The organism is Thermococcus henrietii (genome assembly GCF_900198835.1).
Lineage (GTDB): Archaea > Methanobacteriota_B > Thermococci > Thermococcales > Thermococcaceae > Thermococcus > Thermococcus henrietii.
On record NZ_LT900021.1, the window covers coordinates 551661 to 605154 of the forward strand.

63 protein-coding genes, 4 tRNA genes and 1 rRNA gene (2 of these 68 only partly in view) are annotated in these 53494 nt (G+C 56.4%); 32 read left to right on the plus strand and 36 right to left on the minus strand.

Annotated features, from left to right (window positions below; genetic code table 11):
• The 3 genes from queC to CS910_RS03040 all read left to right on the plus strand — a co-directional run.
• Window positions 1–188 carry the 3' end of a 7-cyano-7-deazaguanine synthase QueC gene (queC, locus tag CS910_RS03030; protein WP_099209676.1) on the plus strand. The gene continues 532 nt to the left of window position 1, outside the view, so only the last 188 of its 720 coding nucleotides appear in the window; its start codon lies off the left edge, out of view; the stop codon is at window positions 186–188.
• A 67-nt stretch (window positions 189–255) separates the two neighbouring features.
• A tRNA-Phe gene (locus tag CS910_RS03035) sits at window positions 256–332 on the plus strand.
• An 8-nt stretch (window positions 333–340) separates the two neighbouring features.
• Window positions 341–418 (plus strand) — tRNA-Gly (locus tag CS910_RS03040).
• A 475-nt stretch (window positions 419–893) separates the two neighbouring features.
• On the opposite strand, the gene CS910_RS03045 is transcribed toward CS910_RS03040, so the two are convergent.
• Window positions 894–971, minus strand: a tRNA-Pro gene (locus tag CS910_RS03045).
• Between the two features lie 66 nt (window positions 972–1037).
• Here CS910_RS03045 and CS910_RS03050 point away from each other — a divergent pair.
• From CS910_RS03050 to CS910_RS03065, 4 genes are all read left to right on the plus strand, one after another.
• Window positions 1038–2093, plus strand: coding sequence for a glycosyltransferase (locus tag CS910_RS03050; protein WP_099212397.1), 1056 nt, complete (start codon window positions 1038–1040; stop codon window positions 2091–2093).
• Between the two features lie 63 nt (window positions 2094–2156).
• Entirely contained in the window at window positions 2157–2870 is a 714-nt protein-coding gene (locus tag CS910_RS03055; protein WP_099209677.1) for an RAD55 family ATPase, read from the plus strand.
• Window positions 2867–3316, plus strand: coding sequence for a hypothetical protein (locus CS910_RS03060; protein WP_099209678.1), 450 nt, complete (start codon window positions 2867–2869; stop codon window positions 3314–3316). The genes CS910_RS03055 and CS910_RS03060 overlap by 4 nt, the downstream gene beginning before the upstream one ends.
• A gap of 40 nt (window positions 3317–3356) precedes the next feature.
• Window positions 3357–5024: a DUF4910 domain-containing protein gene (locus CS910_RS03065; RefSeq protein WP_099209679.1), complete on the plus strand. Its 1668-nt coding sequence runs from the start codon at window positions 3357–3359 to the stop codon at window positions 5022–5024.
• Here the strand turns inward: CS910_RS03065 and CS910_RS03070 are convergent.
• The 4 genes from CS910_RS03070 to CS910_RS03085 all read right to left on the minus strand — a co-directional run bounded on the left by CS910_RS03070 (window position 5011) and on the right by CS910_RS03085 (window position 8738).
• Entirely contained in the window at window positions 5011–5337 is a 327-nt protein-coding gene (locus CS910_RS03070; protein ID WP_099209680.1) for a transcriptional regulator, read from the minus strand. The two genes, CS910_RS03065 and CS910_RS03070, sit on opposite strands and share 14 nt — an antisense overlap.
• Window positions 5338–5407: 70 nt before the next feature.
• The gene (locus CS910_RS03075) at window positions 5408–6883 is read right to left on the minus strand and encodes a TrkH family potassium uptake protein (protein WP_099209681.1); all 1476 of its coding nucleotides are present in this window, start codon (window positions 6881–6883) and stop codon (window positions 5408–5410) included.
• A complete protein-coding gene (locus CS910_RS03080) occupies window positions 6880–8058 on the minus strand; it encodes an NAD-binding protein (RefSeq protein ID WP_099209682.1) in 1179 nt (392 codons plus the stop codon). Before CS910_RS03080 ends, CS910_RS03075 begins: the two co-directional genes overlap by 4 nt.
• A gap of 32 nt (window positions 8059–8090) precedes the next feature.
• The gene (locus CS910_RS03085; RefSeq protein ID WP_099209683.1) at window positions 8091–8738 is read right to left on the minus strand and encodes a metallophosphoesterase; all 648 of its coding nucleotides are present in this window, start codon (window positions 8736–8738) and stop codon (window positions 8091–8093) included.
• Window positions 8739–9208: 470 nt separating this feature from the next.
• Here CS910_RS03085 and CS910_RS03090 point away from each other — a divergent pair, with 470 nt between their 5' ends.
• Complete coding sequence (locus CS910_RS03090; protein WP_099209684.1) at window positions 9209–10003, plus strand: nitrilase; 795 nt, start codon at window positions 9209–9211, stop codon at window positions 10001–10003.
• Here CS910_RS03090 and CS910_RS03095 read toward each other — a convergent pair.
• The 7 genes from CS910_RS03095 to CS910_RS03125 all read right to left on the minus strand — a co-directional run bounded on the left by CS910_RS03095 (window position 9991) and on the right by CS910_RS03125 (window position 14362).
• Complete coding sequence (locus tag CS910_RS03095; protein ID WP_099209685.1) at window positions 9991–10758, minus strand: class I SAM-dependent methyltransferase; 768 nt, start codon at window positions 10756–10758, stop codon at window positions 9991–9993. The genes CS910_RS03090 and CS910_RS03095 overlap by 13 nt on opposite strands.
• 33 nt (window positions 10759–10791) lie before the next feature.
• Complete coding sequence (locus tag CS910_RS03100) at window positions 10792–11535, minus strand: hypothetical protein (RefSeq protein WP_173866217.1); 744 nt, start codon at window positions 11533–11535, stop codon at window positions 10792–10794.
• Window positions 11522–12331 (minus strand): SdpI family protein, encoded by an 810-nt coding sequence (locus CS910_RS03105; RefSeq protein ID WP_099209686.1) that lies wholly within the window; start codon window positions 12329–12331, stop codon window positions 11522–11524. The genes CS910_RS03100 and CS910_RS03105 overlap by 14 nt, the downstream gene beginning before the upstream one ends.
• The gene (locus CS910_RS03110) at window positions 12328–12687 is read right to left on the minus strand and encodes a PadR family transcriptional regulator (protein ID WP_099209687.1); all 360 of its coding nucleotides are present in this window, start codon (window positions 12685–12687) and stop codon (window positions 12328–12330) included. The genes CS910_RS03105 and CS910_RS03110 overlap by 4 nt, the downstream gene beginning before the upstream one ends.
• Window positions 12688–12732: 45 nt before the next feature.
• Complete coding sequence (locus CS910_RS03115; protein ID WP_145955343.1) at window positions 12733–13740, minus strand: DUF3887 domain-containing protein; 1008 nt, start codon at window positions 13738–13740, stop codon at window positions 12733–12735.
• A 104-nt stretch (window positions 13741–13844) separates the two neighbouring features.
• Window positions 13845–14042 carry a hypothetical protein gene (locus CS910_RS03120; protein ID WP_099209689.1) on the minus strand — a complete coding sequence of 66 codons (198 nt, stop codon included), beginning with the start codon at window positions 14040–14042 and terminating at the stop codon, window positions 13845–13847.
• Window positions 14042–14362: a YbjQ family protein gene (locus CS910_RS03125; RefSeq protein ID WP_099209690.1), complete on the minus strand. Its 321-nt coding sequence runs from the start codon at window positions 14360–14362 to the stop codon at window positions 14042–14044. The genes CS910_RS03120 and CS910_RS03125 overlap by 1 nt, the downstream gene beginning before the upstream one ends.
• Window positions 14363–14449: 87 nt before the next feature.
• On the opposite strand from CS910_RS03125, the gene dph2 reads away from it, so the two are divergent.
• From dph2 to CS910_RS03155, 6 genes are all read left to right on the plus strand, one after another.
• Entirely contained in the window at window positions 14450–15490 is a 1041-nt protein-coding gene (gene dph2, locus CS910_RS03130) for a diphthamide biosynthesis enzyme Dph2 (RefSeq protein ID WP_099209691.1), read from the plus strand.
• Entirely contained in the window at window positions 15468–15848 is a 381-nt protein-coding gene (locus CS910_RS03135) for a hypothetical protein (protein ID WP_099209692.1), read from the plus strand. The genes dph2 and CS910_RS03135 overlap by 23 nt, the downstream gene beginning before the upstream one ends.
• Window positions 15845–16450 carry an METTL5 family protein gene (locus CS910_RS03140; RefSeq protein WP_099209693.1) on the plus strand — a complete coding sequence of 202 codons (606 nt, stop codon included), beginning with the start codon at window positions 15845–15847 and terminating at the stop codon, window positions 16448–16450. Before CS910_RS03135 ends, CS910_RS03140 begins: the two co-directional genes overlap by 4 nt.
• Before the next feature lie 94 nt (window positions 16451–16544).
• Window positions 16545–17465, plus strand: coding sequence for a hypothetical protein (locus CS910_RS03145; protein ID WP_099209694.1), 921 nt, complete (start codon window positions 16545–16547; stop codon window positions 17463–17465).
• The gene (locus CS910_RS03150; RefSeq protein ID WP_099209695.1) at window positions 17465–18787 is read left to right on the plus strand and encodes an RsmB/NOP family class I SAM-dependent RNA methyltransferase; all 1323 of its coding nucleotides are present in this window, start codon (window positions 17465–17467) and stop codon (window positions 18785–18787) included. The genes CS910_RS03145 and CS910_RS03150 overlap by 1 nt, the downstream gene beginning before the upstream one ends.
• A 26-nt stretch (window positions 18788–18813) precedes the next feature.
• The gene (locus CS910_RS03155; RefSeq protein WP_099209696.1) at window positions 18814–20418 is read left to right on the plus strand and encodes a hypothetical protein; all 1605 of its coding nucleotides are present in this window, start codon (window positions 18814–18816) and stop codon (window positions 20416–20418) included.
• On the opposite strand, the gene CS910_RS03160 is transcribed toward CS910_RS03155, so the two are convergent.
• The 5 genes from CS910_RS03160 to CS910_RS03185 form a co-directional block, all read right to left on the minus strand.
• Window positions 20404–21456: a mechanosensitive ion channel family protein gene (locus CS910_RS03160; RefSeq protein WP_394346600.1), complete on the minus strand. Its 1053-nt coding sequence runs from the start codon at window positions 21454–21456 to the stop codon at window positions 20404–20406. The genes CS910_RS03155 and CS910_RS03160 overlap by 15 nt on opposite strands.
• Window positions 21444–22091, minus strand: coding sequence for a DUF432 domain-containing protein (locus CS910_RS03165; RefSeq protein WP_099209697.1), 648 nt, complete (start codon window positions 22089–22091; stop codon window positions 21444–21446). The genes CS910_RS03160 and CS910_RS03165 overlap by 13 nt, the downstream gene beginning before the upstream one ends.
• Before the next feature lie 35 nt (window positions 22092–22126).
• On the minus strand, window positions 22127–23260 hold the full coding sequence (locus tag CS910_RS03170) for a hypothetical protein (protein WP_145955344.1): 1134 nt from the start codon (window positions 23258–23260) through the stop codon (window positions 22127–22129).
• A gap of 66 nt (window positions 23261–23326) precedes the next feature.
• Window positions 23327–24001, minus strand: a complete 675-nt coding sequence (locus CS910_RS03180; protein ID WP_099209700.1) for a DUF434 domain-containing protein — start codon at window positions 23999–24001, stop codon at window positions 23327–23329.
• 20 nt (window positions 24002–24021) lie between these two features.
• Window positions 24022–24798, minus strand: coding sequence for an HD domain-containing protein (locus CS910_RS03185; protein WP_099209701.1), 777 nt, complete (start codon window positions 24796–24798; stop codon window positions 24022–24024).
• Window positions 24799–24960: 162 nt separating this feature from the next.
• Here CS910_RS03185 and CS910_RS03190 point away from each other — a divergent pair, with 162 nt between their 5' ends.
• A complete protein-coding gene (locus CS910_RS03190; protein ID WP_042692534.1) occupies window positions 24961–25188 on the plus strand; it encodes a type II toxin-antitoxin system HicB family antitoxin in 228 nt (75 codons plus the stop codon).
• A 49-nt stretch (window positions 25189–25237) separates the two neighbouring features.
• On the plus strand, window positions 25238–25411 hold the full coding sequence (locus tag CS910_RS03195; RefSeq protein WP_099212404.1) for a type II toxin-antitoxin system HicA family toxin: 174 nt from the start codon (window positions 25238–25240) through the stop codon (window positions 25409–25411).
• Here CS910_RS03195 and CS910_RS03200 read toward each other — a convergent pair whose 3' ends face one another.
• The 9 genes from CS910_RS03200 to CS910_RS03240 form a co-directional block, all read right to left on the minus strand.
• The gene (locus CS910_RS03200; protein ID WP_099209702.1) at window positions 25412–25828 is read right to left on the minus strand and encodes a PIN domain-containing protein; all 417 of its coding nucleotides are present in this window, start codon (window positions 25826–25828) and stop codon (window positions 25412–25414) included.
• Between the two features lie 29 nt (window positions 25829–25857).
• On the minus strand, window positions 25858–27084 hold the full coding sequence (gene eif2g / locus CS910_RS03205; protein WP_099209703.1) for a translation initiation factor IF-2 subunit gamma: 1227 nt from the start codon (window positions 27082–27084) through the stop codon (window positions 25858–25860).
• 95 nt (window positions 27085–27179) lie between these two features.
• A complete protein-coding gene (locus tag CS910_RS12040; RefSeq protein ID WP_223211920.1) occupies window positions 27180–27362 on the minus strand; it encodes a hypothetical protein in 183 nt (60 codons plus the stop codon).
• A 139-nt stretch (window positions 27363–27501) separates the two neighbouring features.
• Window positions 27502–27981, minus strand: a complete 480-nt coding sequence (locus CS910_RS03215) for a hypothetical protein (RefSeq protein ID WP_099209705.1) — start codon at window positions 27979–27981, stop codon at window positions 27502–27504.
• On the minus strand, window positions 27965–28303 hold the full coding sequence (locus tag CS910_RS03220; RefSeq protein WP_099209706.1) for a hypothetical protein: 339 nt from the start codon (window positions 28301–28303) through the stop codon (window positions 27965–27967). Before CS910_RS03220 ends, CS910_RS03215 begins: the two co-directional genes overlap by 17 nt.
• 37 nt (window positions 28304–28340) lie before the next feature.
• Complete coding sequence (locus tag CS910_RS03225) at window positions 28341–29006, minus strand: hypothetical protein (protein WP_099209707.1); 666 nt, start codon at window positions 29004–29006, stop codon at window positions 28341–28343.
• 189 nt (window positions 29007–29195) lie between these two features.
• Window positions 29196–29483 (minus strand): hypothetical protein, encoded by a 288-nt coding sequence (locus CS910_RS03230; protein ID WP_099209708.1) that lies wholly within the window; start codon window positions 29481–29483, stop codon window positions 29196–29198.
• Window positions 29484–29531: 48 nt separating this feature from the next.
• Window positions 29532–30461, minus strand: a complete 930-nt coding sequence (locus CS910_RS03235; RefSeq protein ID WP_145955345.1) for a hypothetical protein — start codon at window positions 30459–30461, stop codon at window positions 29532–29534.
• 314 nt (window positions 30462–30775) lie between these two features.
• Window positions 30776–31156, minus strand: coding sequence for a 30S ribosomal protein S6e (locus tag CS910_RS03240; RefSeq protein ID WP_099209710.1), 381 nt, complete (start codon window positions 31154–31156; stop codon window positions 30776–30778).
• A 130-nt stretch (window positions 31157–31286) separates the two neighbouring features.
• Between CS910_RS03240 and CS910_RS03245 the strand changes: the two genes are divergently transcribed.
• Window positions 31287–31457 (plus strand): preprotein translocase subunit Sec61beta, encoded by a 171-nt coding sequence (locus CS910_RS03245; RefSeq protein ID WP_099209711.1) that lies wholly within the window; start codon window positions 31287–31289, stop codon window positions 31455–31457.
• Here the strand turns inward: CS910_RS03245 and CS910_RS03250 are convergent.
• Window positions 31454–32104, minus strand: coding sequence for a hypothetical protein (locus tag CS910_RS03250; RefSeq protein ID WP_099209712.1), 651 nt, complete (start codon window positions 32102–32104; stop codon window positions 31454–31456). The two genes, CS910_RS03245 and CS910_RS03250, sit on opposite strands and share 4 nt — an antisense overlap.
• A 92-nt stretch (window positions 32105–32196) precedes the next feature.
• Here CS910_RS03250 and engB point away from each other — a divergent pair, with 92 nt between their 5' ends.
• Complete coding sequence (gene engB / locus CS910_RS03255) at window positions 32197–32745, plus strand: GTP-binding protein EngB (protein ID WP_099209713.1); 549 nt, start codon at window positions 32197–32199, stop codon at window positions 32743–32745.
• Here engB and CS910_RS03260 read toward each other — a convergent pair.
• A complete protein-coding gene (locus tag CS910_RS03260; RefSeq protein ID WP_099209714.1) occupies window positions 32740–33204 on the minus strand; it encodes an Lrp/AsnC family transcriptional regulator in 465 nt (154 codons plus the stop codon). The two genes, engB and CS910_RS03260, sit on opposite strands and share 6 nt — an antisense overlap.
• 145 nt (window positions 33205–33349) lie before the next feature.
• On the opposite strand from CS910_RS03260, the gene CS910_RS03265 reads away from it, so the two are divergent.
• Genes CS910_RS03265 through CS910_RS03275 form a run of 3 tightly spaced genes read left to right on the plus strand, consistent with a single transcriptional unit; the run spans window position 33350 to window position 35678 of the window.
• Entirely contained in the window at window positions 33350–34411 is a 1062-nt protein-coding gene (locus CS910_RS03265; RefSeq protein WP_099209715.1) for a Clp1/GlmU family protein, read from the plus strand.
• 47 nt (window positions 34412–34458) lie between these two features.
• The gene (locus tag CS910_RS03270; RefSeq protein WP_099209716.1) at window positions 34459–35292 is read left to right on the plus strand and encodes a geranylgeranylglycerol-phosphate geranylgeranyltransferase; all 834 of its coding nucleotides are present in this window, start codon (window positions 34459–34461) and stop codon (window positions 35290–35292) included.
• A gap of 5 nt (window positions 35293–35297) precedes the next feature.
• Window positions 35298–35678 carry a ribonucleoside-triphosphate reductase gene (locus CS910_RS03275; protein WP_099209717.1) on the plus strand — a complete coding sequence of 127 codons (381 nt, stop codon included), beginning with the start codon at window positions 35298–35300 and terminating at the stop codon, window positions 35676–35678.
• A gap of 47 nt (window positions 35679–35725) precedes the next feature.
• On the opposite strand, the gene CS910_RS03280 is transcribed toward CS910_RS03275, so the two are convergent.
• The 5 genes from CS910_RS03280 to CS910_RS03300 all read right to left on the minus strand — a co-directional run bounded on the left by CS910_RS03280 (window position 35726) and on the right by CS910_RS03300 (window position 39786).
• Entirely contained in the window at window positions 35726–36532 is an 807-nt protein-coding gene (locus tag CS910_RS03280) for an OB-fold nucleic acid binding domain-containing protein (RefSeq protein WP_099209718.1), read from the minus strand.
• Window positions 36529–36906 carry a replication protein RepA gene (locus CS910_RS03285; RefSeq protein ID WP_042692575.1) on the minus strand — a complete coding sequence of 126 codons (378 nt, stop codon included), beginning with the start codon at window positions 36904–36906 and terminating at the stop codon, window positions 36529–36531. The genes CS910_RS03280 and CS910_RS03285 overlap by 4 nt, the downstream gene beginning before the upstream one ends.
• Before the next feature lies 1 nt (window position 36907).
• Window positions 36908–37978 carry an OB-fold nucleic acid binding domain-containing protein gene (locus CS910_RS03290; protein ID WP_099209719.1) on the minus strand — a complete coding sequence of 357 codons (1071 nt, stop codon included), beginning with the start codon at window positions 37976–37978 and terminating at the stop codon, window positions 36908–36910.
• Between the two features lie 116 nt (window positions 37979–38094).
• Window positions 38095–38703, minus strand: coding sequence for an SMC-Scp complex subunit ScpB (gene scpB, locus CS910_RS03295; RefSeq protein ID WP_099209720.1), 609 nt, complete (start codon window positions 38701–38703; stop codon window positions 38095–38097).
• Between the two features lie 48 nt (window positions 38704–38751).
• The gene (locus CS910_RS03300) at window positions 38752–39786 is read right to left on the minus strand and encodes a DUF835 domain-containing protein (RefSeq protein WP_099209721.1); all 1035 of its coding nucleotides are present in this window, start codon (window positions 39784–39786) and stop codon (window positions 38752–38754) included.
• A gap of 314 nt (window positions 39787–40100) precedes the next feature.
• Between CS910_RS03300 and CS910_RS03310 the strand changes: the two genes are divergently transcribed.
• The 11 genes from CS910_RS03310 (at window position 40101) to CS910_RS03360 (ending at window position 51083) form a co-directional block, all read left to right on the plus strand.
• A complete protein-coding gene (locus CS910_RS03310; protein WP_099209723.1) occupies window positions 40101–40493 on the plus strand; it encodes a hypothetical protein in 393 nt (130 codons plus the stop codon).
• Between the two features lie 140 nt (window positions 40494–40633).
• Window positions 40634–42319: a biosynthetic-type acetolactate synthase large subunit gene (ilvB, locus tag CS910_RS03315; protein ID WP_099209724.1), complete on the plus strand. Its 1686-nt coding sequence runs from the start codon at window positions 40634–40636 to the stop codon at window positions 42317–42319.
• 10 nt (window positions 42320–42329) lie between these two features.
• Window positions 42330–43319: a ketol-acid reductoisomerase gene (gene ilvC, locus CS910_RS03320; protein WP_099209725.1), complete on the plus strand. Its 990-nt coding sequence runs from the start codon at window positions 42330–42332 to the stop codon at window positions 43317–43319.
• A 23-nt stretch (window positions 43320–43342) separates the two neighbouring features.
• Window positions 43343–44815, plus strand: a complete 1473-nt coding sequence (locus CS910_RS03325; protein ID WP_099209726.1) for a 2-isopropylmalate synthase — start codon at window positions 43343–43345, stop codon at window positions 44813–44815.
• Between the two features lie 5 nt (window positions 44816–44820).
• The gene (gene leuC / locus CS910_RS03330; RefSeq protein ID WP_099209727.1) at window positions 44821–46089 is read left to right on the plus strand and encodes a 3-isopropylmalate dehydratase large subunit; all 1269 of its coding nucleotides are present in this window, start codon (window positions 44821–44823) and stop codon (window positions 46087–46089) included.
• On the plus strand, window positions 46086–46580 hold the full coding sequence (gene leuD, locus CS910_RS03335; RefSeq protein WP_099209728.1) for a 3-isopropylmalate dehydratase small subunit: 495 nt from the start codon (window positions 46086–46088) through the stop codon (window positions 46578–46580). The genes leuC and leuD overlap by 4 nt, the downstream gene beginning before the upstream one ends.
• Window positions 46577–47623: a 3-isopropylmalate dehydrogenase gene (locus CS910_RS03340; protein ID WP_099209729.1), complete on the plus strand. Its 1047-nt coding sequence runs from the start codon at window positions 46577–46579 to the stop codon at window positions 47621–47623. Before leuD ends, CS910_RS03340 begins: the two co-directional genes overlap by 4 nt.
• Window positions 47620–49215: a citramalate synthase gene (cimA, locus tag CS910_RS03345; RefSeq protein ID WP_099209730.1), complete on the plus strand. Its 1596-nt coding sequence runs from the start codon at window positions 47620–47622 to the stop codon at window positions 49213–49215. The genes CS910_RS03340 and cimA overlap by 4 nt, the downstream gene beginning before the upstream one ends.
• Window positions 49184–50848, plus strand: a complete 1665-nt coding sequence (gene ilvD / locus CS910_RS03350; RefSeq protein WP_099209731.1) for a dihydroxy-acid dehydratase — start codon at window positions 49184–49186, stop codon at window positions 50846–50848. The genes cimA and ilvD overlap by 32 nt, the downstream gene beginning before the upstream one ends.
• A 25-nt stretch (window positions 50849–50873) precedes the next feature.
• Window positions 50874–50995 (plus strand): 5S ribosomal RNA (rrf, locus tag CS910_RS03355).
• A gap of 10 nt (window positions 50996–51005) precedes the next feature.
• Window positions 51006–51083 (plus strand) — tRNA-Asp (locus CS910_RS03360).
• Between the two features lie 172 nt (window positions 51084–51255).
• Here the strand turns inward: CS910_RS03360 and CS910_RS03365 are convergent.
• The 3 genes in view from CS910_RS03365 to CS910_RS03375 are tightly spaced (at most 53 nt apart) and all read right to left on the minus strand, a layout consistent with a single transcriptional unit that may run on beyond the window.
• Window positions 51256–52398, minus strand: a complete 1143-nt coding sequence (locus CS910_RS03365; protein ID WP_099209732.1) for an RNA ligase — start codon at window positions 52396–52398, stop codon at window positions 51256–51258.
• Window positions 52399–52441: 43 nt separating this feature from the next.
• A complete protein-coding gene (locus CS910_RS03370) occupies window positions 52442–52954 on the minus strand; it encodes a hypothetical protein (RefSeq protein WP_145955347.1) in 513 nt (170 codons plus the stop codon).
• A 53-nt stretch (window positions 52955–53007) separates the two neighbouring features.
• On the minus strand, window positions 53008–53494 hold the 3' portion of the coding sequence (locus CS910_RS03375) for a 50S ribosomal protein L16 (RefSeq protein ID WP_099209734.1). The gene runs 62 nt beyond the window's last position; the window shows 487 of its 549 coding nt (coding positions 63–549); its start codon lies off the right edge, out of view; its stop codon occupies window positions 53008–53010.

Consider the following 53494-nt stretch of genomic DNA (forward strand, 5'->3'; position numbering starts at 1 on the left):
CGCGCCTTTTGAAGGAGCTCGGAGCGAAGTACGAGTACTCCAACTCCTGCTACATGCCGAAGGGCTTCACCGAGGACGGCAAGCCGATACACTGCGGCCAGTGCGAGAGCTGCGTCAGGAGGCACCGCGGTCTCATTGAGGGTATCGGGGAGGACAGGACCGTTTACGCCGTCGAGCCGAAGATTTGATGCTCATACCTGTCCACCCACCACCGCAAGATTTATAAATCTCTTCCCTGCCCTTATCTTTGGGCGTGGGGCGGTAGCTCAGCCTGGGAGAGCGCCGGACTGAAGATCCGGGTGTCGGGGGTTCAAATCCCCCTCGCCCCACCACTTTCTGCGCGGTGGTAGTCTAGCCTGGTCTAGGACACCGGCCTTCCAAGCCGGTGACCCGGGTTCAAATCCCGGCCACCGCACCACACAAACTTCGCCTGCGCGAAGTTTGACCAAGGTTCGTGATTCTTCTTTGGAGCATAATTTGGAGAGTTTGTACTCTTAAGTGGCAGTACTCTCAAGGAATTCTCTTCAAAAGGAGCTATTTAGAGGGGTTTCTCCAGAAAAGCGCTCCTTCGGAGCGCGAGAAAAGCAAACCCAAGCGAGGAAACTCCCAAAATTTAGGAATTCGCACTCTACAAGAATCCATTAAAAGCGCAAACACTCCAAAAGAAACCTTTGATGGAAGAATCACAAACTTTGATGAAACTTTGCTCAGCAAAGTTTCTTTGGTGAAGCTTTTTTCCAAAAGCTTGCTTGTGGGGGTTTTCTCTCTTAGCACCTTTAGAGAGTGAAACACTCATATAGAGAGCTATGAAAAAGAAAACCCCCATTTTCACAATGAACACTTAGAATTAGCACAATATATTCCGCCAGCGCTTTCGTCAGAAAGGGCTGCAATGGTGGGGCCGCCGAGATTTGAACTCGGGTCTCCGGCTCCCGAAGCCGGAAGGATAGACCAAGCTACCCCACGGCCCCATGCCCGCTCTTAAGGACTTCGCAGTGCTTATAAAGTTTACGGACTACTACCCCGGGGTGTGGAGAGTGAAAATCAGCATCATCGTCCCAACGTACAACGAGCGCGATAACCTTCCCGAGCTCTTCGAGAGAATTTCAAAGGCCCTGAAGGGCTACGACTATGAAATTATCATCGTTGACGACGATTCACCTGACGAAACCTGGAAGCTCGCCGAGGAGCTCTCGAAGGATTATCCCGTTAGAGTAATCAGGAGAACCGACGAGAAGGGCCTATCATCGGCTGTAATCAGGGGGTTTAAGGAAGCAGCCGGCGACGTTTTCGTCGTGATGGATGCGGATTTACAGCACCCTCCCGAAGTCATTCCCGAGCTCCTGAAGGTGATAGAGGACGGGGCCGATATAGCGATAGCCAGCAGATACGTCCCCGGGGGCGGTGTTAAGAACTGGTACTGGTACAGGAAGCTCATCTCGAAGGGCGCGATAATGCTCGGTCGCCTCGCCCTTCCGAAAATCCGGAACGTGAAGGACCCCGTGAGCGGTTTCTTCGCCCTCAGGAGGGAGGTCGTCGAGGGCGTTGAGCTGAACCCGGTCGGCTTCAAAATCCTCATGGAGATTCTAATCAAGGGCAACTACCGGAAGGTCGTCGAGGTTCCCTTCGTCTTTGGCCTGAGGAAGGCCGGCGAGAGCAAGCTGAGCGGGAAGACGATGCTCAACTACCTGAGGCATCTTTACCGGCTCATGCGCTGGGAGGGCGAGCTCGACAGGCTGATAAAGTTCTCGCTTGTGGGCCTCTCAGGAGTCCTCGTCAACGAGGGCTTCCTTTGGCTCTTCGTTCACCTCGGCCTCAGCAAGTACATCGCAAACGTTCCCGCAACGGAGCTCGCGATACTCAACAACTTCCTGTGGAACGACCTGTGGACATTCAAAGACCTCAAGAGAAAGCCCCTCTGGAAGAGACTTGTTAGCTTCCACGTCGCGGCCTTAACCGGCGCCGTCGTCCAGTGGGCGATATACGTGCCCCTCGTGTGGCTCGGCCTGCACTACCTCATAGCCAACCTGATAGGCATCGGTGCCTCTTTCGTCGTTCGCTTCGCCGTCAACAGACACGTCACGTGGGGTTGAAATTTTCCCAATGGGTAACCTTTTATACTGGCTTTTTTCTAATCCTCATGGGGTGCGCGGAAAATGTACGTAGGTGAGCTACTCAAGGGATTGGACAGAATGCCAAGTGGTGTTCCTGGGCTCGACAACTTAATCGGCGGTGGCTTCCTGCCGGGCAGGGTTTATCTGATTACTGGCCCGCCCGGTAGCGGTAAGACTACCCTCGGGATACAGTTCCTCGTCGAGGGAGCCAACAACGACGAGAAGGGTCTCTTCATATCCCTCTTCGAGACCCAGGACGTTATTCTGCGCGACATGCTCCGCTACAACTTCGGAATCCTCGAGCACTTTCAGTCCAAGCGGATAGCCTTCTACGACCTCGGTGAGATTCTCCTCAGCACGAACCGCGAGCTCACCTGGGACGAGCTTTTCAAGCTCCTCATCGAGATTATCAAGCGCGAAAAGGCCAAGCGTGTTGTCATCGACTCGTTCAGCCTCTTCGAGTCATTCGTCAGCGACCCTGCGGGAAAGAAAAAGGCCCTTGGAAGGTTCGTCAGGCTCCTCCGCTCCCTTGAGGTCACGACCCTTCTCCTCGCCGAGATGCTCAGCTCTGAAAAGTACACCGACGAGTACTACCTTGCCGATGGGGTGATAGTGCTCCACCACTTCATGCGCAACTACCAGATGGTTAGGGCGCTCCAGATACTCAAGATGCGCGGCGTTCCGCACGATAGCAACCTGAAGAGGCTTCGCTTCACGACCGACGGAATAAGGGTCTACCCGGAGGCCCCACTATGACCGAGGAGAAAAAGAACCTCCTGAAGGAGGCATATCAGTTCGGCTACTTCGTTGGCTTCAGGGGCCACAGCGAGTGGGCGGAGTGGGTAAGACAGAAGAGGGAGGAAATCTACCGGAAGGCCGAGGAACTTGGCATCTACGAGCTCGTCAAAGATGCCTACAGAAAGGGGAAGGAGCTTGGGAAGAGGGACAGGGAGGAGAAGCTCTACGAAGGACTCGCCGTCAAGGTGGATAAGGAGACTCCCACGAAACCGAGACCTCAGGTTGCTGGGCCCTCTGAAACCGGAGAAGGGCTCCACAAATTAGGTTCGAGGTCACCAACGACGCCTGAAATGGAGCGCGAGTACGTTGAGTTCCTTCAGAGCACGAAGCTGATTTTACCGCCCGAACTACTTAACACACTCAAACATCTCGAGCCACCGAAGATGCTCCGGCTCGGGGATTAGCCTTTTATAGTTTCTTCTCCACGTTAATACGGTGGTCTTCATGAAGTTGCCCGACGTCCGGCTCAGTCCGGAGCGTGTTCTGAAGGAGATTTCTGAGATAGCGGAGTTCCACAGGATTCAGGGCTCGAGGGAGCTCGTTGAGAGCGTCGAGATGATTAAGGAGAAGCTCGACGGGCTCGGCGTTGAGAACAGGCTTTTACGTTCCACCTACGACGGAAAAACCTGGCACGGAACGCTGGCCTCGCCGATAGCTTGGAATCCAGTTCGCGGGGAGCTGTCCTACGGCGAGAGGAAGCTGACGACGGAGGAAAGCCCGCTCCTGATAATGGCCCACTCACCCGAGGGAGAGGCCAAGGGCGAACTCCTGCCTGTTTTTCGCGACGAGGACTGGGAGAAGGCCGAGGGAAAAATCGTTCTGGTCAGGAGAAACTGGAGAGACGCCTACAAAAGGGCCAACGAGGCCGGCGCCAGGGCCTTCATAGCCTACCGCGAGGGAACCGGCGAGTTCTATCCCTACATCGGCCTGTTCCTGACGAGGGACGACCTTGAGTGGGCGAGGATTCCCGCACTGGCAGTTCCTGAGAGCGTGGCAAAGGATATGATTTCAAAATCCCTTAAAGGTGGCGTTGAGGTAAGCGTTTCCGTCCAGGTGGAAACTCCGGAAAGGGAAGACCTCCCGATGCTCTACGCGACGGTGGGAGAAGCCCCCTACCTCGTCTTCTCGGCCCACATCTGCCACCCCAAGCCCGGGGCCAACGACAACGCGAGCGGGAGCGCGATGCTCATAGAACTCGCGAGGAAGCTCAGCGAGGCCTACGATAACTCCTTCCGCTTCGGCTTCGCCTTCCTCTGGATTCCTGAGTACCACGGCACGCAGGCCTTCTTTGAGAAGGTAAAAGGAGAGTTCTACGCCAACGTAAACCTCGACATGGTCGCGGGAAGCCCAGACAGGAGCGGCTCAACGCTGATGCTTGTCAGAACGCCATTCTCACGCTTCTCCGTCGTTTCCGGCCTGCTCGAGCACTTCATCGGGCTGACCAACAGGAGGGGCAAGAGCTTCTCGGGAAGCGAGCTTCCGGCGATGGCCTTTAAAGCTTACCTCTACGAGATGGGGAGCGACCACGACATCTTCAACTTCTTCGGCGTCCCCGGAACGATGCCGATAACGTGGCCCGACAGGGTTTATCACTCGAGCGGGGACACCGTCGAGAAGGTCAGCCTTGAGACAATCGCGATAATCGGAAACGCGGTTCTGGCGGCGGCTCTTACTCTGGCAAAGGAGGACAGGGAGAAGCTGAGGCGCTTCGCGAGGGGCTACGCCATGAAGGTCCTCGGAGAGGTTTCAATGAAGACCGAGACCGAGGAGAGCGAGAAGCTCGTCATGAAGGGCCTCGCGAGAGATTCAAGGTTCATAGGCTTCGAGCTCGGCCACGACTTCGAGGGCGAGCCGTGGCTTGAGTGGAAACTCCGGGGAATACTCAACGAGAGGCTGATTAGGCAGAATGGAGGAGACGCCGAGGAGTTCAAGAAGCTCACCGAGGACAGGAAGGTCTACGCCCAGCTCCACGAACTGCTCATGCTCTCGGAGCTGCTGCCAAAGGAGAGGGCCTTCAAAGCCCTCGAGGAGGAGTACGGCAGAGCGGATAAAGAAAAGCTTGAAAGGCTCGTCAGTGTCCTTGAGGGAGCGAAAATAGTCACTCTTTCCTGAGCTCCTTCTCTATTTCGTTTATCCGTTCGAGTATGTACTTCTTGAGGTTCTCAAGGAGCTCGCTTGGGGAGACTGCTGTGTAGGTGTAGCCGAGCCAGCCCTGCTGGATTAGCTCCCTCCTGAGCATTCCCCTTCGGTAAAGACTGAGGACGTGCTCCCGAACGGAGCGCTCGCTTATGCCAAGCTCCTTAACTATCTCGGTAACTCTCATCGGCCTCTTCTTCTCCAGGAGCAAACGGTATATCCTCAGCTCCGTCCTCTTCAGGCCCAGCGAGCGGAGCAGAGCTTCGAGCCTCTCGTAGACGTCGCTCATCTCTCTCACCACTACGCTTCTCACCTATGAAGTTTTGTGTTCATACGTGTTAATAAATGTTTGCGTTTTTTCACCACCTCCAATAGGCGCGGGTGAAGAGGACCAAGGCCGTTACAATCTCCAGCCTGCCAAGCCACATGAGGAAGAACATCAGAATTTTCGTCCCGGTGGGGAAAATCAGGTAGTTGGCCATCGGGCCCACTGCTCCTATGCCGGGTCCTATGTTGCCGAGCGTCGCCGCGACCGCGCTCATGGCATCGGCGAGGGGAATCGGCTTTCCGGTTGTCGTTCCGTTGAGAACAACCACCACTGACGAAACGAGGAAGACGATGAAATACAGCACTATGAACGCTAAAACGCTCCGAACTGAGCGCTCATCGACGGATTTTCCGCCGAGCTTTACCGGCTTGATGCTCTTTCCGTGGAAGGACTGAAACAGCTCCCTCCAGACGGCCTTTATTCCGACCACCCAGCGGACGACCTTTATCGAACCTGCTGTTGAACCGCTCGAACCTCCGATGAACATGGCGAAGAACAGGACGAACTGGGCTGGAAGCGACCAGAGGGCGAAGTTCATCGTCGCGTAGCCGGTCGTTGTTACTATCGAGGCCACCTGAAAGAGCGCCTGCCTGAATGCCGTTAACGGGGAGAATCCGTACTGGTTTATGAGCATCGGAGTTAGCAAAAGGCTCAGCGCGAGGAGCGCCACGATGTACCACCTGAACTCCTCGTTCCGGGTTATCCTGAAATCCCTGTGCAGGAGGTACCAGAAAAGGGCGAAGTTCGCTCCAGCGAGTATCATGAAGACGATTATCACCCACTGCACCGCTGGAGAAAAGGCCTCAATCGAGAGCGCCAGCGGGGAGAAGCCCCCTGTGCTCATCGTCGTGAAGGAGTGAACCAGCGCCATGTAAGGGGTCATCTTCGGCGCCAGTCCAAGGTAGTGGAGGAGAACCAGAATTCCCGTTTCGAGGGCAGTTAGACCCACGTAGATTCCCCAGAAAATCCTCGCGGTCTGCCTTATGTGGGGTGTCAGCTTCTGGAGCTGAGGTCCCGGCGCTTCAAGGCTCATAAGTTCCGCACCGCCGACGCTGAGCCTCGGCAGTATCGCTATGGCGAGAACAACTATTCCCATTCCGCCGAGCCACTGGGTCAGCTGGCGCCAGAAGAGTATAGCCCGTGACGGCTCGTTGAAGTTGTTTAGAACCGTTGCCCCGGTCGTCGTGAAACCGCTCATGCTCTCGAAGAGCGCGTTGACGGGGTTTGCGAGCGAGCTTTTGCCGGATATGATGTAGGGAAGCGCCCCGATTCCGGCGACGGCAAGCCACGCGAGCGAGACGAGAAGGAAAGCCTCCTTGGCGCCTATCTCCGGGTTCCTGTCGAGGGCGCGGAGGGAAAGACCGAGGACGAGGCTTAGCGCAAGCGGTATTAGGAAAGGCTTCACCGGCGTCCCGTCGCGGAGCGCCACGACCGTTGGAGCGAGCAACGTCAGTCCAAGGAGTGCTATTATCTCACCGAGCAGGGCGAACGTTGCTCTAATCTTCATAGCTCCAGCTCCCCCGCCATTTCCTCCTCGACAATAAGCGTTATAACGTCCCCCTTCTGGAGGTGGAAGCTTGCCGTCGGCAGGATTACTTCCCCGCCCCTGAGAACCGGTCCGAGAGTTCCGGGAAGCTCGTCCGGCGTTCTGCTGGCGAGTTTCTCGTCAACCTCAAGGGCGAGAACCCTCACGCCGGGTATCGAGGCCACGAGGCCAAGAGCATTTTCACCCCTCGTCGCGAAGACTATCCGGTCGGCCGTGACAACCTCCGGGCTGACCGCCACTATACCTGCCCTCTCGAACATTCCTATCAGGTTCCCGTCCCGAACCACCGCGAAGGTCCTGTCTATTCTCCACTCCCTCGACACCATCGCGCCCATCAGCGTTCTCTCGTCCTCGTCGAAGGCTGAAACCGAAGCCTCGGCCTCGTCGAGCTCCTCGTCGCGCCATAGTGACCTGCTGAAGGGGTTTCCAACGATTACCGTCGCGTCCTCCAGGAGGGAAGAAACCGCCTCGGCCCTCTCCCTGTTCCTCTCGACTATCTTAACGTCACCGCCCTTCCGGATTAGCATCTCGGCGAGCATAACGGCGACCTCGCTCCCGCCGAGGATTAGGACGTTCCTTGGCTTCCTCGGCCTGTAAGCCCGTTTCAGCTCCTCCATGGTGGCAACGACGATTTTCCTTCCTCCGACCTCGGTGTACCAGAGACCCTCGGGAACCTCGATGGCATCGCCGATGTAGAGGCCATCGTAGAGGTTTCTTAGCTGTCTCAGCTGAGGAAACTCGATAACGTTTGCGATGCTCTTGGCAACCAGCGGAACCGAGCTGACCATCAGGTTTACACCGAGCGCTTCCCTCCCGCGCCCCCAGAGCCTTATGTAATCGAGCCTCCTCACCCTCGCGATAGTAAAAGGATTGCCGAGCGTCTTCCCGAGGGCGCAGACGACTATGTTGGTCGTGTCGTCCTCGGTCGTGGCAATCAGGTAATCCGCCTTCTCGACCTCTGCCTCTTCGAGCGTCTCGGGAAGCGTCGCGTCGCCAACAACCGTCAAAACGTCGAGGTGGGAAACTTCCGCTATCGCTTCTTCGTCCCGGTCAACGACAATAACGTCGTGGTTCTTCGACAGGTGCTCCGCGACCCTTTTGCCGGTTCTCCCGGCTCCGACAACAATCACTCTCATGAAAACCGCCGTAGGTATTAGGGCGTTCTCCTTTAAAGCCTCACCCTCCCGAGGTAGAGGCCCTCCGGAAGGAAAAGCTCGACCTCCTCAGCTTTCCTGAGGAATGGAACGAGTTTAAGCCCCTCCCTCACGTCGAAGCCTTCTATGTAGGGGTTGACCGTCGGGAGGACGAGGAATTCATTAACCCTCGCGAAGACCTTCACTTTCCTTGCAACACCGCCGGACTTCAGAGTGTAAGCAGGGTGTGCGTGGCCGAGAAAGGCCTCTTCAAATTCCACCTTAGGCAGTCTCGTGTGGCCGTGGAGGAAGAGATTTCCGTCGAGCAGGAAGTGTTCCCGAACCTCGACGTTGGGGAACTTTCCGGCTACCTCCTCCAGCCTTCCGTCGTGGTTGCCCTTGGCGATGAGAACACTCACATCTTTCAGCGATGAAAAGAAGCGCAGGAGCATTTCCTTCAGGCGGAAGCTCAGTCCGAGGGGTTCCTTCACGTCGCCGAGGATTACCAAAGCGTCGACACCGCTCTCAACGACGAACTCTGCTAAATTATTCTCAAAGCCCGTTTTAATCCTCAGGCCCCGGGAAAGCTCGAAGCCAATGTGTGGGTCAGCTATCAGAAGGGTCCTTCCGAGGGAGGTGTCAAGCAAAAGGGATAAACTCTCAAAGTCGGAAAAAGGAGACATAGAACCACCGGGCTTCAGATGAGCCCGCGCTCCTTCCTGCGCTGTTTCTTGAGGCGCCTAATCCTCTTCTTAATCCACTTCCACCTCATCCTTCCCTTCTTCTTCCACTTCCTTGGGCGTCTCTTCATGAGCATCACCCCTGAGTTTCTCTCCGGGGTTAGCTCCGGGAGTCCCTTTTTAAGCTTTTCCCATCGGGTCGAGAAGCCCTCTCGGCCCTCCAATCGGGGTGTGAGCGGTTCAGAAACTCCTTTCGGTTCGCGGTATTTTTCTCGATTTTATTTCCTTTGTTCAGGTTTTTAAAGTTGCTTCACCGGATATTTTAGCTTTGCGTTGTTGAAGCTATCGCATTCATTGAATGGGCTGTTTTTGCATGGATTATAAAAAGTTTGGCTCATAAACGTCGCGGATACGCTTCGTTTTCGCCTCCGCTAAGCTTATCTATTCCGGGGCGAACTTTATGGGGTGGTATCATGAAGGTCGCCTACGTTCAGATGGAGCCCGCCTTCCTCGACCCTGAAAAGAACTACTCGAAGGCCGAGAGGCTCATCAGTGAGGCCGTTGAGGGGGGTGCAAAGCTCGTCGTTCTGCCGGAGCTCTTTGACACCGGCTACAACTTCGAGAGTAAAAGCGAGGTATCTGAAGTTGCCGGCGAGATTCCCGACGGCCCAACCACGGAGTTCCTCGTCGAGCTTGCGAAGGAGAAGGAGGTCTTCATAGTTGCGGGAACAGCTGAGAAGGACGAGCGCGGGAACCTCTATAACTCCGCTGTGATAGTTGGCCCGATAGGCTGGGGCTACATCGGGAAATACCGGAAGGTCCACCTCTTCAACCGCGAGAAGCTCTTCTTCAGGCCCGGGAACCTCGGCTTCCACGTCTTCAACATCGGGGTCGCGAAGGTTGGTATTATGATATGCTTCGACTGGTTCTTCCCCGAGTCCGCCAGAACACTTGCCCTGAAAGGGGCCGAGATAATAGCGCACCCGAGCAACCTCGTCATGCCCTACGCTCCGAGGGCAATGCCGATTAGGGCCTTGGAGAACCGCGTTTACACGATAACGGCCAACAGAATCGGCGAGGAGAGGGGCTTGAAGTTCATCGGCAAGAGCACGATAGCCTCGCCTAAGGCCGAGGTTCTGGCGATGGGAAGCGAGGATAGGGAGGAGGTTGCCGTCGTCGAGGTAAACCTTGAACTGGCGAGGGACAAGAGGCTGAACGAGCTCAACGATATCTTCAAGGACAGGCGGCCACAGTATTACGTCCTGTAGGGCTTCCCGAGGTAGATTATATCGCCGACGTTCACAACGCCGTGCTCGCTTTTCCTTATTATCCTGGCCTCCTCGAAGAGGGCCTTACCAATGCCGGCTAAGCCAGCTAAATCCCAGTAGCGCGTCTCGATTTCTCCAATCCTCTCCCAGCCCGGCAACTTGTAGTAGCCCCTCCTGATAACGCCCCTCATCGGGTTGTAGCCTTCATCAAGCGAGATTACCGTGTATTCCTCGCCCCGAACTTCCGGCACAATCTCGCGGTAGGCCCTCCTGTAGAAGAACGTCTCGAAGCGGTCCATCTCTTCAAGCAGGAAGACCCCGTCGCTTTCCAGAACCCTCGCGACGTTCCTGAAGAGTTCGGCCGTTTGAAACGGGTCGAAGTGGGGCATCGTGTAGCCGAAGATTAAAGCTATATCGAACCTCCCGAGCCTTCTCAAGTCGTCGAGGCAGTCCATAACGGCCCCGTAAACCTCCCCGCTCACCCACTCCTCGACGAGGAGCAAATCCTCTTTCCTCTTGTCGACAACGGTCAGGGAAGCCTCGTATCCCCACTCGCGGAGCGTCTCGTAGAGGGCACCACCCGCTATGCCCGTTCCGGCGCAGAGGTCAAGGATTCTAAGCTTCCTCCTCTCGGGGAACAGGCCCTCCTTGACGGCCCAGTTGAAGAAGGAGCGCAGTCCGATGAAGCGGTTTTGAGCGGCCTCGCTCTTGGGATGATTCATGGATGCCCACAGGTAGCGGTAGAGCTCCTCCATCGTCCCACCGGTGTTGAATTGGACGATGGCCTTTTAATAGTAACCCTCCTCGTAGGCGCTTGTTAGGGAGACGAAGGCCGCGTAGAATACCGCGCCCAGGGAAACGAGGAGCATGAGGATTAGGAGGAGCGGGCTCGCCTTGGGACTTAAGGCCACAACCGCCAGCTGAAGCGCTACCATCGCCGATACCACCGTCATCGCCCTCGCGAAGCCGAGCGCCATCTTCCCCCTGAACTTCGGCGCCAGCTGGAAGACGAGAGGTCGAGAAACGAGGGCCGTAAGCGCTAAGAGGAAGAGCTGGATGCTGGCAACAAGGAGAATCCCTGGGTCCCTCGGAACTTCTCCAGTGAGAATGAGCGCGAATGAAACGCCGGTGAACATGAGCTGAAGGATGAGGTACTTTCCGACCCTCGGGGATTCTATACTCCTTCCGGGTTTCTTCGGTGCCTCTTTGGAGAGTTCCTCAAGCTCGTACTCGCGCTTCGCCGTTAGGTAGGCGAGGACAAGGGTTCCGCCGAGGCCGAGGAGCAGAACGGCGAAAAGGCCGGCCATCGGGAGGAACGGCGAGAGAAGGATGAGCGCCAACCCGGTTAGAATCGTTCCAATTCCTGAAACGCGGTTCGCTTTTCTCCGCGCCCGCTCCGAGAGGTAGGTGTAGCCTATCCTGAAGCCTATCCCGAGCTCGCCCTTTGATGTTAGCGTCAGAGTCCCCGCGATTATAAGGAAGGCGCCGAGAAAGAGCCCGTAGAGGATTCTCAGGAGCTCATACCCGTTCATCAGGTTTCACCGTGAGGAGCCGGTAGATGCCGAGCCCGATGAGGACGAGCAACCCCACGGTTGCGTAGTTTATGGCGTTCGCTGAGACGGCACCCACGTTGTAAAGGAGCACCGTGAGGAACACCAGCACGAGGGCGCAGCTCGTGAGCACGTTGAGCTCGAACCATCCGCGCTGAGTTACGCCCGCGCTCATCCTCGCGAAGAAGCCCGGGTCTCTGGCGAGGAACGTCAGGGAGAAGGGAAGCAGCCAGCCGAGGACCGGGAACACAATTAATCCCGAAAACCTGTCCATGTAGCCGTTCGGCCTTCCGCTCGCGCTGAAGTGGACGGCAACCCTCTCCGGGAGTCTGTCCCAGAAAAGGGCAACCAGCAGGAGGTAGAACCCCAAAAGGCCGAGCTGGACGAGGAGGTAGGGTTCCATGCTGATTCCCTTCATAGTTCCTTTCTCAACTGCCGGGGGCTTCTCCGGGGCCTCAATCGAGAGCTCTTCGAGTTCGTACTCGTGCCTTGCCATCCACGTTCCGATTACAACTTCGGAAAGCACGAAGGCCAGCATCGTTAGGATGAACGGAGTGAGCGGGATACCATAAATGGCAAGGATAAGCAGGAAAAGCGAGTACGCAACAGAGTAGAGGCCGGAGAAGGTGTTCACCTTTCGCCAGACCCTATCTGAGTGCCAGGTGTAGCCCACCCGGAAGCCTATCATCCGGTTTCTCCTGTTCCTGAAGGCGAGGGTTGCCAGCCCCGCCCCGAGCAGGAGAAGCGAGATGAACACCTCGAAGGTCTTTTCGTTCATTCAAACCCCTCCAGTCTCATGAGGGTCGTTTCAATCGTTTTTACTTCCTCCTTCAGCTCTAATAAAACTTCCCTCCCGAGGTCGGTGAGGCGGTAGTACTTCCTCGGCCTCCCGCCGACCTCGGCCCAGAAGTCCTCGACGAGCCTGTACTTCTTCAGGCTCTTCAGGATGTCGTAGAGGGCCCCTTCGCTCGGGACGAGTTTGCCGTCGCTCAGCTCGCCGAGCCTCTTCCTTATCGCGTAGCCGTGGAGCTCCCCCTCCCTTTCGAGGAGCGAAAGGACTAAGTAGGAGTAAAGTCCGGAGCGCAGGTCCTTCCTGAGCTTTTTGATTGCCTTCTCCCTGCCTGCGCCGAGCAACTAACGACCTCCTTTTGTGGAAGGGGAGAGGGGAAATAAAAAGGTTCACCACTTCACTTCCGGTTCCTCACTCTCGGCCCTCGCCAGCGGGAGGAGCTTCGGGAGTATCGCCAGGGCTGTGAGGAGCATCACTGCATATCCGGCCGCAAGGACTGCAGTCGAGGGGCTGACGTGCCAGCAGGCTGTTATACTGTCCGTTAGCCAATGGACGAGAACCATCGCGAGCAGCGCCTTCCTTCCCCAGCCGTTTCTGTAGGAGTAAGCGAAGAGGACGGTCGTTGACGCATGGAAGAGGAGCGCGAGGGTTCTTTCGATGATGGACACTGGTGAACCGGCGAAGAGCGACGAGAGCACCGCCGCGTACACTGCCTCCCCGACTCCAAAGCCAACCCCAACGTAAAGGGCCTTTCCGAGGGTCTTGTTGCGGGAGAAGTAGTACTTGAGCGGTTCCTGGAAGAGCGCCGCTATCAGTCCCGTCCAGACCACGAAGAAGGCTGTGCTGCTCATCCCAAGGAGCTCCGGAAGCTTCTGTACAAGCGGCTGGAACAGGAGCACCGGAATCAGCAGGACCGCCCCGAGGATGAGCTCTCCAGCGTGGAACTTCCTCAGGTAGGCCCAGATGAGAAGCAGGCCGAGCAGACCGCCGAGGAGGGGGTAGAGGGCGTTCTTCGGGTTGAAGCCGGGAACGATGTGGAAGCCTTCAATCCTCCCGTCCTTCACAGTCACGCTCACCGTGTAGTTTCCCTTCTCCGCTATGACGCGATAGATGTATATTTGATAGCCCCCTTTCCCTTCGGTTTTCTCGAGCTGGTAGCCTTTGATTTGCCCGTACTGTCCAACCATTTCGTCCCTGACGGTCCTGAAGACTTTCTCGGAGAGGCCCTTCTTCATCTCCGGGCTCAGGTAGGGCTCCGCTATCGAGTAGTTCCCGCTCTTCCAGGCCTTCATCATGGCATCCTGCGGCGCTAAGAGGGGAGCATTCCCGTTCTGTGTCCCTGGAGCGGAGACCACGTGAAATCCTTCAACCTTCCCGTCCTTCACCGCCACGTTCACAGTGTATGCAGCGTTTTTCGCCTCAACACGGTAGTAGTAGACCTCGTAGCCGTCCTCTTTCTCCTTCTTTATCAGCCGGTAGCCTTCAATCTCGCCGTACTTCTTTATGAGTCCCCCCGTGCACTCTGGAATACCTTCTCAGAGAATGCGGCCTTCATGGCGGGACTGAGGTACGGCTCGACGATGGAATAGTTCCCGTTCCTCCATGCCTGCATCATTGCCTCTTGTGGCGTCAAAGCCAAAACGTGGCCGAGGAGGAGCAGGGAAAGGAGGAGGGCGGGCAGGAGGCGTTTCATACCCATCACTCCGGCTCGATTACCACCGCCGTCCCAAAGGCGTAAACCTCGGCCATTCTCTGGCCGACGTTCGACGTCATGAAGCGCATCCCGATTACCGCGTTGGCGCCCATTTCCTCGGCCTGCTGAATGAGTCTCTGGAGGGCTATCTCCCTTGCCTGAGCCATCATCTCGGTGTACTCCTTCACCTCACCGCCCACGAGGTTTCTAAGACCTGCCAGGATGTCCCTGCCCAGGTGGGTAGCCATGACAACACCGCCCCTCACGAGGCCTTTCACCTCGACGACCCGGTAGCCGGGGACCTCTTCGGTGGTTACAACAATCATACCAATCACCTCGATGCATCGAACTTCGAGGTATTGTTGGTGGAGAAGTATTTTAAGGTTTTTCATCGTAGGGCATCCGGTGGTAGAATGCACGAAGTGCCCCACTGTGAGATACTGGAGGAACTGAGGAAGCTCGATGCGGAATGCGTCCTCGTACAGTCACCGGAGGGGCTGAGGCGGGAAGCAGAAGAGCTTGCGCGCTTCCTCGAGGAGAGCGGTTTAACCGTCATCCTGCACGGCGAGATAAACTACGGGGCCTGCGACCCTGCGGATTCGGAAGCGAGGAGGCTCGGTTGTGACGCCTTAATCCACCTCGGGCACAGCTACATGCGCCTGAACCTTGAGGTGCCGACGATATTCGTCCCCGCCTTTGCGAGGGTTAAGCTCGTTCCCGCCCTTGAAAGGAATCTAGACGAGATTCGGAAGCTTGGAAAGAGGATAGCGCTCGTAACGACCGCCCAGCACGTTCACAGGCTCAACGAGGCGAGGGAGTTCTTGGAGAGGCACGGCTTTGAGGTGCTCATCGGAAGGGGTGATTCGAGGGTGAGCTGGCCCGGACAGGTGCTCGGGTGCAACTTCTCCAGCGCGAAGGTCGGGGCAGACGGTGTCCTCTTCATCGGGGCCGGCTACTTCCACCCGCTCGGCGTCGCGCTGGCAACCAAAAAGCCGACTCTTGCAGTAAATCCCTACTCCGGCGACGCCCTCTGGATGAATGCCGAAGTGGAGCGTCTGATAAAGAAGAGATGGGCGCAGATAGCCAAGGCTATGGACGCTAAAAGCTTCGGAGTCGTGGTGAGCACTAAGAAGGGGCAGCTGAGGCTTGCCGAGGCCAGGCGGGTTGTTGAGCTCCTCCGCGGGCATGGCAGGGATGCGAGGCTCATAGCGATGGACCACATAAGCTACCCGAAGCTCGAGGGCTTTTCTTTCGACGCCTACGTCGTCGTTGCCTGCCCGAGGGTTCCGATAGACGACTACGAGAACTGGAGGAAGCCGGTCTTGACGCCGAGGGAAGTTGAGCTCCTCCTTGGTCTTCGCGAGGACTACGAGTTCGACGAAATAAACGGCGCAGAAAGGGATGTGAATGAACCTTTGGGGGTTGCGGTTCATGGACCTAAAACCAGTCTTTGAGCTCGCGGAGTTCACACTGCTCTTTCTCTCCGCCTACTGGGGCCTTAAAGTCTCTACTGAAACTTTAACCTACGTTCGAGTCTCGGGTCCCCTGCTCCTCCTGCCACTGGCTGTTGCAGTAGTTTTTCGAGAAGCAGGTTTTCTTGCGTCGTTCCTTCTGCTCTTCGCGTTCTTCCTTCTCAAGAGAAACGGCCTGGGGCTTTCCTTGGTGGCTTCGATATTCGCGTTTATGGTGTTCCTCGTGGGGGCCATGGCCAGTGCCCTTGCGCTGGGCGTCATTGGCACCTACCTCCACGTCCCAGGTTACGAAATTCACGGCACCCTTCAGGAGCTCCTCCACAGGGCGGTGATGAAATGAGGAAAAAGCACTTGGCAATGCTCCTGTCGAGGCTTGAAGGCTTCCCGGAGCCGAAACCGGAGCTTGAGCAGTACAGGACGCCAGGTGACGTGGCGGCGGAGCTCCTCTGGCTGGCCCACTCCGCGGGGGATATCGAGGGGAAGGTCGTTGCCGACCTCGGCACCGGAACTGGCGTTCTCGCGGTAGGTGCGAAGCTCCTGGGGGCGGAGAGAGTCTACGCGGTCGAGGTTGACGGGAAGGCCCTCAAGGTCGCGAGGAAAAACGCCGAACGGGCTGGTGCAGAGATCGAGTTCATAAACGCCGACGTCTCAGAGTTCGAGGAAAAGGTTGACACCGTCATAATGAACCCCCCCTTTGGGAGCCAGAGGAAGGGCGCGGACCGGCCGTTCCTGCTCAAGGCTTTCGAGGTCGCCGATAGAGTTTACTCAATCCACCTCGCGAAGCCGGAGGTGAGGAACTTCATCAAGAAGTTCTCAGCCGACAACGGGTTCACCGCGATTCGTCTGACGACGGTTCCCTTTGAGATTCCGGCCCAGTTCCGATTTCACAGGAAGAGGCTTGAAAGAATCCTCGCCGACATCTACCGTTTCGAAAGGTATTAGGATTCAGTGGTAAGCTCCCGAAAATTCCGGGCGAAAAAAATATATTTGTGTTCACATCAGAATCTAAATGATATAATCAAGGTCGGTGACGTGGATGCCTCGGGACGGTCTCGACTCCCTGCTTAAAAAATGGGAGATGCAGGATTTAATCAGGCTCGCCAGAGAGAGCGATGACGCTCTCGTGAAGATTCTAAACGCGGTTAGCTCCGAGGATATTGACCTTAGACTCGGAGCCCTCTCCGCGCTCCTTGAACTCGTTAAAACGGCAAACTGGCGTGAAAGGAAGAGGATTCTTGAGCTGGGTTTTGATACGCTCGTTGATGCCCTCTCGACGGACGACCCGCGCGTTCTGTGGAGGACCCTTGCGATACTCTCAGCCCTTCTGAAGAACAACCCCCTCAACGGCGTTAGGCTTCTCAAGCTCGTAAAGGCGATAACGAACCTCGCGGAGACCAGAAACGTCGTGGTATGGGATGAACTCCTGAACGTCGTGGACAACATAATGGCTCCGTACATAGGTGATGATGTTGCATGCGAGCTCAAGGAGCTCCTCAAGAATGGAACCGCGGGGGAGGCCCTCATAGTCGCAATGGTACTCCTCGAAACGGGTGCAATGGACAAGGATTGCTGGGTTGTTCTCGTCGAGAGAATTTCCAGCGCACTCCTCAGCGGGGAGCCGAGGCTCATTGATGCGGGTCTCGTTGCTTCGCTGAAGATTTCAAAGCTCCCACCCGTGTACTCGATGGACGTTCTCATAAAGGAGCTCCTCCCCGCCCTCAGGAGGACCATAGTTGACTGCAAGGACCAGCTTAGAAAGATGCACGCCGTTGAGGTCTTCGATAAGCTCAGGGAAACGCTCGTTCGCTACTACCGCGTTAGACCGAGGGAAGCCCAGAGGGTTGTTGAGGAGCTAATGCGCCTCGGCCTCGTGGATGAGGCCTACATAATCTCCTCGGCAATAGGCACGATTCCGTCGTCTCCCTGGGAGGCCTATGGGAACAGGGGTAGACTCTGATGCCAAAGCTCAAGCTCTCGGACAGACAGCTCTACGCGCTGGTTGAAGCGGTGAAGCTCGGCGAGGTAATCAAGCCGAGTCAAAGCGCCAAGAGGAAGGCCTTCTCGCGCTACAGAATTGAGGGCTGGGAGAACTCCAAGCTGACCGGAATATTCTATTCAATCCAGCGCAGGCTCGGCCTCATAGACGAGATTATCGAGGAGCTCGTAGGAGTTTCTCCCCTAATCCTCGACCCCTGGCTGAGGGCGACGCTCAGGGTCGCGGTTGAGGTTGCGGTCTTTAGGGACCCGAACGAGAGAACGGTTCAGCACCTCAAGGGTCTCGCCAAGTTCCTCTCGGGTAAAACGCACCCGTATGTGGGCTATTACTACTACGAGCTTCTGCCTAGGGTCATAAACTACGTTCCAAAGCTCGACTCCGAGGAAAAGAGGCTGAAGTGGGAGTATCTCTTTCCCGAGTGGTTCATAGCGAGGATGAGGGAGCTCCTAGGAGAAGAAGCAGAGGAACTCCTGAAAGCCCTCAACGAGACCCTTCCGGTCAGTCTTCGCGTTAATCGCCTTAAGGCGAGCGTTAAAGACGTTGAGGACTACCTGAGGAGGAAAAACCTCTGCTTCGAGAGGAGCGAGCGCGTTGAAACGGTAATCCGCGTTCTGGACCCCTTCAACCCCGGGAGGCTCATGGAGAAGGGCCTCGCTTTGCCCCAAGAGGAGGCATCGGCCGTCGCTTCCCTAATACTCTCTCCCAAACCCGGTGAGACGGTAATTGATTTGGCAGCGGCACCGGGAGGAAAGACCGCCCACATTGCCGAGCTCATGGAAAACGAAGGAAAAATCTACGCCTTCGACGTCGATTCCGAGAGAATTAAGCGCATGAGGCAAATCCTGAAGTGGGCCGGTGTTGAGATTGCCGAGGTTAGGAAGCTCGACGGCAGGAGGGCCCCGGAAGTTTTAGGCGAGGAAATTGCCGAGGGGGTTCTATTAGACGCGCCGTGCACGAGCGATGGGACCATCGCCAAAAACCCCGAGCTGAGATGGCGCCTCCGCGAGAAGAACATACCGAAGGTCGTCGCGCTCCAGAAGGAGCTTATAGAGAGCGCGTGGAGGCTTTTGAAGCCCGGCGGGAGGTTGCTCTACTCAACCTGCTCTATGCTCCCTGAGGAGAACGAGGAAGTCGTAAAGTGGTTCCTTTCGAGGCACGACGACGCGAGACTCGTTCCGCTCAGCGGGCCGTACGATGAGGGCTTCCTGCCCGGCACGATGAGGGCCTGGCCCCACAGGCACGGGACGATAGGCTTCTTCTACGCGCTGATTGAAAAAGCCTAATATAGGGGTTCCTCGTAAGGACTACCATGCGGGACTACAGTGACGTTTTGCGCGAGATGCTCCTCGCGTGGAGAACCTCGAACGCCGTGGAGCTTGCGGTCTCGGACGAGGGGGCATTTTCTTCGCTCTTGGTTCTCCTTCGCGATGGTGACGACCGCGTCAGGAGGCGTGCGCTCATAGCGCTAAGGGAAATCCTCCGGCGCAAACCTGAACCGAGGTACACCCTTCCCGTCCTCAGGAACCTCAGAACCGTTCTCGGTCTTTTGAAGGACACCGATGAAGTTGCCATCGAGGCGCTTCGGCTTCTCGCGGTTCTGTTTTCACTCGTTCATCCTGAGGAGAAGGCCTACGTTGAGACGGTTGATGCACTAGCCGACCTCGTGCGCTCCGGTAGAAACGAGGTTGTTCTCCTTGAGATTCCCTCTGTTCTTGAGCGACTAAGACCGGCGAAGACGTCATCCCTTGCCCGTTCGAGGGCGATGGGCCTGCTCTCTTCCGGCAACCCGAGGCTCCGTGCCATGGGTCTCAGACTGCTCGCCAACATGAGTGCGGGGGATTCGAGAGTTCTCACGCTCCTCCTGGATGAGATTGACGAAGCCCTGCTTGGGGAGGACGTTCCCCTTCAGGATTTCATCCTCAACCTGCTCTCTGAGGTCCTTGCCCCCCCGAGTGAGGAGACCGTCGGCAAGTACTGGGAGCTCCTTCGGGCCCTTGAGGTTGTTTCACACCGCTCACCTGTTCCCGGGGTCAGGAGCAAGGCGAGGGATTTGGCGTTTCGGGTTAGGAAGCTTCTCACACTCTACTACTCCTCGAGACCGGGCGAGAGCATGAGGGCCATCGCGGAGCTCCTGGCTGAGGGTAAGGTCGACGAGGCGATAGAGCTCGCCCTTGAGGTTGGAGAAGACGTTCCTAGGGGGTTCTCAAAGCTACCCTCGCGCGGAGGTTCACTCGTTCCGGGGCCGAAGTACGTTGAGCACCCGAGAGGTTCAGGGCCGGGCGGTGGTTCGTCCTCGTGGGGAACCGTGCGGAAAAAGAAGCCGGAACCGCCGGAGAAGCCAGAAACCCGCGTTCCCTTTGAGTGCGTGGCCGAGCTCGTGGATTCCCTCTCCGGGAGCATCGAGGAGAAGATGGACGCCCTGTGGGAGCTCCACAGGCTCGCGAAGGAGCTCCCTGAGAAGGGGCTCGTGGCATTAGAGCCCGCGGTAGAACCCCTGCTCGGTGTTCTCGCCTCCGAAAACAGGTGGGCAAGGGACAGGTCCGCGAGAATCCTTGCGAGGCTGGCGCTGAAGGCTCCCTACGGGGCCAGAATAGTAAGTTCCATCATTGGGTTGCTCGAGAGGCAGAAAGCGGTTCCGGGAGCGCTGACATTCCTCAGTTACTACTTCTCCAGGCGCTGGGATGGGGAACTCGCCGGAAGAGTGCTCCCGCTCCTGAGGGCCCTGCTCAAGGAGTATCCATTCGAGGTTCTTCTAACTCTCGAGGCCATGACGAGAACGGTTCCGAGGGAAGACGCAGTTCTCTTCGTGCAGTTCGTTCCCCTCCTGAAGGAGATAAAGAGAACAGAACTCGCGCCGATTGCGCTCCGGGTTCTGGAAAACATAGCGGAAAAGGAGCGCTCACTCGTCCTCTAACTTCACCCTGAGTTCGTTGGCAAACCAGTTGACCCTCTGCGGGAACGGTATCTCTATTCCCTCCCTGTCAAGGGCCTCCTTGATTCTCCTCACGACCTCTGTCCTGACGTCGAACCACCTCTCGCTCGGCGCCCACGCCCAGACCCTCAAAACCACCGAGCTGTCGCCGAGGTTCTCGACGTAGACCTTCGGTTCCGGTTCAGCAAGGACGAGGGGCATCTCATCGAGGGTCTTCTTTATGACCTCCATGGCCCTTCCGGCGTCCTCGGCGTACGCTATGCCGACGCTTACATCGACTCTCCTCACGGGGTACCTCTGGAGGTTGACTATGTTGCTGTTGAAGAGAGCCTCGTTTGGAATCCTGACGAGTGTTCCATCCCACGTTCTTATTCTCGTCGAGAGAATTCTTATGTCCTCGACTATTCCCTGAACGTCGCCGACCTGAACGGCATCACCTATCTGGAGCGGTTTGTCGAAGTACATGAAGATTCCTGAGACGAAGTTCGAGACAACGGTTCTTGAAGAGAAACCGAGGACTATGCCTGTTATTCCAGCCGCCGCGAGTAGCGCCCCGAGCTCTCCCATGATTCCCGCGAAGCTGAGCGCCAAAAAGAACGCGAAGGTTATGAACGCGTAGTAGAACAGTTTTGCCTTTATAACGTTCTCGGGTCCCTTCTTGAGCTGGAGGAAGTAGTCTTTTGACTTCTTTGCTATGAGGTACGAGATGTAGAAGAAGCCCACTGAGAATGCTAGGTTCCCTATCGTCGTCGGACCGAGGCTGTATTTCATGAGTCCAAGAGCGTAAAGGGCCCCTATTAGGCCGCCGAGGACGAAGAGCCTGAAGACGAGCTCCGCCGTGTCCTCGTTGAGTATCCATGTGAGGTTCGTTCCCTTTGAGGCCCGGATTATGAGCTTCTTGGCGGCTTCCCCAAGGACCATGGTGACCAGTAGGATTGCCAGCGCCTCGAGGGCACCCTTCACGGTTATCCCAAGGATTACCTCGCTCTGAAAGAGGGCCGTTGTGTTCACGGCCACCACCTCATCCTGAAGTTCGGAAGCGGTTCGGCCCTGTGCGTGGCCTTCAGCCTTCCGTCCGGGGGATTTCCGGTATTGTTGACCTCGTAGGGTTCCTTCGTCGTGAGTATGATGAGGGGATAGTAAGCTTTCTCGTCCGAGTAAAACATGACGCTGTTCCTTATCGGGATTACAACCCTCTCGACGAGTTTCCACTCCTTCGTGGGGTTTCTAACGGCGAGCTTGATTACACCGAGAGAATCGGGCTCCTTCTCGTGGAAACAGCTGACGTGGTACCTCGCGATTACCCCAATTGTGTGTTCACCGTAGAGCGCGTACTTCTCCCGTCCGAGTGTGAAGCGGTCTATGAGTGCGTTTCCGGCCTTTACAACAACGTCTAGGGGGGCGCTCAGGTAACCGTGAACGGTTTCTCCGGGGGGAACCGCGAGTCTCTCACTCAGTTTTACCAGAAGGAACTTGACGCCGTAGCCCTCCGCCGGAGCGGGGAGGACCCACAGATGCCTTCCACCGAGGATTTTGACCCTGACATCGTCTCGTCGGTATGTAAACGTTCCGTCCGGGTTCTCAATGATGTGAATTTTCCTTTTGCCGACGTGAATGAACTGAGTTCTAAGCTCGTGCTCACCGAAGGTTTTCATGCTAAAAAATAGGGGGCCCAAAAATTTAAAGTTTCCTAAGAGGCCTTCGCGAGGTCGAGCTCCTCAATCTTGAAGTAGCCGTATATTGTCCTAGGGTTTCCGTTGTCGTCAACGAAGGAGAAGTGACCGTCAACCTCCAGCGGAATGAATATTCTCGGCGCTACTTTCGCCTTTCCTTTCATTGAAACGCCCTCGGGTCCGGCGTAGCTCCAGGTCCCCTCGATGACCCTGAACTTTATTCCCGAGAACTCAACGGTTCCGTCTGGCCTAGTCTGCCAGTTCCAGGTGTGGCCGAAGAAGTCCCGCCACGTTCCGCTCTGCGGCACGAGCAGGTTCTTGCCGCTCCAGTCCGTCCACATTCCCACGTGGAGGACCGCGAACCAGCCGTAGTAGAGGTTCATGAGGTCCGCGTTGAGGTAGTCCATTATGTTCTGGTCGCCGCCGATGTAGGGAATCGCGGACTTCCCGACCGCCATCGGGTTTGTGTAGAGCATCTGCCTATCCCCGTAGTCCATCTCGAAGCCTACGACTTGATTTTGGCCGCTGCCCCCGGTTGCCCATCCCATGTCCCAGGGGTAGATGAACGCGTCGCTTGCCCTTTCCGTGTACCACACCTTTATGATGAGCTTTCCTTTCATTGAGACTGCCTTAACTGGCGTTATGACCGTCTCGTATTCGTAAACCTCGAAGGTTCCGACGTCGACCTTGTTCCCCGAAAAGTCCGTTCCGTAGACCTTTACCTTTTTCTTCCTTTCGGTTTTCTCAATCCTGTACTCGTAGAGCGGGCTCGTCTCGTTGGGCTTGACCTTGTAAAGAACGACGTAGTGCGTTATTACATATTTCTCCCCGTTCACTTTTATCGGCGAGTATTCCCACGGGCTCGTCCAGTAGAGCTCCTCAGTTTGGGTTGAGGTGGACGTCGTCGACGTGGGGGTTTCGGTCTCCGTCTTGGTGGGGGTTGAGGAGGGCGAGTTCGAATGCGTCCCGGAGGGGGTTTCAGTCGTCTCTTGGGAGGAGGTTTGAGTCGTTGAACTCGTCCAGCTGGGTGATGGTGATGTGTCGGGCGTTTCCGAAGTCTTTGAGGAAGTGTTCGAACCGGTGCATCCGCTTGCGAGCAGGACAACAACTACGAGCAACACGGCGAGTGCAAACTTTTTCATAACCAACATCTCCCTGGCCGTTGATTTTGGCCCAGAAAAGCAAAGGGCATCTTTATATAATTCGCTCTTATTCTATTAAAACTTTTTTAAAAGTTCGAGCAAACTTGAAGTTTTTAAAATATCGTGAAGCGGAAATGGCCCGGCACCTGTCAATCTTCCCATAAACCCCGCGAGGTCGAAAACGTGGTCAACCCTCTCAATAACCCCAACGTCGGCCGTTGCAACGACCTCAAAAGCCTTGAGCTCGTGGTCAGGACTTTTGACGAGCCTGACCTCCCCGGGAACCCCAAACTCGTCAAGGAGTTCCTCCGTGAGCTTCCTAACGACCCCGCTCCCCGGGTTGTTCTTCCCGTAGAAGAAGACCGCATCCCCTGGTGAAAGCTCCACCAAGGCCGAGACAATGAGTCTCAAGTTGTTCTCGGTCTCCCCGTGCGGTCTGTACTTTCCCCGGTACTCTAAATCCCTGATGAGACCGTCCTCGCAGAGGATAGCCCTCCCCGTGAGGAGCGATTCAAGGGTTATGAGGACGTTGAAGCCGTCTATTCCAAGAACCCGGCTCCTAATCTCCTCCGGCCGAAGGAGCTTTCGCTTAACTTCCTCAATCCAAGAATCAGAAAAGACGCATCTCGCGAGGAGGTGTCTCTCCTCCTTCCTCAGCCTGTAGTGGTTGGCCACGAAGTCCAACGCAACGCTCTTCCGGTATCCCCTGTTGAGGAGGTACTTAAGGTCTCTGTACGCCTCAGCCAGCATGGTGGAAAATGGGGAAAGCTTCAGATAACCTTTTCGAGGGTCTCGCCGTCCTTGCCGGTGTGAATCCTGAGCCTTATCTTGCCGGCCAGCAGGGAGCTCTTGACCTTCTTCGTCAGAATCTCGTCCACCTGGAAGATTCCTGCCGGGTGCTTCATCCATATCTCGATGAGTATCGGCTGTCTCTCGTCGCCCTCCCTTATCTCCACGCGCTCTATTGCCAGGGCCGAGACGGCGTGTATGTCAACGCGGTCCTTCTTGTGGACGAGTCTGCTCCTTCCTGCCTCCATGTCACAGCCGTCAGCGATGGTGACGAGCGAGCCCTCTATCGTCGTGCACGGCACGTGCTCGTCGTGGGTGTATATCGCGTTGAGCGTCAGGGCCTTGAGGAGTAGCGGGTCGCGCCTCTCGAACTCCCTCACGAGCTTCTCGACTATCGGCTCGGCTAAGAAAACGCTGAACTCGTAGTGGTTTATCCTGTGTATCATGTTGCCGATGTCGTGAAGGAGCGCTCCGAAGGCGACGATGAACTTGCTCCACCAGTGGGGCTTTCCGAGCTTCTCAGCCGTCGTCTGGATTCCGAACTTTCTGAGGATTCTCAGCAGTTCCAAAGCTCTCCTCGTCGTCAGGAGGACGTGAACCGGCCCGTGGTCGTTGAACTGATAGACGTTAAGCACTATGTAGTTGGTGGTGTCGAAGTAGTAGTGGTACTCCCTGAAGGTTCTTTCGTAGGCCTCGAAGAGCCTGTCGTCGTCGAGGAGTTCCCTAATCTCCTTCAGAAGTTCCTCCTCAGTGTACATTCTCCCACCCAAGGGCCAAACGGCGGGGAGAATTTAAGGGTTTTGAACGGGATTCGGTGAAAAAAGCTGGCGTTTGCGGGGCGGTTTTGACGTATCTGCTCAAACTCAATTTTGAGAAGTTTTTATAACCCTCTACGTTGAAACCTCACTGGGGTGTGTAAGGTGAAGCTGAAGGTTGTGCTTGAACCCCAGCCTGAAGGTGGGTACGTTGCGTACGTTCCCGCGTTGCCCGGTTGCGTGAGTCAGGGTGAGACCGTAGAGGAGGCTCTCAAAAACATTAGGGAGGCAATAGAGCTGTACCTTGAGGTAGCTGAAGAGATGAAGCTTCAAGAGACCCTGCGCGAGATAAAGCGCAAGAACAACGTCCAAATTGCGGAGGTTTCAGTGTGAGGCTCCCGCGTGATGTTTCGGGGCTTGAGCTTATAAAGCCCTCCAGAAACTGGACTACAAACCCGTAAGACAAAAGGGCTCTCACGTCGTTCTCGCCAACGATTCGGGCAAGATAGTCGTTGTTCCTCTCCCCAAGCGCCTTAAAACTGGCCTCCTGAAGGCCATAATGCGCGAGGTTGGTATAACAACGGCCGAGCTGTTGGAACTGCTTGATGACCCGTAATCACTCAAGCATGCCTTCGAGCTCAAGTATCTTCCTCGAGCGGAGGTAAACCACTGGAACACCCCTCTCGCGGAGGCGCTTCTTCAGGCCCTTGTCGTTGGTGCAGACTATTACCCTCTCGTTCTTGACGGCGAAGTCGTAAATCTGGTCGTCTATCGGCCTCCTCCCGAACTCCCCGATTTCAACGGTCTCGAAGCGCTCAGCCAATTTCTTCGCCATCCTGACCGCGAGCAAATCTCTTCCTCGCGTCTTTTTCTCGATGACGTCGAGTTCTTCGAGAACCACGTTTGGAACGACGATTTTGAACTTCACGTCAAGGATTCTGTTGAGCTCGGAAACTATGTCGACCCCGAACTGACCGGGGACGAGGAGAAAGTTGGTGTCTGGAAGGACGAGCCATTCTCTCCTATGGGCCATCGCGACCACCGGAAAGGAAAGAGAAGAGGTCATTCCTTTATGAAGCCGTAGCCGATGAGGCGCCACCTTGAGCCGACCTGCCTGCTGATGGCAACCCTGTCTCCGACCTCAGCGCAGACGGGAATCTGGAGCTTGAGCTCGACCTCATCCTTACCGAGCCCGGTGACGAGTCCCATCGTTCTGGCGGTGCCAACGTTGAGGAGGAGGACCTCCTTCCTCTTGATGGGTTCGACCTTGAGCTCGTCCTCGGTTCCAACGACGCGCTCAAGCAGGTGGACTTCGAGGCGGAGCTCGTCCCACACCGGGGGCAGCTTTCCGGGCTTCCCAACGACGTTTCCGGCCATGAGGTCGCCCTTGGTGAGGAACGGGTCGAGCTTGGTTCCGACGCCGACGAGTCCACCGGGATAGGCCTCCTCGACGAACCTTCCTCCAGCCTGGAGCGAGACAATCTCGGTCGTTATCGGCTCGTACTTGATTCTGCCGTGTTCCTCGTAGGGAACGCCAGGACGAATCTCTATCTCGTCGCCAACTCTAAGCTTGCCCTGGACTATCGAACCACCTATGACACCGCCGATGAGCTTCTCCGGCGGAGTTCCGGGCTTGTTGACGTCGAAGCTCCTAAGGACGAGCATCTTGGGCGGCTTGTCCGGGTCGCGCTCGGGAGTGGGTATGAACTTCTCTATTGCAGCGAGCAGAACGTCAACGTTCGCGCCGTGAAGTGCCGAAATCGGGATTATCGGGGCGTTCTCGGCGACGGTTCCGGCGACGAACTCCTTAATCTCCTCGTAGCGCTTCATAACGGTCTCCCTGTCAACGAGCTCAATCTTGTTGAGCGCTATAACTATGTTCCTGTTGCCGACTATCTGCAAAGCCATCAGGTGCTCCCTCGTCTGGGGCATGACTCCCTCGTTCGCCGCAACGACGAGAACGGCACCGTCCATGAGCGAGGCGCCGGCGAGCATCGTCGTCATCAGCGCCTCGTGACCGGGAGCGTCTATGAAGGAAACGCGCCTCTCAAACTCGGTCTCGGCGCCACAGTACGGGCAGACCGGAGAGGTTGAATACCTGCCACACTTCGGGCACTTTCTTATCTCCGCGTCCGCGAAGCCTATCTTTATCGTGATACCCCTTCTCAGCTCCTCGCTGTGCGTGTCGGTCCATATTCCGGTTAGAGCCTTGGTGAGCGTCGTCTTTCCGTGGTCAACGTGACCTACCATACCAATGTTAACCTCGGCCTGCCTAAACTTCTTGGCCATCTCTCTCACCCCTAAGCTTAGAAAGCGGGGACGTTTATTAAGGTTACCGAGGGGAGAAGAGAAAATTACGGGGCGCTTAGGATTGATGCAATCTATTAATTGACTCCCTTTGAGATAAGAACTAGGATAAGCTCTACTATCAAGCTGATAAGTACAAAGTACTTCTTCTCAATGTTTATAACGAAGGACAGTCCAAGCCAGAGGAGAGTAAAGATTCCGAGTGTTATTACCTCTTTTCGCGATGCGTTTCCATCAAGGTATGACCCAAGAGCCGCCATAAAAACAATACCTCCAACTTGAATCCACAGCCACTGGTGATTTACTTCCCGCGGGAAGTTAAAGACAAAGGCCAGCAGGAAAAGGGGGAGAAAGTAAAGGATTAGGGAATATCGGTCCCCAGCGCATCATGGTCTCACCTTAAAGTGGGATTGGTATAATTGTCCAAAATGTCACTATTGCCAAGGTTGGTGCGGTAATGTATGCAATTAATTTTCTTTTCTTTGCCTTCAAATTTTTAGAGTAATATCTGAGTAGTCCAATGACGAGAAGGATAAACCCCACAAGCAACAACAGTTGCTCTAAAAGAGTCCTTAGTCCTATCTCCGAGGGAAGGCTCAATCGGAGCACTGCACTGCTGAGTCCTGCAATTGCCAGTGGAGTTGAACAAAGCGCGTAAAGCTTAATGGAAGGCACTTTCTTCAAGACCAGATTTAAAACTCCAAGTAAAATTAGTGATTGCAGGGTAAATCTAAGTCCGTTAATCAGCAGGGGCAACCACAAACGGGACAGGGGAGCATTGAAAATCCTGAGCAGGTAATAAAAGCCAACAAGCTGGTATGAGTATGTTATCTCTCCCAGCATCCAGAGGATTACTATCCATTTAACTATCTTTTTCATCTTCTGACCTCCTTTTTGTGAGTCCCCATAGTGCGAGTCCTGCCAGTACTGCGAGAACCCATGCGGGTTTGCTCCCGGCCACTATTCTGAGTAAGTCTCCCCTGTAATCCAGCCACCACTGGAGGTATTCCCCTCTGAACGCTCCATAACCGAGTACGAATCCAACCGGCATTCCCGCCAGGAACTGAACGCTCGCCGGTTTCTCCGAGTAGTACTTCATTTGGGGCTTGATTATCCAGTTGAGCACCAAAACGACAACCGCCAACCAGGGGTGAAGCACAGACAAAAACCCCTCCACAAAAAACACCCATCTTGCCCTCATTGCATTCCCCCCATAAATTTAAAGGATGAATAAAAGTTCATTTCTCCATAAACAGTGCCACGTCAATAGTGACTCCGGATAAGAGGTAACCAATGGCACTCGCTAATCCCTCTGTACTGCCTTCTGTTACAAACTGCAAAATCTTTTTACCTGCCCAATTTGCTGCCTTCCCCACTCCTATTGCCCCCAAGAAGTTTTGGAGCCATGGCCAGTTTGTGTATCCCATTACCAATATTCCATGAGTGCCATAACCTGCATCAAACTTAACTTTTTGCTCCCACCATCCGCCAAAGCTGAACCAGCTACTGTACTCAGCGGTCAGAACTTTGAAAGTGTGGCCATTAACAGTGTATGTGTGAATATAATCTCGCTTAAAATGCTTTCCTTTGAATCCATTGGTATAAGTTGTCATATCTGGAAATATTGCTGCAGTAAAGTATCCACCCAGGGGTATCCATTTGAGCACTGTAACATGGATGGCACCTATTCCATTGTGTCTAATAACCACATACATCCTAATCTTGCCTAGTTGTGGTAACCAATTAGTATCCCCTGCTATAACCCCGGGTCCCTTTAAGGATGTTGAAATAACAGCTCCAAGTCCTGGAAAGTCTTTAGGGCTTGGCTGGTTGTGGATGGGTGCCGCCGCTGCACTTCTTGCCGTCACTTCAACCATCAGCAGTCCCAACAGGACTGCGAACAACGACTCCCACCACATGGGGTTTGCCTTCGTAAGGTTGTCTGCAATATCTTATTATCAACTTATTCTCATAAACTTTTTCTTTTATCCTTAGTACAGCCTCTTTTTTCGAGTAAAAATTTATTCTAACTCGGATTTTCCGATTAGAACAGTTCAAAAGAAGCCTGAGTAAAAGTTTCGTGTTATCTTGGCTCATGTGCCGGTTCCCATGTGGGTCAACACTCTGTTCGTCACCCCTTCCATCCAGATGCCGATGATAACGAAAACCACCACCAGGGCAAGCATCCCGTACAGTTGAAGTTTCGATGCGTTTCCGGATTTGTAGGCATTGTAAGTTTTGAGAATCCCGAGCGTTCCAATCACCGCTAAGGAGATAGGTATCAGATGGTGCTTCACAAAGTACTCCCGTGAGTAAAAGAATAAAGCGAGGAAAAGAGCCGTTGTTCCGGCTATGAGCCCGTTCCAAACTCGAGACTTCATGATATCACCTCCCCTCTGTTTATCGGGTCTCCTAAGAAACAAAAAACTTTATGCTACCTTCACCCATCCCGTACCATGTGAGTTCACCCAGTCGTGGGCCACTTTGGATATAACACCAGCAATGTATTCATTAGTGTATCCAAGTTCTCCAGGGATCTCTATACGTGGAAGGAATGTATATTTCTTCCCTGTCTGTGCATTGTACCCGTAAACTGTGAAGGTGGACGCCATGTTGTATAGGGGGACCCATGGATAGTAATAGTCATTCTCAAGTACCATCCAAATGTACTGCCAGCCTGTGGACTCATAGTACTTGTCCATCTCGCTCGACTCATATGTGAGGGTAATGCCCACCGCCGTCAATGCTCCCCCTATCGCGATTGCTACTATGTTAGGGAATTTTATGAGGGTAGTTCCAAATCCTATAATCGCTGTCGCATATCCTGAAATTGTAGTAATATCTCCCCACTTGTCGTAGAATTCTTGGGTTTTAGAGCCAGTATAGAGCCAGTTGAACTTGTCAATCTCCCCATATGTTACATCCCATCTCCACACATGGACCTTTAGATAGTAAATTGTCACTTTGATTTGCTCCTGGCCTGAAGTGGGGATATAACGAAGTACATGTGGTTCTATTCCTGCAGATTGCATAAGGACTGGATTGGGCGTTACTAAAGGTAAATAGTGATCTACCAGAAAAACTTGTTTTTGGTGAATCTCCAGCAGGAGTAGTAATGCATTCGGATTCTCACGCAAGAACCTTGCAAAGAGTTCTTGTACCGTTTTTGAATTCAATGGTGGCAGTTGGGCAGAATGTTTAGAGTACCATACAAGGAACTGTTCATCGAGTGTGCTCTGGTAGTTGTTAAGGGTATTCAACGTACACTGAAACGGCTGTTCTTTGGAGGGAATTTGTAGTGCCGCTGCACTTCCTGCCGTCACTCCAACCATCAGCAGTCCCAACAGGACTGCGAACAACGGCTTCCACCGCATTGAGTTCACCACCCAACGGTTTTTGCAATAATTAATCTACAATTCACGCTTATAAGTTTTACTATCGCTAATAATTACTCAGTTATTATTTCTTACGTTTAGTGTTGATATATTCTAACTTTAGTTTTCCTTTTAGAACCCTTCGAGAGAAACCTGAGTAAAAGAGCTGCATGGGGATGCAACTGGAGAAGTGTAGGGAAGACAAGAAGAACTCAACACTAACACTGTCATTAGACCAATCGTGAGATGCCTCTACGATTCAGTTGTTAGCATCATTAGTGGAATAGGGAGAAAGAAGCTCAGAGAACTATCTTCAGGTTGACCTGGACGATGTTCGGGCTTATGGTGTTGCCGTGGACTGTCTTCTTCCTCCTCTCACCCTTCTCCCTGGGCCTGAATCCGGGTCCCTTGGAGAGGAGTATCTTAACCCTCCTCGGGCCGTGGACGTCGGGCCTCATGGGGAAGCCATCCTTGTCGGTTCCGCCGGTTATCTTAAGCTTGGCATCCTCCGGAATGCTCTCGTCGCCGAATATCTCCCTGAGGTTGAGTCCGAGTTCCTTCGCTGAGATTTCCTCGCCTATGCGCTTTCCTACGAGATTCTCTGCCTCTCCACCGGTTATCTCAACCTGCTTCGCTATACCGGTCTTCGGGTTCGATATAACGAGCTTGAAAGTGGCCATTCCTCCCACCTCCATTCATCAGCGGGATTCATTGGGCTGAGCCCTTTCCCGAGCGGTCTTGAACGGAGCGTTTAAAAACCTTACCGTGAAGCTTAAATATCATGGAGAAAACTCAAGGGCAGGTGATAGTATGGCGAAGGAAAAGACCACACTTCCGCCGACCGGAGCGGGACTGATGAGGTTCTTCGACGAGGACACGAGGGCCATAAAGGTCAGCCCGAAGGGCGTCATAGCGATGACCCTCATACTGGTTGCGGCCGAGTTCCTGTTGCACGCTTTCGGTCCGAGCATCTTTGGCTAAAGGAAGCTCGTTTTCTTCAATCCCCTCGCGTTTAATTCCTCGTCTATTATCCCCCTGACGACCTCCTCAAGCTGTCTCTGAATCAGCGCCTCAACGTCGGCCTTAATCTTGTCTATGTCTCCCCTGAGACCCTCGAGGAGCCTTATGTACTCCCTCGCCATCTCGAGCTGGCCCTCCTGCCTCACAAGCTGTTCCTTGAGGTGCTCGAAGTCGTCCTTCATGACCTGGAACTTTCTCAGTTCGCGCTGGAGCTCGTCGAGCTCCCTCTTGAGGCGGTAGTTTTCCTCCTTGAGCTGTTCTATGAGCTTCTCCTTGGCCTCAAGCTCGGCCATTAGGTTGTTGTACTCCTCCGCTATCTGGTGGAGCCTCTCTATCTCCCTGAGCGGGGGGACCTTCCCATCGCCGAGGATTATGACGTCCGGCCCAACGTTCACGATGTCGTTGGGGGTTATCTTGAGCTTTTTCTCGCTCGTGAAGATGCTCTGCCCCTTTCCAAGGTTCTCGACTTCCTTCATCTTGAGGATGAAGTAGAACTGGTCGCCCTCGACCTCGACGTTTATGTCGGTGACGTAGCCAAGTATCTTGCCGTCGGTGAGGGAGATAACGAACTTGTTTATAAGCTGGTTGGCCCGCGCTTCCTCAGGCATATTCACCACCGCTGGATTTTGTCTCCCGGCATACTTAACCTTTCCGCCAAACCTTTTAAAGGCCCGAAAGAACTTCAGCCCGGTGAGGAGAGATGATAATATTCGCCGGGCGCTCCAACGTTGGTAAGAGCACCCTCATATTCAGGCTCACCGGGAAGAAGGTTAGGCGAGGTAAGAGGCCCGGCGTGACGAGGAAGCCTGTCGAAATCGAGTGGCGAGGGAAGAAAATCGTCGATTTACCGGGCTTCGGCTTCATGAGCGGGCTTCCGAAGCACGTCCAGGAGCGGATAAAGGACGAGATAGTGCACTTCATCGAGGACAACGCCGATAAAATAGAGCTCGCCGTTCTCGTCGTTGACGGCAAGGCCGCTCCCGAGATTATAGAGCGCTGGGAGAAGAGGGGCGAGATTCCGATAGATGTGGAGTTCTACCAGTTCCTCAGAGAACTGGAAATACCTGTTGTAGTGGCGGTCAACAAGGTTGACAAGGTCAAGAACGTCGAGCGGGTCGTTCACTTCCTCGCCGAGAAGTTCGGCGTCCCCTACTCCGAAATTCCCGAGACCTTCGTTCCAATCTCGGCCAAGTTCGGGAAGAACCTCGACGAGCTCAGAAGATTGATGGAAAAGAAAACCCGCTCATAGAATCTCCAGAACGAGGTGGGTGTTGGTTTCCTTCACTCCGTCGAGGGAAGCTATCTCCTCGAGGATTTCGTCGAGCTTGGTCTTGTCGGCCTCGATTATTAAATCAACGTCGCCGGTGACGCGGTAGATTTTCTTTATCTTGAGCCTCCTTATCGCCTCGTAGACCTGCCTCCTCTTGGTCGGCTCTATCTTGACGAAGACGAAGACGTCGCCCTTCTTCTCGCCGAGCAGTTCAAGGGCCTTGTCCGTCAAATCGATAAAGCCCCTGCCGGTCCTTATGTAGCCGAGTTCCTTGAGAACCTTGAGGTGGTTGCTCAAAGCCTGTCTCGTTATTCCGAGCTCCTTCGCAAGCTCGTCCTGAGTCTTCTCGACGGTGTGAACCTCTATGGTCTTCCCATCCTCGTAGAGCTTCCTTAGGAGCTTAACCTGCCTTGGGGTGAGGGTGTTCCTCTCAACCATGAGCCTTCACCTTACCTTTTTTCAATTTGAGTGCGATAAACGTCAAATCTAACTTTTCATTTTCTCACTGGGAGTGATGTATCTTATAAGTTTTTCTAAGTTTCCTGGACTCAAGGTTTTTAACTCCCGGCGGAGACATTAGACCATGAACAAGGCCACGTACACCCGCGACGTCCCGCCCGACAGGCTTGAACTCCTCGCTGAACTCTCGTCCCGTGAGGCGGTTAAGGTCATGGTCATCGGGGGACTCGACGCCGGAAAGAGCACCCTCGTGACGTTTTTGGCCAACGAGCTCCTCAGCCTCGGAAGGAGCGTCGCGGTGGTTGACTCTGATGTCGGCCAGAAGGGTATCCTCCCGCCGGCCACGATAAGCCTCGCCCTTCCGGATGAGAACTTCTCCAGCCTTTCTGAGCTTGAGGGAGTTGCCCACTACTTCATAGGCACGGTTTCACCGGGCCAGTTCACGGGTGAGATGGCCGTTGGGGTGAAGAGGCTCGTTGAGCTGGCCGAGAGGAGCGCTGAAATCGTTCTGATAGACACGACCGGCTTTGTAACAGGGCCGGGTTTCGAGATGAAGCGCCTCAAGGCGGAGCTCGTGAGGCCAGACCTGATAGTCCTCCTCGAGCGGAACGGCGAGCTGGAATCCCTGGTGAGGGCTTTGAGCCCCTACGGCGAGGTCGTCAGGCTGACCGTCAGCGAGAACGCAAAAGCCATTGCGCGGGAGGAGAGGAGGGAGATAAGGTTTGAGAAGTGGAGAACCTACTTCTCCAACGCCAGGCTCGCCGAGTTTAGCCTTTCGGAGGTCGCCTTAACTGGAACTTCGCTCTTCATCGGCCGTCCCCTCGATGAGAGGGAAAAGACCCTCCTCTCGCGGGCCTTCAGGTGGCTCGTTCTGGCCGGCTGGGAAAACGAGGGGCGCTACACGGTCGTCAAGGCCGACGAGGAGAGCTTCCCAAGGGGCTACCGCTCGATTCACGCGGTTGACTTCGAAAGGCTTAGCAACCTGCTCGTGGGTCTCCTCGATGGGGACGGGCTGTGTCTCGGCCTTGGAATCCTCAAGTGGGTGAACTTCAGCGCCGAGACCCTTCAACTGCTCACCCCTCTCGATGAGGAAGCACTTGGAGAAGTTAGGGAACTCCGCTTCGGCAGGATGAGGGTCCTTGAGACCGGCGAGGAACTCGGTCTCCTGAGGAGAGACGAACTTTGAACCCATAAGGTTTTAAAGACTAACCATAACGGTTGGACGGTGGTAGTTTGGAGGCGAGGGCTTTCATCGAAATAACGAGGCCGCACAACTGCGTCCTGGCTGGGGTAGTCGGCCTGCTCGGTTCGATAGTGGCGGTAGGCCACTTCCCGGAGCCGGTAAAGGCGTTGCTCGTCTTCTTAGTGGTCACTCTCGGTTGCTCCGCCGGCAACACGATAAACGACTACTTCGATTACGAGATAGACAGGATAAACCGTCCCGAGAGACCCCTGCCGAGGGGCGCGATGAGCCGGAGGGTTGCTTTCTGGTACGCGATGGTTCTCTTCGCCATTGGCCTAATCCTTGCCTCCCTGATAAACGTCTACGCCTTCCTGCTGGCGGTCCTGGCTTACACCGCGATGTTCCTCTACGCTTGGAAGCTAAAGCCACTCCCCTTCGTCGGCAACCTCGTCGTCGCCGGCCTTACCGGCGCCACACCGCTCTACGGCGCGATAGCTGTCGGGAAGATAGGCCTCGCCGGTTATCTGGCCCTGTGTGCGTTCCTCGTTAACGTCGCGAGGGAGGTAATAAAGGACATAGAGGATGTGGAAGGCGACCTCGCCAAGGGCGCGAGGACCCTTCCGATAGTCATCGGGAAGAAGAAATCCGCCTACGTGGGGGCGTTCTTCGCTGTCCTGACGGTTATCGCGTCATTCCTGCCGATTAAGGCCGGCGTCGGTCTCAGCTACCTTGCAATGGTTCCTGTCGATGCCATAATCCTATACTCGGCATTCCTAATCCTCCGCTCGCAGGACAGGGAAACCGCCCACCGCTCGCAAAAACTGCTCAAAATAAGCATATTCCTTGCCGTTATGGCCTTCATGATAGCTTCGCTCGTGAGGTGATGGATATGGAGTTTAAGGACGAGATAATTAAAGAGCTTGAAAACGATGAGCTCTGGACCGTTTTGACGTTCAAGACCCCGCACGGCCCGTCTAAAACGTTAAACGAACTCGCCAGGGTCGTTGAGGAGGCCGGCTGGAAGGTGACATTCAAGGCCAACTGGTGGACCGCCGACATACCCTACGGCCTCATAAGGCTCGACCTCCAGAAGGACGGGAGGGAGAAGATTCTCCTGGGCAGGTGGATACTCGGGAAGGACTGCGAGCTGATTAGGGTTGAGAGCCTTGACCTCGAGCGCGGAAAGGACGAGTTCTTCCGCATGGTGGACAGCATAACGTCGACGCTGATACACGACCCCGTGATAAGGACGATGCGCGAGCAGTACTGACGGCATTTATTTTTGATTTTTCTGGAAATTTTGGGAGAAAGAAAGGTTTACAGGGGCTCGTAGAAGCCTATCTCCGGCTCGTAGATTTCTCCATCGGCTAAGAGCTGGCTTATGGCTTCTTCAATGATTTCCTCGTCGAACTCCTTGGAGAGCTTCTTGACTATGAACTTGTGCGACAGGGCTTTGCCCTTCTCGCGGAGGAGGTTCATGACCGCTTCCTTAGCCTTCTCGAGCTCGGGGTTGACCGGCGTCTCTTCGGCCTCTTTGGTCGTTTCTTCCTCGATTAGCTCTTCTTCAAGGGCCCTCTGCTCAAGCATCATCGTGTATAGCTCGTCTATCGTCTGGAGTAGCTCCTCGTCAACGCCCTTGTTCTTGGCTATGACCTTGGCCTTGGCCGTTATGCCGTAGCGGTCGTAGATTTCGAAGGCTATCTTCGCCTTCTCGGCGTGCTCGACCTTGTCGCGGAGCGTTTCAAAGCGGTGGAGTATCCAGAAGTTCGGGCTCACCTTCGCAACTCCCTCGACGAGTATCTGCTTGTCGTCGCGCCATTCAGCCACTTTTCCGATTATCTGGACTATGTCTCCTTTCTTCACGAGCCTTATGAAGCGCGTGTCGTCTCTAAAGCCGAGAACCCAGATGGTTCCGGTTCCGTCGTCAATCTGGAACTTGCCGTAGGTCTCGTCGTCGCTTATCACCGGCTCCCTGACGACAGTGGCAACGACCTTGACGCGGTAGACCTTTCTGGCGTCGCGCGTTATGAGGTAGTTGGGCTCGAAATCACCTTCGCTCCTGACGTAGTAGCCGTCGAGGATGTCCTTGATGTAGACCCTGCTCGCTGGAAGGCGCTTCTTCATAGCTCCTCACCTCCGAAGAAGCTGATGACGTTCTCAACCTTCGGGAGCACTTTCCTCTCGAGCTCCCTTATCTCCTCCAGGGCCTCCAAATCGGCGTCGCTGAAGTCCTGTATGACCTCGCCGAAGATGTGGACGCTCTCCTCGCTCCTTATGACCCTGCCGATGACCCTGACGACCTGGCCGTTCTCGGGGAGGACGTTCTCCTCGCTCTCGACGAGTATAACTCCAGTCCCGTCGTCGAGCCAGAAGGTGTAGTCAAGCTTGTCAACCTTGAAGGCCTTGCCTATCAGGGAAACCCTCGTATCGTCTTCCCTAATCTCGGCAATCTTCCTCTCGACGGCGGGCTTTCTCCGTCTGAACCTCATCTCCTCCATTTCACTCACCACCGAAGGCCCTCAAAACTTCCCTCAGCTCCCTTCTCGCGAGCTCTATCTCGCGCCTCTCATCAACGTCTTCCCATGTTCTGGCCTTGAGGAGCGTTCCGAGGAACTTGTCCTCCGTGACGTTGCCCCTGACGATTATCTCCCGGCCGAGGAGCGGGTAGTAGGTCTCCTCCGCTAGCTTTCTACCGGCTTCCCTGAGGGTCAGGCCCTCATCTATGAGCTTCCTGAGCCTCTCGTCTATCTCTTCTGGACTTTCGCCGAGCAACTCGCTGGCATCGTCGCCGAAGAGCGTGACCCTGATGTAGCCTGTTGAGTCGTCCAGGCCAAAGTCGAGGACGACCATCTTCACCGGCTTCACCGGGCCGTGCTCGGGGCAGACCCAGCTCTCGCTCGCTGGGTCGTAGTCAACCTTCCTCCTGCACTCTGGGCAGGAATCGTAGGTTATGACGCGGTAAAGCCTCGCTATCGTTCCCCTGAGCTCGACGAAGCGCTCGCTTCCTTCGAGGTCCTTAATCTTCATCCTCCTGTAATTGTAGGTTCTGACCTCCTCGATGGGAGGTATCTCCTCTACACGCGGGTCCTCCGGGTCCTTGATGATTCTCGTGCGGTAATTGGCGTGGAGCTCTATCCCGCGCATTCCCTCCTTGACGAGGGGGTCTATGACCTTGATGACGTCGCCCGGGTTGAGCTCGTCGTAGTACTTGCTAACGAAGTTGTCCCAGAGGACGAGCCTCGCCTGGCCCGTGGAGTCGTACACGATGACGTTCGCCACCCTTCCGGTCGAGCCGTCCCTCTTCTGATACTCCCTCGGAGGGAACTTCCTGAGAACCCTCGCGACGATGTTCACGTTGCTCATTCCCGGGACGAGGTCAGCTATGTGGAGGAGCTCCTCGCCCTCCTCGAGCTTGACGCCGAGCTCTTCGGCCAGCATTACGGCCGCGGCGTGCTCGGAAATCCCGTGGGTTTTAGCCAGCTCGGCAATCCTCTCCTCGATTTCCTCCTTTGAGAGGCCCCGATGTCGGATGATTCGATTGATTATCTGCTCCTTTGTAAGGCCTACCATAGCACTCACCTTGATGGTAATCCGTTTTTGGAGTATTTAAACTTTTCCCTCCTAACTTCTTTTGGCGAGAAGGGGCATTATTTCTGTGCTATCGAAGAAAAAGGATAACTGGGAGCTCAAGAAGTTCCATCGCTTTCGGAGCTGTCTCTCTCTGGTTCAGTATTCTCGTCCCCGGCCTTGCCCTCGAGCTTCGCTATGAGGTCGCTGTACTCCGCGTGGACGACCTTCTTGAAGGCCTCTTTGATTATTGTCGGGTCGTTCTCGGGGAAGCCGTAGAGCTCCGCGAACTTCTGGGTCGTCCCGAGGAGCTTCGTCCTCTCGTAGGGCTCGGCGTAGATTAGACCCATCTCCGTCAGCTTCCTTATGTGCTCGTAGGCCTGACTTCCGCGGAGCTTTATGATTTTGCTCTGCTCTATCGGCTGGAGGTAAGCTATAAGCGCGAGGGTCTTCAGCTCGCCGGTCCTCAGGTCGGGTCTCGGCATGAGGTGGATAACCCTCTGACTGTACTCCTGCTTGACCTGCATGACGTACTTATCGCCCAGAACCTTGACGACCTCTATGGCGCTCTTTCTCTCCACGTACTCAGCCGCTATGAGCTCGATGAGCTTTTCGAGGTAGTCTAGGGATTTTATCCCGAGGGCCTTTGAAAGTTCCTTGACGCTGAGCGGTCTTCCCGAAACGAAGAGGGCCGCCTCAACGAGGGCCTTGTCCTCCAACAGTCCCATGGTTCACACCTGTCGGAGGTCTTGTCGAAGTTGGTTATTAAACTTCCGTCATTCCCCCGCAAAAATCCGCTTCAGCATGGATAGTTCCTTTGGATTCCAGGCTCCTTCTTCTATGAAAACGAGAAGGAGAGCTCTGTTTACAAGTGCCATGTCTCGGAGCGTCGCGAGGAATTTGAGAACCGGCTGGAGGCCGTTATAGGTTACGAGGAACTCCACACCGTCAATGACAACAACCCCCGTAACGTCCTGGGCAGAGGCCTCGCGCAGGTATCTGCTTACTATTTCGCTCATCCTCGCGAGGTTCGTGGGGTGGATTCTCATATCTCCCGTCACAGCGGTTAGCATGTATCCGGTCCAAGCAGGAAATGTGTTTGGCTCCCTTAGAAACGCGAGGACGGGATAATCCTTAAGGTGGGTAACAACTCTCTCGTAGTCCCTCCTCGTTAGCAACCGGACACCCGGTTTGACTTCAACGGCAGGTTTGCTCCCAATGAACCTCTCCGAGAGCACCATCTTGGCCATTAGGTAAGCAGATAGTACCGTCAGGAAAGCTCCGAGTGCAAAACCTATTGGCGCGAACCACTGAACGTCCCTGAGGACGGGGTAGTCCATTTCGTGGAGCCCAAAGAGCGCCAAGGCGATTCCAGCCCTTCTCGCCGTTGGGAAGTCGGCCTCAGCTGAGGCTATAGTGACCCCCGCGAGAAAGACGTAGAATGCCGAAATCCCGTAGGACACGCCAACTCGTGACTCCCAGCCGCTACCCAATAAAAGGCTGTAGATGGTCCCGACGATTGGAGGGAGGGCCCAAATCCAGGGTCGCTTGAGTGAGACCTGGCCCTCTTCGATTAGGAACAGCAGGGAGCCGTAGAAGAGAACGGCGGAGAAGAGGGCATAGAAAACCGCGACGAGCGTTTCCATATCGAGGGTGTCCATGAGTACGACGACCGCTGACACAAGCCATGCGATGGCGAGGTAAATTGGGGAACGTCTCCCTGAATGTAGGTACGCTTTTAAGAGGAACGCCGCCACGGCAACCTTTGCAAAGAGGCTCAAGAGCTGGCCTGCAATCAGCATAACACCCATTGCAACCACTCTAATATCTTTGAGATGTTGCTGTTATAACCTTTTTCCCCATTATTACTCAGTATTGTCCAACTATGCTCTATCTAAGTATGATGCACAAGGTTAGTTGTATAAACACCACTGTACGCAAGCGAAAAGTTTTTATAGTTAATAGTACGAAGGGATTCCGATAACAATGAGCGGCACCACCACCCGCCTCGGTCTCAATGGTGCCCTTCCCCTTCTTCTCATTGCCATAGACATTATTCTCATCATTATTCTCTGAAGTGGCGGCTCTTTTTTTGTCGCCCGCAAAAGTCCTGGAGGTGTTCTCCATGAAGCCCTTTGGTGGTTTCGGTTGGGATGGGTCCGTCTGGAACGCCCTTGAAAACTCCCCCGGCTGGCTGACCGTTGTTCTCAGAACGCCAGTTGGGCCAAGAGAAGTTGAGAGTTTCGTGGAGGAAGAGCTCAGGAGGCACGGCTGGAGCGTGGACTTCAAGGCCAACTGGTGGGCGTTTGGCTACGGCGTCGCCCTGTTCGAGACCTTCAGGCACGGCAAGAGGAGGAGTGTCGTCGTCAAGTGGGTCTCCGGTGGAAGGGACGAGGTGCTGAAGGTCGAGCCCCTCGACGAGGAAACTGGCCGGTGCGAGCTCTTCTCGATGGTCGAGATGGTGAGCGACGGCCTGATGAACGACCCAGTGCTTAGGAACATGATGGGGAGGTACTGACTCAATGACGCCCCGCCGTACCAACCTTTCGATTTCCTGCCTTCTTCTCGGGGTCTCTGCTATAGCCGTCATTATTGGGATTATTATTCTCTGAAAACCCGGCCAAGCCGGGAAACGGAGGTGTTTCTGCGGTGGTCTCTATGCGCGGTGCAAAGGCCCTCGTGAGGGCTCTGGAAAGGGAGGGTGTGAGGAACACCTTCGGCATAATCGGGGGAAGCATAATGCCAGTCTTCGACGAGTTCCTTGACAGCGGACTAAGGCACATAACGATGCGCCACGAGCAGGGGGCGGCGCACGCGGCGGACGGCTACGCGAGGGTTTCCGGCAGGCCCGGTGTCGCCATAACGACTTCCGGGCCCGGCGCGACCAACCTCGTGACCGGAATAGCGACGGCCTACATGGACTCCTCCCCGATAGTTGCCATAACCGGGCAGGTGCCGACGTACATGGTGGGCAAGATGGCCTTCCAGGAGACCGACATCATAGGCGTCACGAAGTCGATAACCAAGTGGAACTACCAGATACGGAAGCCGGATGAGGTTCCCAGGGCCGTTAAGATGGCCTTCAGGATAGCGACTCTGCCGAGGACGGGGCCGGTTCTGCTGGACTTCCCCAAGGACGCCCAGACCGGTGAGGCGGAGATGGACTTTGACGTTGACGTTGAGCAGCTCATCACTCCCTTCCGCCCACCGAAGCTCGATGCCTGTCCTGAGGAGGTTAAGAAGGCCGTCGACATGATCCTCTCCGCTGAGAGACCGGTCTTCATAGTCGGCGGAGGTGTCGTTGCCAGCGGTGCCGGCGATGAGGTTCTCGCGATAGCGGAGTACCTGCTTATTCCAATAATGGCGACGTTCATGGGCAAGGGTGCTGTTCCGGAGAACCACCCGCTCTACGTCGGCAACCTGGGGATGCACGGTAAGGTTGCCGCCAACAAGCTTCTGCCCGAGACGGATCTCATAATAGCGGTTGGAATGCGCTGGAGCGACAGGACGGTGAGCGAGTTCGAGAACTTTGCGCCCGAGGCCAAGATAATCCACATCGACATAGACCCGAAGGAGGTTGGAAAGAACGTCAAGGTTGACCTCGGGATAATCGGTGATGCGAAGCGGGTTCTGGCTTCAATAAGGCGTGAGATAATGAGACGCGTTCAGAAAAGAGAGGACTGGCCGTGGCTTAGGAAGGTCAGGGAGTTCAAGGAGCGCTACCGGGAGGAGATCCCGGAGATCGATGGAAACTACCTCAGGCCCCCGGAGATACTGAGGGAGCTCAGGAAGCTCCTGCCAGCTGATGCGATAGTTGCAACCGAGGTCGGCCAGAACCAGATGTGGGTTGCCCTCTACTTCCCGATACTGAAGCCCCGGACGTTCGTTACGTCGGGCGGGCTGGGAACGATGGGCTTCGGCTTCCCGGCGGCTATAGGGGCCAAGGTCGCGAAGCCCGACAGGGTGGTCATCGACATAGCCGGCGACGGGAGCTTCATGATGTCCGAGAGGGAACTGGCCACGGCCGTGAGCGAGAAGATACCCGTGATAGTTCTCATCCTCAACAACTCCTCCCTCGGCATGGTGGCCCAGTGGCAGAGGATGTTCTTCAGGAGGCGCTACGTCGGGACGTACATACGGAACCCTGACTTCGACAAACTGGCAAGGGTCTACGGGGCCAACGGCTTCCGCGCCGAGACGATGGACGAGCTGATCAAAGCCGTGAGGGAGGGCATGAGCTCGGACGTCCCGACTGTGATCGACGTTCCTATCCACCCGGAGGACGACGTTCTGCCGATGGTTCCGCCGGGGGAGCACATAACGAAGGTCGTAACGAGGTATTGAGGTGGTGAAAATGGTGAAGGTGTACTACGACGATGAGGTAAGCATGGACGTTTTGAAGGACAAGACGGTTGCCGTCATAGGCTACGGCAACCAGGGAGAGGCGCAGGCGAAGAACATGAGGGATTCGGGGGTGCACGTGATCCTCGGCCTCAGGCCGAACGGGAGCTCGTGGAAGAGGGCCGAAAAGGACGGCTTCGAGGTCTATCCCATAGAGGAGGCCGTCAAGAAGGCCGACGTCGTGCACATTCTCATCCCGGATCTGGTTCAGCCCGAAGTTTACAGAAAGCAGATAGAGCCGTACCTCAGGGAGGGACAGGCCCTCGGGTTCTCACACGGCTTCAACATCCACTTCAAGCAGATAGTCCCGCCCGAGTACGTTGACGTCGTGATGGTGGCTCCCAAGAGCCCCGGGAGGCGCGTCAGAGAGGTCTACCTGGAGGGCTTCGGCGTTCCGTCCCTCATAGCGGTCTACCAGGACTACACGGGAAAGGCCAAAGAGCTGGCCCTCGCGATGGCCAAGGCCATAGGCTCGACTAGGGCGGGCGTCATAGAGACGACCTTCAAGGACGAGACCGAGAGCGACCTCATCGGGGAGCAGCTCGTCCTCGTCGGCGGCCTAATCGAGCTCATCAAGAAGGGCTTTGAGGTCCTTGTGGAGCTCGGCTACCCGCCGGAGCTGGCCTACTTCGAGGCCTGCAACGAGGCGAAGCTCATAATGGATCTCATCTACGAGAAGGGCTTCACGGGAATGCTGAGGGCCGTCTCCGACACGGCGAAGTACGGCGGGCTGACGGTCGGCCCGAAGGTGATAGACGAGCACGTCAAGGAGAACATGAGGCGCTACGCCGAGAGGGTCAGGAGCGGCGAATTCGCAAGGGAGTGGATAGCCAAGGCGGACAACGCCCGGGAGGTCCTTGCGGAGCTGATGAAGCCGATTGAGGAGCACGAGATTGAGAGGGTCGGACGGTTCATAAGGAAGATGTCGGGCCTCGAGCCCTGACTTCCTTTTTTGGAGGTGGGGCAATGAAGGTGGACGTTTTCGACACGACGCTCAGGGACGGCGAGCAGACGCCGGGCGTGAGTTTGACCGTTGAGGAGAAGGTGGAGATAGCGAAGCAGCTCGCGAGGCTCAACGTCGATGTAATCGAGGCCGGCTTTCCGGTCGCGTCGCCGGGAGAGTTCGAGGCCGTCAGGAGGATAGCGGAGACCGTCACAGGCCCCGTCATAGCGGCCCTCGCGCGGGCCGTTGAGGGCGACATACGGAAGGCCGGCGAGGCACTCTCAAACGCGGAGCGCTCGAGGATTCACACCTTCATAGCGACCTCCCCGGTTCACATGAAGTACAAGCTCCGCAAGAGCCCGGAGGAGGTTAAGAAACTGGCCGTTAAAGCCGTGGAGCTGGCCTCCCAGCTCGCCGACGAGGTGGAGTTCTCGGCCGAAGACGCGACGAGGAGCGACCCGGACTTCCTCGTGGAGGTTTACGAGGCCGTCATAGATGCCGGTGCGACGGTGATAAACGTCCCCGACACGGTCGGCTACACCACCCCCGAGGAGTTCTACGGGCTGATAAAGCACCTCAAGAAGAACCTGAGCCTGAGGGGCGTCAAGATAAGCGTCCACTGCCACGACGACCTCGGTTTAGCGGTTGCAAACTCGCTCTCAGCGGTAAGGGCCGGGGCCGAGCAGGTGGAGGTGACCGTAAACGGGATAGGTGAGAGGGCCGGGAACGCCGCTCTGGAGGAGGTCGTGGTTGCCCTCGACACGAGGAGGGACTTTTACAAAGCGGAGACCGGGATAAACCTCTCCGAGATAGCGAGGACGAGCCGGCTCGTCGCCCACCTGACCGGGATAGAGGTGCCTCCGAACAAGGCGGTCGTCGGGGCCAACGCGTTCGCCCACGAGTCGGGAATCCATCAGGATGGCGTCCTCAAGGAGAGGACGACCTACGAGATAATAGACCCGAAGAGGCTCGGCTTCTCCGGCAGCAGGATAGTTTTGGGCAAGCACTCCGGCAGACACGCCTTCAGGGAGAAGCTGAGGGAGCTCGGCTACGAGCTGAGCGAGGAGGAGCTTGATCGGGCCTTCGCGAGGTTCAAGGAGATAGCCGACAGGAAGAAGAGCCTAACCGAGCTCGACATTGAGGCGCTGCTGTACGAGCTCGAGGAGCCAACGTACCGCGTCGAGATGGTGCACGTGACGGCCACCAAGGGCCTCTCAACGGCCGCTGTGAAGGTTCTCGACGGCGGGGAGCGGGTCGAGGTGTCACACTCCTTCAACGGGCCTGTCGATGCCCTCTTCTCGGCCATAAACCGCGTCCTTGGAATAGATGCCAGGCTCGTGGAGTACCGCGTTAGTTCGGTCGGCTCGGGGAGGGATGCGCTCGGGGAGGTCCTCGTCAGGGTCGAGAAGGACGGAAAGGTGCTCGTCGGGCGCGGCCTCAGCACGGACATCCTCGAGGCGAGCGCTCAGGCTTACCTCAACGCCGTAACGAGGTGATGCGAATGGGAATGACTATGGCTGAAAAGATACTCGCCAAGCACGCCGGAAGGGAGGAGGTAAAGCCCGGGGAAATTGTCATGGCGAAGCTCGACTTCATGCTCGGGAACGACGTGACGGCGCCGCTCGCCATAAAGAAGTTCAGGGAGCTCTCCGACAGGGTCTTCGACCCGGAGAGGATAGCGATAGTGCTCGACCACTTCACCCCGAACAAGGACATAAAGGCCGCGGAGCAGTGCAAGTTCTCCCGTGAGTTCGCCAGGGAGCAGGGGATAAAGTGGTTCTTCGAGGGGGGAAACGTCGGCGTCGAGCACTGCCTCCTGCCGGAGCTCGGCCTCGTCCTCCCAGGGGAGCTGATAATCGGCGCCGATTCTCACACCTGCACCTACGGGGCGCTGGGCGCCTTCGCCACGGGAGTGGGGAGCACGGATCTGGCGGTTGCGATGGCCACCGGCGAGGCGTGGTTCCGCGTACCGGAGACGGTTAAGTTCGTCTACACGGGCGAGCCCGGCCGGTGGATCACGGGGAAGGACCTGATCCTCCACACGATAGGAGACATAGGTGTGAACGGGGCGCTCTACAAGGCCATGGAGTTCAGCGGAGAGGTCATCGAGGGGCTCTCCGTGGAGGGGAGGATGACGATGGCAAACATGGCGATTGAGGCCGGGGCGAAGACCGGCCTGATAGAGCCCGACAAAAAGACGCTCGACTACGTGAAGGAGCGCGCCCAGAGGGACTTCGAGCCGGTGAAGGGCGACGAGGACGCGAAGTACGCGAAGGTCATAGAGTACGACGTCACGGAGCTTGAGCCGCTGGCGGCATTTCCCCACCTGCCCGAGAACACCGTGCCGGTCAGCAGGGCCTCAAAGATGAACATCAAAATCGACCAGGTCTTCATAGGCTCGTGCACGAACGGCCGCTACGAGGATTTGAAGATGGCGGCTGAGGTCCTCGAGGGGCAGAGGGTGGCCGAGTGGGTCAGGCTCATCGTGATTCCGTGCTCGAGGAGCGTCTACCTCAGAGCGATGAAGGAGGGCCTCCTCGAGGTCTTCCACGAGGCCGGGGCTGTAATAGGGCCGCCGACCTGCGGGCCGTGCCTCGGCGGCCACATGGGGATCCTTGCGAGCGGGGAGAGGGCAGTCTCGACCTCCAACAGGAACTTCGTCGGCAGGATGGGGCACCCGGAGAGCGAGGTTTACCTGGCCAACCCCTACGTTGCCGCTGCCTCTGCCGTTCTCGGAAGGATAGCCTCTCCCGAGGAGGTGGTAAAATGAAGGTTCGCGGGAGGGCGTGGAAGTACGGCGACCACGTCGACACGGACGTCATAATCCCTGCGCGCTACCTCAACACGTCCGAGCCGGCCGAGCTGGCGAAGCACGTTCTCGAGGACCTCGACCCCGAGTTCAGGTTCAGGATGAAGCCGGGGGACATGATAGTTGCCGGGGAGAACTTCGGCTCCGGGAGCTCGAGGGAGCACGCCCCGCTCGCCATAAAGGCGGCTGGTGTTTCCTGCGTGATAGCGAAGAGCTTCGCGCGCATCTTCTACCGCAACGCCATCAACATCGGCCTGCCGATACTCGAGGCGCCCGAGGCAGTTGATGCGATAGAGACCGGCGACGAGCTCGAGGTGGACTTCTCGACCGGCGAGATAAGGAACCTGACGAAGAACGAGGTCTACCGCGCGAACCCGTTCCCGGACTTCGTGATGGAGATAATAAGCGCGGGCGGCCTCGTGGAGTACACGAAGAGGAGGCTTGCGAAATGAGGATAGCGGTCGTTCCGGGCGACGGGATTGGAAAGGAGGTTGTCGCGGAGGGCCTCAAGGTCCTCGGGAAGGTCGAGGAGCTGTTCAACGTGTCGTTTGACTTCGAGGAGTTTCCCTTCGGCGCCGAGCACTACCTCAAAACCGGCGAGACGCTCCCGGACTGGGCGGTCGAGGAGCTCGGCAGGTTCGATGCCATCTACTTCGGCGCGATAGGCGACCCCCGCGTCAAACCCGGCGTCCTCGAGCACGGAATACTCCTGAGGCTCCGCTTCTCCCTCGACCTCTACGTGAACCTCAGGCCCGTGAAGCTCTACCACCCGAGGCTGACGCCGCTGAAGGGGAAGGAGAGGATAGACATGGTCTTCGTCAGGGAGAACACCGAGGGCCTCTACGCCGGCTCCGGCGGCTTCCTCAGGAAGGGGACGCCGAACGAAGTTGCCGTGCAGGAGATGATAAACACGCGCCACGGCGTCGAGAGGGCGATAAGGTTCGCCTTCGAGTACGCGGTGAAGACGGGCCGGAAGAAGGTCACGCTCGTGGACAAGGCCAACGTCCTCACGTACGCCCACGACCTCTGGGAGAGGGTCTTTGCGGAGGTCTCGAGGGAGTACGCTGACATCGAGACCGATCACTACTACGTCGATGCCATGGCGATGAAGATGGTCCGCTCCCCGGAGGTCTTTGAGGTAGTCGTCACACCAAACATGTTCGGGGACATCCTGACGGACCTCGGTGCGGAGATAGTCGGCGGACTCGGACTGGCCGCCTCGGCCAACGTCAACCCAGAGGGGACGGGAATGTTCGAGCCGGTTCATGGCTCGGCTCCCGACATAGCCGGGAAGGGGATAGCCAACCCGCTCGCGGCGATCCTAACGGCATCGCTGATGCTCGAGCACCTCGGCCTGGGGGATGCCGCGAACGCAGTAGAGAAGGCCGTTGAGAAAGTCATAGCGGAGAACAGGGTAACGCCGGACCTCGGTGGAAACCTGAGCACCTCCCAGGTGGGTGATGCCGTCGTGGAGGCCCTCGAGGTGGTTGTATGAGGGTTGAGCTCTACGACACGACGCTGAGGGACGGCTCTCAGATGGAGGGAATAAGCTTCTCGCTGGAGGACAAGCTCAGGATAACGGAGAAGCTCGACGAGTTCGGGATCCACTACATAGAGGGCGGCTGGCCCGGCTCGAACCCGAAGGACATCGAGTACTTCCGGGCCGTTGGAGATTTGAGCCTTGAGAACGCGAGGATAGCGGCATTTGGAAGCACGAGGCGGCCGAGGCTCAGGCCAGAGGACGATCTGAACCTCAACGCCCTCGTCGACTCCGGGGCAGAGATTGCGACGATATTCGGCAAGAGCTGGGACCTGCACGTCAGGGACGCCCTGAGGACGACCCTCGAGAACAACCTCGAGATGATAGCGGACTCAATCGAGTACCTCCGGGAGCACGGCATGCGCGTTTTCTACGACGCGGAGCACTTCTTCGACGGCCTCAGGGCCAACGAGGAGTACGCACTGGCGACGGTGAAAGCTGCGGACGAGGCGGGGGCCGAGAGAATCATCCTGGCTGATACCAACGGCGGCTCGCTCCCCTCGTGGATAAGGCACGGCTTTGAGCTCGTTAAGGAGGTGGTGAAGGCCCCCCTCGGCATACACGCCCACAACGACTCGGAGCTCGCCGTCGCGAACTCGCTCACCGCCTTCGAGGCCGGGGCCGTTCAGATACAGGGGACGGTAAACGGCATGGGGGAGCGCTGTGGCAACGCGAACCTCGTCTCGATAATCCCTGCCCTCGAGCTCAAGTACGGCGTCGAGGCCGTTGGAGAGGAGAGGCTGAGGAGGCTGAAGGAACTGGCCCACTTCGTCGCCGAGCTGGCGAACATGGAGATCCCGAGGAACCAGCCCTACGTCGGGGAGAGCGCCTTCGCCCACAAGGGCGGCGTCCACGTTTCAGCTGTGCTTAAGAACCCCGAGACGTACGAGCACATAAACCCCGAGCTAGTCGGCAACAGGAGGAAGGTTGTCGTTTCGGAGCTCTCCGGGAGGAGCAACCTCATCTACAAGGCCAGGGAGCTCGGCATTGAGCTCGACGAGAACGACCCAGCCCTCCCCGAGGTTGTCAGGCTTATAAAGGAGCTCGAGTTCAGGGGGTACCACTTCGAGGCGGCCGAGGCGTCCCTTGAGCTGCTGATAGAGAAGGTGCGCGGTAACTACAGGCCCTTCTTCGAGCTCGAGCGCGCGAGGATTATAACGGAGATACTCCCCGGGGGGAGCCCCATCTCCGAGGCAACCGTCGTGGTGAGGGTCGGGGACGAAAGGGTTCACACCGTTGCCGAGGGCAACGGTCCGGTAAACGCCTTAGACCTGGCCCTTAGGAGGGCCCTGACGGAGTTCTATCCCGAACTGAGGGAGATAGAGCTGGTTGACTACAAGGTCCGCGTCCTCGGGAGCGAGAAGGGCACGGCGGCGAAGGTCCGCGTCCTCATCCGCACCGGGGACGGAATGAAGAGCTGGGGAACGGTTGGAGCCTCGACGAACATAATCGAGGCGAGCCTGAAGGCGATAACCGACGGCATGGAGTACTGGCTTATGAAGGAGTGTGATGGGAATGAGAAGCGATGTGGTAAAGCGGGGAGTTGAGAGGGCACCGCACAGGTCCCTCTTCAAGGCCATGGGGCTTACGGATGAGGAACTGGAGAGACCGCTCATAGGCATGGCGAACTCCTTCAACGAGGTCATCCCTGGACACATACACCTCAGGGAGATAACGGAGGCCGTGAAGGCCGGCGTCAGGATGGCGGGGGGAACACCCCTGGAGTTCGGCGTGATGGGAATCTGCGACGGCATAGCCATGAACCACTCCGGCATGAAGTACTCGCTCCCCTCAAGGGAGCTCATAGCGGACACTGTTGAGACGATGGCCAGAGCCTACAACTTCGACGGCCTCGTCCTCGTTGCCTCCTGCGACAAGATAATCCCTGGGATGCTCATGGCCATGGCGCGCCTCGACATTCCGGCAGTCTTCGTCTCCGGCGGTGCGATGCTGCCGGGCAGATACAAAGGCCAGTACGTGGACATAAAAACGGTCTTCGAGGCCGTCGGGGCAGTGAAGGCGGGAAAGATGAGCGAGGCCGAGCTTCACCTTCTCGAGGAGCTCGCGAGTCCCGGCTGCGGCTCCTGCGCCGGCATGTTCACGGCCAACACCATGAACGCCCTAAGCGAGGCCCTCGGCGTCTCCCTGCCGTGGAACGGGACGGCTCCGGCAGTTTACGCCCACAGGCGGAGGATAGCGAAGAGGACAGGGATGGCGGTGATGGAGCTCGTGAAGAACGACGTCAGGCCGAGCAGGATACTCACGAAGGAGGCCTTTGAGGACGCGATAGCGGTGGACATGGCCCTCGGGGGCTCGACCAACACGGTGCTCCACCTCATGGCGATAGCGAGGGAGGCCGGGGTTGACCTGAGCCTCGACGACTTCGACAGGATAAGCGAGGTAACTCCAAACCTCGTCAAGCTGAGCCCCTCCGGAGACCACTACGTCCTCGACCTCTACGAGGCCGGCGGAGTCCTCGGCGTCATGAAGCGCCTCTCGGAGCTCGGCCTCATCCACGAGGAGAGGCTTACGGTGGCGATGAAGACCGTCGGCGAGCTCCTCAAGGATGCCTTCGTGTCGAGGCCCGAGGTGATAAGGCCTGTGGAGGAGCCATACTCCAGGCGTGGGGGCCTGATGATACTCCGTGGAACGCTCGCCCCGGAGGGGGCCGTTCTAAAGGTCTCGGCCGTCTCGGGTGTGGAGAGCTTCGAGGGCACCGCGAAGGTCTTCGAGAGCGAGGAAGAGGCCACAAAGGCGATACTCACCGGGGGGATAGAGAGGGGCGACGTCGTGGTAATCCGCTACGAGGGGCCCAAAGGCGGCCCGGGAATGAGGGAGATGCTGACCCCAACGTCCGCCATAGCCGGCATGGGGCTCGATAAGGACGTCGCCCTCGTCACGGACGGCCGCTTCTCCGGCGCCACGAGGGGCCTCTCGGTGGGCCACGTCTGTCCGGAGGCGGCCGACGGCGGCCCGATAGCCCTCGTGGAGGACGGGGACAGGATAAGGATTGACGTCAAAGCGAAGAGGATAGACCTCCTCGTGCCGGAGGAGGAGCTCGAGGAAAGGAGGAAGAGGTGGAGACCGAAGGAGAAAGTCCTAACGGGCTACCTCGCGAGGTACGCGAGGATTGTGGGGCCGGCCAGCGAGGGTGCGGTGCTCAGACCGCAAAATTTATAAACCCGCCACGACAGGTATGAATCGGCACGGCGGCCATAGCGGCGGGGTTACACCCGGTCTCGTTTCGACCCCGGAAGTTAAGCCCGCCTGCGTTCCCGGGTGTACTGCCCTCCGAGAGGGGGCGGGAAACCGGGAACGCCGCCGGCCACTATCACGCGCCCGGGTGGTGTAGCCCGGCCCATCATACGGGACTGTCACTCCCGTGACCCGGGTTCAAATCCCGGCCCGGGCGCCAAAGAACCTTTTCCCGGAAACGTTTCACCAAAGTGAGCATGCTTTTTTGAAGGACAGTTTTTGAGTGGATTCCTTTGTGAGTCTCTCTTTTGGGGATAGATTCCTCTAAGAACCCCTCCAAAAGGGTTCGAGTCTTTCACGCCCCTCCAGAGCGTGGGAAAATGGGAAAAAGCTCAGTCCACGAAGGCCAAACCGTTCCACAGCTCCCTTATCTCGCGTGTCGCGTCGGGGTAGAGCCTCTTGAAGGTTATCCTCCAGTAGCCGTTCCCCAAGTCCTCTATGTCCTCGATGTGAATTTTAAGGCCGAGCCTCTCGAAGTGGCTCACCATTCTGTGGGCGGTGCTCACGTTCTTCACCCTCACCCTGAAGGTCTCCTCGACGTCGTGGCCCTGCGATACCTCTTCGATGCTCTCAACGAGGGGCTTTAGGAGGGCCTCGCCGAGGGCCTTCGCGTAGTTCTCAAAGTCCTCGCCCCTAACCCTCCGCTCGGCTATGTAGAAGGCGAGCCGGCTTATTCTTCCCATGAAGTAGCCACCGGGCAAGTCGAAGAAGATTCTGGAGCCTATCCTTATGTCGTTGATGTTCGCGTAGGGCGTCACGTACTTCGCTATTCTCTTCATGTCCGGCGTCTTCATGACGACGCCTTCCCGCTTCTCCTCGCTGAGCCTATCAACAAGCTCCCTCAGTTCGTCGATTCTTGAGCGGTCGTAGAGGCCGAAGACCCCAACCTGCGGAATCCCGTACTCCTCGGCGAGTTTATACCTCTCCTCTGCCGGAATGCTCCTGCCGGTTCCCTTCTCCTGGATGTCGAACAGGAAGAACTGTATGTCTTCCTTAACGTAGGGTGGCCCCTCGACCAGATACGGACTCTCTGGCCCGGCCATCTCGCCGACGAGAATGAGGTTGGGATAATCCCTGAAGAACTCCTCGTTGATGAAGTCAAGAATCCTCTCGGTCGTGAAGGGGCAGACGAAACCGCCCCGGGTGAGCGCTAAAATCCTGTCCTTGACTTTGACGACGCGGACGTTGTAGCCGTCAACCTTCTCCTCGACGTAGAAGGGTTTGCCCTTGAATATCCTCCTTACACCGTTCTCGAGCTGGACGATTCGCTTTATGTGCGGAAATCCTAAAACGACTGTCCCGTCCTCAAAAACGGCCGTTCCCCTCCTGAAGCCCCTCGCCGAATCGCGGAAGCGGACGTAGCGGATTCCCTCGAAGGTATCCTCCTCTATCCCACCCTTGCCTTCAAGAACCTCAAGTCTCTCCTCCGGCAGGCCGAGCTTCAGGAGAAGGTTTCGAAACCCCGAGCTGACCATCCTCTCACCGTAGTACATTGGGCGCTGGGGTTAAATAACGTTGTCATCCCGCCGTGACGTTCAGCTCGACCCATGCACGCCAGCCCTGGTCAGAGACCGCGACGACGTAGAGGTGGAACGTCCCGCTTCTCCGCGGGGTGATGCTCACGCTGATGTTCTCCCTTCCGTTCGGCTGAAGGTAGAACTCCTCGGGCAGGACGCTGACGGCTACCCCCTCCGGCGCGGTGAGGTGAGGTTCAAGGGTTATCCACTGGGGACTGTCCCTGGCAGGTCCCTCGTAGACTATCAGCGAGACCCTGCCGTAGTAGGGGTATTCCTCCCCGTTGATTCTGTAGTGTCCACCCACGAGTTCTCCTTTGACCGTGAGCGACTGGCCGACACTGAGGTGAACGCTGGTGGCGTTCAGGTGAATAAGTTTGGCGTTGAAGTTCCCGAAGCCCGGAGGGATTGGTTGAGCCCGGGGCTGGGAGTTGTACGTCATGGCGTAGCCGAGAACCGACAGCGCCAGCAGTCCTACCACAACGAGGAGCGCTTCGACTCGCTCCATAGCAATCACTAATGGTACATTAGGACGAAGTGCGTAAAAACGTGTTGGAATGAAAGAAAGGGTCAGCGCTTCATCGTGGAGAGAACCTTGGTGGTGACGTCGTTGCCTTCCCTGTCGTAAATCCTGTAGTAGGCGCTGTAGGGGAGCTTCATCTTGGCCCTCCTCATGGCCGCCAGTGCGAACTTGAGGTGGTTCTCGTTGACCCAGACGGTGAGTATCTTCTGGTCCTTCCTGACGCGGGCGGCAAGTCCGATGGGCTTTCCAAAGGGCCTGCGCATACCGTTTCCGTAACGGTCGGCCTTCCTTCCGGTAGCCATCGGGTTCTCGCGGAGCACCTGGAACGGGTAAACGCGAATCTTGAAGTGGTAGTTGCTCCTACCGACGTTCTTCTGGAGGTACCTGTTGACCTGAATACGAATGGCCTCAAGGGCGTTCTGCCTTATCTGCATCGCCTGCTCCGCGTGAAGGCTAACCTCGTACTGGAACTCGGCCGAGAGGTTGCCCATGTCGAATATCGTTATCCTCGGTCCGGGGGCACCGCGTATGTAT

Bases quoted from the DNA above. Each gene is read 5' to 3' on its own strand.
- CS910_RS03055 (WP_099209677.1), top strand. From the start codon at position 2,157: ATGTACGTAGGTGAGCTACTCAAGGGATTGGACAGAATGCCAAGTGGT.
- CS910_RS03060 (WP_099209678.1), top strand. From the start codon at position 2,867: ATGACCGAGGAGAAAAAGAACCTCCTGAAGGAGGCATATCAGTTCGGC.
- CS910_RS03065 (WP_099209679.1), top strand. From the start codon at position 3,357: ATGAAGTTGCCCGACGTCCGGCTCAGTCCGGAGCGTGTTCTGAAGGAG.
- CS910_RS03070 (WP_099209680.1), bottom strand. From the start codon at position 5,337: ATGAGCGACGTCTACGAGAGGCTCGAAGCTCTGCTCCGCTCGCTGGGC.
- CS910_RS03075 (WP_099209681.1), bottom strand. From the start codon at position 6,883: ATGAAGATTAGAGCAACGTTCGCCCTGCTCGGTGAGATAATAGCACTC.
- CS910_RS03080 (WP_099209682.1), bottom strand. From the start codon at position 8,058: ATGAGAGTGATTGTTGTCGGAGCCGGGAGAACCGGCAAAAGGGTCGCG.
- CS910_RS03085 (WP_099209683.1), bottom strand. From the start codon at position 8,738: ATGTCTCCTTTTTCCGACTTTGAGAGTTTATCCCTTTTGCTTGACACC.
- CS910_RS03090 (WP_099209684.1), top strand. From the start codon at position 9,209: ATGAAGGTCGCCTACGTTCAGATGGAGCCCGCCTTCCTCGACCCTGAA.
- CS910_RS03095 (WP_099209685.1), bottom strand. From the start codon at position 10,758: ATGGAGGAGCTCTACCGCTACCTGTGGGCATCCATGAATCATCCCAAG.
- CS910_RS03100 (WP_173866217.1), bottom strand. From the start codon at position 11,535: ATGAACGGGTATGAGCTCCTGAGAATCCTCTACGGGCTCTTTCTCGGC.
- CS910_RS03105 (WP_099209686.1), bottom strand. From the start codon at position 12,331: ATGAACGAAAAGACCTTCGAGGTGTTCATCTCGCTTCTCCTGCTCGGG.
- CS910_RS03120 (WP_099209689.1), bottom strand. From the start codon at position 14,042: ATGGGTATGAAACGCCTCCTGCCCGCCCTCCTCCTTTCCCTGCTCCTC.
- CS910_RS03125 (WP_099209690.1), bottom strand. From the start codon at position 14,362: ATGATTGTTGTAACCACCGAAGAGGTCCCCGGCTACCGGGTCGTCGAG.
- dph2 (WP_099209691.1), top strand. From the start codon at position 14,450: ATGCACGAAGTGCCCCACTGTGAGATACTGGAGGAACTGAGGAAGCTC.
- CS910_RS03135 (WP_099209692.1), top strand. From the start codon at position 15,468: ATGGACCTAAAACCAGTCTTTGAGCTCGCGGAGTTCACACTGCTCTTT.
- CS910_RS03140 (WP_099209693.1), top strand. From the start codon at position 15,845: ATGAGGAAAAAGCACTTGGCAATGCTCCTGTCGAGGCTTGAAGGCTTC.
- CS910_RS03145 (WP_099209694.1), top strand. From the start codon at position 16,545: ATGCCTCGGGACGGTCTCGACTCCCTGCTTAAAAAATGGGAGATGCAG.
- CS910_RS03150 (WP_099209695.1), top strand. From the start codon at position 17,465: ATGCCAAAGCTCAAGCTCTCGGACAGACAGCTCTACGCGCTGGTTGAA.
- CS910_RS03155 (WP_099209696.1), top strand. From the start codon at position 18,814: ATGCGGGACTACAGTGACGTTTTGCGCGAGATGCTCCTCGCGTGGAGA.
- CS910_RS03165 (WP_099209697.1), bottom strand. From the start codon at position 22,091: ATGAAAACCTTCGGTGAGCACGAGCTTAGAACTCAGTTCATTCACGTC.
- CS910_RS03170 (WP_145955344.1), bottom strand. From the start codon at position 23,260: ATGTTGGTTATGAAAAAGTTTGCACTCGCCGTGTTGCTCGTAGTTGTT.
- CS910_RS03180 (WP_099209700.1), bottom strand. From the start codon at position 24,001: ATGCTGGCTGAGGCGTACAGAGACCTTAAGTACCTCCTCAACAGGGGA.
- CS910_RS03185 (WP_099209701.1), bottom strand. From the start codon at position 24,798: ATGTACACTGAGGAGGAACTTCTGAAGGAGATTAGGGAACTCCTCGAC.
- CS910_RS03200 (WP_099209702.1), bottom strand. From the start codon at position 25,828: ATGGCCCATAGGAGAGAATGGCTCGTCCTTCCAGACACCAACTTTCTC.
- eif2g (WP_099209703.1), bottom strand. From the start codon at position 27,084: ATGGCCAAGAAGTTTAGGCAGGCCGAGGTTAACATTGGTATGGTAGGT.
- CS910_RS12040 (WP_223211920.1), bottom strand. From the start codon at position 27,362: ATGGCGGCTCTTGGGTCATACCTTGATGGAAACGCATCGCGAAAAGAG.
- CS910_RS03215 (WP_099209705.1), bottom strand. From the start codon at position 27,981: ATGAAAAAGATAGTTAAATGGATAGTAATCCTCTGGATGCTGGGAGAG.
- CS910_RS03220 (WP_099209706.1), bottom strand. From the start codon at position 28,303: ATGAGGGCAAGATGGGTGTTTTTTGTGGAGGGGTTTTTGTCTGTGCTT.
- CS910_RS03230 (WP_099209708.1), bottom strand. From the start codon at position 29,483: ATGAAGTCTCGAGTTTGGAACGGGCTCATAGCCGGAACAACGGCTCTT.
- CS910_RS03240 (WP_099209710.1), bottom strand. From the start codon at position 31,156: ATGGCCACTTTCAAGCTCGTTATATCGAACCCGAAGACCGGTATAGCG.
- CS910_RS03245 (WP_099209711.1), top strand. From the start codon at position 31,287: ATGGCGAAGGAAAAGACCACACTTCCGCCGACCGGAGCGGGACTGATG.
- CS910_RS03250 (WP_099209712.1), bottom strand. From the start codon at position 32,104: ATGCCTGAGGAAGCGCGGGCCAACCAGCTTATAAACAAGTTCGTTATC.
- engB (WP_099209713.1), top strand. From the start codon at position 32,197: ATGATAATATTCGCCGGGCGCTCCAACGTTGGTAAGAGCACCCTCATA.
- CS910_RS03260 (WP_099209714.1), bottom strand. From the start codon at position 33,204: ATGGTTGAGAGGAACACCCTCACCCCAAGGCAGGTTAAGCTCCTAAGG.
- CS910_RS03265 (WP_099209715.1), top strand. From the start codon at position 33,350: ATGAACAAGGCCACGTACACCCGCGACGTCCCGCCCGACAGGCTTGAA.
- CS910_RS03275 (WP_099209717.1), top strand. From the start codon at position 35,298: ATGGAGTTTAAGGACGAGATAATTAAAGAGCTTGAAAACGATGAGCTC.
- CS910_RS03280 (WP_099209718.1), bottom strand. From the start codon at position 36,532: ATGAAGAAGCGCCTTCCAGCGAGCAGGGTCTACATCAAGGACATCCTC.
- CS910_RS03285 (WP_042692575.1), bottom strand. From the start codon at position 36,906: ATGGAGGAGATGAGGTTCAGACGGAGAAAGCCCGCCGTCGAGAGGAAG.
- CS910_RS03290 (WP_099209719.1), bottom strand. From the start codon at position 37,978: ATGGTAGGCCTTACAAAGGAGCAGATAATCAATCGAATCATCCGACAT.
- scpB (WP_099209720.1), bottom strand. From the start codon at position 38,703: ATGGGACTGTTGGAGGACAAGGCCCTCGTTGAGGCGGCCCTCTTCGTT.
- CS910_RS03300 (WP_099209721.1), bottom strand. From the start codon at position 39,786: ATGGGTGTTATGCTGATTGCAGGCCAGCTCTTGAGCCTCTTTGCAAAG.
- CS910_RS03310 (WP_099209723.1), top strand. From the start codon at position 40,101: ATGAAGCCCTTTGGTGGTTTCGGTTGGGATGGGTCCGTCTGGAACGCC.
- ilvB (WP_099209724.1), top strand. From the start codon at position 40,634: ATGCGCGGTGCAAAGGCCCTCGTGAGGGCTCTGGAAAGGGAGGGTGTG.
- ilvC (WP_099209725.1), top strand. From the start codon at position 42,330: ATGGTGAAGGTGTACTACGACGATGAGGTAAGCATGGACGTTTTGAAG.
- CS910_RS03325 (WP_099209726.1), top strand. From the start codon at position 43,343: ATGAAGGTGGACGTTTTCGACACGACGCTCAGGGACGGCGAGCAGACG.
- leuC (WP_099209727.1), top strand. From the start codon at position 44,821: ATGGGAATGACTATGGCTGAAAAGATACTCGCCAAGCACGCCGGAAGG.
- leuD (WP_099209728.1), top strand. From the start codon at position 46,086: ATGAAGGTTCGCGGGAGGGCGTGGAAGTACGGCGACCACGTCGACACG.
- CS910_RS03340 (WP_099209729.1), top strand. From the start codon at position 46,577: ATGAGGATAGCGGTCGTTCCGGGCGACGGGATTGGAAAGGAGGTTGTC.
- cimA (WP_099209730.1), top strand. From the start codon at position 47,620: ATGAGGGTTGAGCTCTACGACACGACGCTGAGGGACGGCTCTCAGATG.
- ilvD (WP_099209731.1), top strand. From the start codon at position 49,184: ATGAGAAGCGATGTGGTAAAGCGGGGAGTTGAGAGGGCACCGCACAGG.
- CS910_RS03365 (WP_099209732.1), bottom strand. From the start codon at position 52,398: ATGGTCAGCTCGGGGTTTCGAAACCTTCTCCTGAAGCTCGGCCTGCCG.